The following is a 57342-nucleotide window of genomic DNA, read 5'->3' as shown; positions in this document are numbered from 1 at the left end:
GACTAGATACGGTTCTAAAAACTTCAAGTCCGGTTGTTCCTAGTCCCAGTGCCTTTCTGGGAAGAGGATTTACTACGATCATATCATTCGGCTGGATATAGTAATAAGGACTTTTCATTATTTCAATATCTGTCACATCCACCACATGTACTTCTTCACCCTGCGGATATTGTCTTATAATCTGCACATTTTCACGATCCCCATAGTCATTAATACCCCCGGCATTTGCGATCGCTTCCATAAGAGTAATCTGATCCTTATAAACAACCTGGCTACCCTGGCCTATTTCACCCAGTGTAGTGTATCTTATTCCGGCAAGTTTTACGGTAACGAATATATTTGCCTCTTCTTTAAAGTACTCTTCCAGTAATTTCTGCTCTATCTTTTCCCTTACTTCCCTTTCAGTAAATCCTAAAACATTGATTTCTCCCATTGTAGGAACCCGGATGTTTCCATGGTCATCTACAGTGAATCCATCAAAATAAACGGCTTCCTCGGTGGTAGCGTTAGGGTTTTCACTACCTATGGGATTAAACATACCCACGATATCCTGATCAAGAGCTTTAACCCTGATACTAAGAAGGTCTCCAACTTGTATACGATAGGGTTTCCGAAGCCTTTGCACCTGAATGATACTATCTACCTCCTTTTCATGTTCCTGAAGATAGGACATCTGTTTGGTAGATACACAGGAGCTTAAGGCTAGTAGGGCAGCGAATAAAAACAGTACTGATCTATATCGCATAGGGGACTTCACATAGTTTTAACAAATATAGTTTTTACGAGCTAATAATAAAATAATGTCATGAATTTATCTTATAAGCTTTAAGCTGTACGCTCCATGTTGTTCAGCAATTAGCTGGTACTTGAAAAAACAATAGATAATGTCCTTTTGAGGTGAAGCCGAGGCAAACCCTAACTTTTTACAATCTTCAAATCAATCAATCAGACTTCTTCGCTTCACCCTCAAAGATGGTAAAAATGAACATTGTTATTTCGTCATTGTTATTCGTACTTTTGAGCCCGAATTACAGACTAAATACATGAACTACCTTTCAGTAGAAAATATAGCCAAATCTTATGGAGAGCGTGAACTCTTCAAGAATATCTCTTTCGGAATAAACGAAGGGCAGAAAGTGGGATTCGTGGCCAAGAACGGGACGGGAAAAACCAGTCTCTTGAATATTCTTGCCGGAACCGATTCTCCCGACGAAGGACAGGTGATCTATCGCAATGATATAAGAACAGCCTTCCTCTCTCAGGAACCAGACCTGGACCCTAATTTAACTATAGAACAGACCATTTTCTCAAGTGATAACCCGACCCTTAAAATCATAGAGAACTATGAAAAGACTTTAAGGAATCCTGATGATGCAGATGCACTTCAAAAAGCCATGGACGAGATGGAAAGCCATAATGCCTGGGATTTTGAAACCACCTACAAACAAATCCTGTTTAAACTGAACCTGGAAGATCTTGACGCTGAAGTAAAGAACCTTTCCGGAGGGCAGAAAAAAAGACTCGCCCTGGCACGGATGCTTTTAAAAGATCCCGACTTTATTATCCTCGATGAACCAACTAACCATCTGGATCTGGATATGATAGAATGGTTAGAAGAATACTTCAGAAAACAGGATTTCACCATCTTTATGGTAACTCACGATCGCTACTTTCTGGAAAGGGTATGCAACGAGATCATAGAACTGGAAGGGGGTAAACTATATACCTACAAAGGAAACTATTCCTATTATCTCGATAAAAAGGAAGAAAGACATCAACTTGAGCAAACCAATACCGAAAAAGCTCAGCAACTCTACAAGAAAGAACTGGATTGGATGCGTCGTCAGCCCAAAGCCCGAACCACAAAATCCAAATCGCGGATCGATGACTTTCATGAAATAAAACACAGGGCGAGTCAGCGAAGGCAGGACCATAAGGTTCAGCTTGAACTAAATATGGAGCGTCTGGGAAGCAAGATTGTGGAACTTCATAATATCTCCAAGGAACTCGGCGGGAAGCAATTATTGAAAAATTTCAGCTACACCTTTAAAAAAGGAGAAAGGCTGGGAATCATTGGCAAGAACGGAACAGGAAAGTCCACTTTCCTGAATATGTTAACCGGCAATCTGGATCCCGATACCGGAAAAATTGTGGTAGGTGAAACCGTGAAATTTGGTTACTATACCCAGAAAGGGATCAAAATAAAGCCCGGACAAAAAGTAGTGGAGGTCATCAAGGAATATGGGGATTACATTCCATTGAAAAAAGGCCGGCAAATATCTGCCGAACAGCTTCTGGAAAGGTTCCTATTTGACCGTAAGAAACAATATGACTATGTTGAAAAACTGAGCGGGGGTGAAAAGAAAAGGCTTTATCTATGTACCGTTCTTATTCAGAATCCCAATTTCCTGATCCTGGATGAACCTACGAACGACCTGGATGTGTTAACCCTGAATGTCCTGGAAAACTTTCTACTTGATTTTCCGGGCTGTGTTATCGTCGTTTCTCACGATCGATACTTTATGGACAAGATCACAGATCATCTCTTTATTTTCCAGGGAAATGCAGAAGTACAGGATTTCCCCGGGAATTATACCGATTACCGGGAGTATTCTGAAAGCAAAATTGCCTCAGATTCTAAAACACCCGAAAAAAAATCCAAGGAAAATACCTGGCGGGACGATTCAACCGGCTCCAAACTGACCTACAAAGAACAAAAGGAATTCGGAAAACTGGAGAAAGAGATCAGCCAGCTTGAGAAGAAAAAAGAAGAAATTCAGAAAGAGTTCCTTAAGGAATTGAGCGGTGATGAGATTAATAAAACCTCCGTTAAATTACAATCGGTAGAAGATGAAATTGAGGAAAAAACCATGCGTTACTTTGAATTGATGGAAAAGTTAGAATCATAATGAATTTATAAAGTGGAGAGAGAAGGAGTGAAGAGTGGAAAGTGGAAAGTGGAAAGTGGAAAGTGAAGAAAAAAACTTAAATATGGAGGATGTAAAATTTAATTTTGAAGATCTAAAAGTTTACCAAAAAGCTTTAGATTTTGCCGACTTCGCTTATAACCTTGCAGATAACTTTCCTGTCAATGAAAAATATGCCCTCCGTTCCCAGTTTACCAGAGCAGCTGTTTCCATAGCTTTAAATACCGCGGAAGGATCTGGAGATTCTGATCCTCAATTTCATCGTTTTCTTCAAATTGCTGAAGGTTCTGTAAGAGAATGCGTAACCTGTGCAACTATCGCATTTCGAAGAAATTATATTTCCGATGAGGAGAATAAAATAGCCCGAACTTCACTATTAGAACTGCTTAAAATGATACGAAGCCTTCAGAATTATCTTAAGAATAAGAAAAACAACTAACTTCCCCCCTTTCCTCTTTTCACTATAATATATAGGCTACAATAAAGTTATGACCTCTCAATTATTTTCTTATCTAAAATTCATTATCAATTCTCAGAACCAACATGGCCTCCACTCACCATTTGTTTATGATCTTGTAACCAAATGTTTTTATGATAAGACCCCCTATCCGGAATATGAACTGATTAAAAATTACAGGAACGACCTTCTCGGGAATAAAAAGCAAATTGAAATTACCGATTTAGGGGCAGGAAGCCGGGTATTCAAATCTAATCGCAGACCAGTATTTTCGATAGCAAAAAATTCCGGCATCACTTTATATCGAGCGAAAATGCTATACAGGCTTGTGAAATATCTCAATATCAGGAATGCCCTGGAATTAGGCACTTCTCTGGGTATCGCGTCTGTTTCGATTGGAGCAAATAGAAAAACGCAGTTAAACACGATGGAAGGCTGCTCTGAAATTGCAAGAATTGCTGGCAATCAACTGGATAAATTTAAGCTGAAAAATATTCAGTTAATAAACATACAATTCGAAGAAGGGATCAAAGAGGTTTTACATGAACCGGCAGAACTTGATCTAATTTATTTCGACGGGAATCATCAGAAGGAAGCTACCCTCAAATATTTTCACCAGTTACTTCCTAAGGCACATAGCGATTCGGTCTTTATTTTTGATGATATCCACTGGTCACCGGGAATGGAAGAAGCCTGGGAAGAAATCAAAAAACATCCGAAGGTTAAGGTTAGCATTGATACTTATAAATGGGGTCTTGTATTCTTTCGAAAAGAACAGGTTAAGCAGGATTTTATTATCCGTGTTTGATTTGAACTGCTCTATACTTTTCTATCAGAAAATGCACGGCCAGAATGATAAACAGAATCTCCAGACTGCTTTGCGGCATACGGAAACGGAAACCTGAATAGGTAATGACAGTAATCATAGCTGTAGACAGAAACAGTCCCCAAACCATAGCTTTTGTTATTATTGAACCTCTGAACAATAAAAACAAAGCAGTTACCAGAGCTAAAACCTGATAGATCACCCTGCCTGTCTCCAAAATTCCGGGCCTTGGGGTCTCTGGGAAAGGATTGTAAGCACTCTTGAGTTTTTTTATAATTATTGGAAATATCAGTTCCGGGTTGGACTTTATAAAATTGAAAGTTGCATCCTTATACAATTCCATCATTCCGGTTTGTCCTGTATAGCCGGATCTTTTATAATCAAAATCTTTAAGGACCAGTGTCTCGTCTGCAAGATCACCTTTGGTATTTGTATGTAACTGCGGCACTTTTCCATTCCACCCCTTTGCCATTACTGCACCTGAAGAGGTCGTGATCAGAAGCTTATCTGTATCCAGTACCACATAGTTTCGTACTATCCAAACAGAAACCACAGCAATAGCTAGCCCACTTAAAATGAATGTTTTCCTGATACTAATCTTTTTATATAAAAAAAGAAAAAACCAGATCGAAAAAGGGAGAAAAATATAATAGGGATGGGAAAGTATTAGAACACCCCCAAGCAAAGCATTCAGCCAGAATAATTTTCCTGTTTTAAGGAATCTTGTCAGTGACCATATGAACAGGGTCATAAAGAAAAGAGTGATTGGCTCAGAGAGAAACACTCGCGAATAAAGCTGCCAGGCAGGATTCACTAAATATAAGAACACTCCTGCATAAATTATTATCCTCCGAATTCGAAAATACCCGAGTGTTTTATAAAAGAACCAACTCCCCAGTAAATGCAATATAATTTTAAAAGCAACCAGAAAACCTAAAGAATATCCTGATATAAGAAAACAAAAAGCGATGATAGCTGGCCAAACCGGCGGCCTCCAGGTAGAATGACTACTAAACTTATATGATTGATTACGATGACTTCCATTTTTAAAACCTTCAACCAATTCACTGTGAGACAGATTCAATTTTCCATATTTGCCAGTTTTAGCAAGAGTCAGACCTAAATAAATAAAATCTGAAGCATCACCTCCGAAATCATATTTTAAATTATTTGCAACATGAAAATTATAACCCAAGACAGATATTACCACAAAGCTTAAACTAAATATGATAAGGATTTTTATTCTTGACATTTCTATCTTGAAAAAGTATTGTATTTAAAAACACACCATAAAGCTCTCATCCCATCCTTCCAGTTGATCTTCTTTCCTTCAGCATAGGTCCGGCCGTAATAGGATATTCCTACTTCATAGATTCTTATTCCGGGGATCCGACTAATTTTTGCCGTTACTTCAGGTTCAAAACCAAAGCGCTTTTCCTTCAAATCCAGACTTTTTAAGATATCTGTCCTGAACATTTTATAACAGGTCTCCATGTCAGTAAGATTCAGATTTGTAAAGGCATTGCTAAGATTGGTAAGAAATTTATTTCCGATTGAATGCCAGTAGAATAAAATTCTATGTGCATACCCCCCCATGAATCTTGAACCATAGACTACATCTGCTTTGCCTTTGAGAATTGGTCTAAGTAAATTAATGTATTCCTGAGGATCATATTCGAGATCTGCATCCTGAATAACCGCAATATCCCCTGTACAAAGTTCTATGGCTTTATGTAATGCCGCTCCCTTGCCCTGATTAAATTCCTGCCTGAATGCCAGAATATCTAATTCAGGATGGTCCTTAACGAATTTCTCAATAAGAGAGCTGGTTGGATCTGTAGAACAATCATCAACGACCACTATCTCCTTTTCCAATTCAAGACCTAAGTCCAATTCTTTAAGAACATTCAGGATCTCAAGAATCGTAGCTTCTTCATTATAGGCCGGAATAAGAATTGAAAGTTTTTTGTTCAACAGGTTAGTTTTGTAGGTAAATCTAAGAATTCTTGTGAAAGATAATTTGTTTGTAACAAAAAAACTAAATTCACGTCATACAAGTGAAAATTCAGTCTGAATGAGTAAAGTAATCGAGATTCGGGATATAACCAGGGATTTCCCTCTGGGTCAGGAAGTCGTAAAAGTTTTAAAAGGAATTGATCTTGATATAGAGCGTGGAGAATATGTGGCTTTTATGGGACCTTCAGGTTCAGGTAAATCTACCCTTATGAACCTTTTGGGATGTCTTGACACACCCACTTCCGGAACTTATATCCTAAATGGTAAAGATGTAAGCAAGATGAGTGATGACGAACTTGCCGAGATCAGGAATAAAGAGATCGGTTTTGTATTTCAGACCTTTAACCTGCTTCCCCGAACCACTGCGCTGGATAATGTGGCTTTACCTATGGTCTATGCCGGAGCTTCCAAAAATGATAGGATTGAAAGAGCCAAGGAAGTACTTAGAAGTGTGGGTCTTGGAGACCGTATGGATCACAAGCCTAATCAGCTTTCAGGAGGTCAGAGACAGCGTGTGGCAGTTGGCCGTGCGCTGGTTAATAAACCTTCCATTATTCTGGCCGATGAACCAACAGGAAACCTGGATTCCAAAACCTCCTTAGAGATCATGAACCTTTTTGATGAGATACATGCAGCAGGAAATACCGTGATCCTTGTAACCCATGAAGAGGATATTGCTAAGCATGCACATCGTATTATTCGCTTAATGGATGGAACAGTAGCGAGTGACGAAAAGAAATCAGTTGGCAGTTTTCAGTAGCAGTAGGGAGTACCTTTTGTGAGTTGTAACAAGTTAAGAATCATTTCATTTTTCAGTATCCCCTTCAATAATGAATTTTAAATGGATTTTTTTCTATTCCTCCGAATGGAATTGAAGGTCAACTCAACCTACTGTTAGAAACCTGTAATTGTCATCCTGAGCATGTCGAAGGATGAACTTTGAACTTCTAAAAATCTTTTCTATATTGTCCCTACTATAAGTCATTTACAATGATCGATTTAGACCAGGAAACCTGGATTTATCTTGCCGTTATCGCCGTTTTTCTCGCTTATTTCCTGTGGAACTCCCGCCGGGCTAAAAAACTGAGAAAGGACAGGAAAAACCGAAACTTCAGAAGAAGATACTTCGAAAGAAAACAGGAAAATGAGGCAAAATCCAAGCTTCAGTAATTTGACACCTCCCGGATCTGGAGGGAATGCCACTGGAAAATGAGATTGCTCGTTTAGCTTACAATCACCTCTTCGATTAACCAGGATCAAAGGTCCTTAAAAATAATAAGCAACTCACTTTCCGTAACTCTAAACTATAGTCAAAATCCACCAATCCAATACTCCATTATTCTCAAACCTATTCTAAACTTCGTATTTTAGCGCAAAAGCTGAAACATGAAAATTTACACCAAGACCGGTGACAAGGGAACTACCTCCCTGTTCGGAGGGACCCGGGTTCCAAAACACCATATAAGAATAGAAAGTTACGGTACCGTAGATGAGCTTAACTCATATATAGGCCTTCTTCGTGACCAGGACACAGATAAAAAAACTAAAGATCTTCTAATTGAGATCCAGGACCGATTGTTTACCATTGGATCCATCCTTGCCACCGATCCGGAAAAAGCTACCCTTAAAAGCGGAAAAGAAAGGTTAAATATCCCCAGGATCTCCCAGGATGATATTCAAAAACTGGAAAAAGCCATAGACAGGATGAACGATGAGCTGCCTGAAATGACACATTTCGTACTTCCAGGAGGCCACCAAAGCGTGTCATTCTGTCACATAGCTCGCTGTGTGTGCCGTCGTGCTGAGAGGCTTTCGAGCGCATTGTATGACATTGAGGCTTTTGACGATGAAGTTCTTATCTACTTAAACCGCCTTTCAGACTACCTGTTTGTACTGGCACGGATGTTGTCTAAACAATTACAGGCTGAAGAAATTCAGTGGATTCCAAAAAAAAACTGAATCCCATTTAATTTTGAATTATCCTTTGTGATTCTTGCAAAGAATTAAAAAAATTATTACGTTCTTATTATTATTGATTAAATAATAGATTTTTTTCTTGGCTATTACGGCAAAAAAATTATTTTTGCCAAAATTTAAAACCCGATTAATCAATGTATTGGACTTTAGAATTAGCATCCTATTTAAGTGATGCCCCCTGGCCGGCCACCAAAGACGAGTTAATAGACTATGCAATTAGAACCGGAGCTCCGCTTGAGGTTGTGGAAAATCTGCAGGCCATTGAAGACGAGGGAGACTCTTATGATTCTATTGAGGAGATCTGGCCTGATTATCCAACCGATGAAGATTACCTCTGGAATGAGGATGAATATTAAATTGACAACACACAAAAAATAGAAAAAAGTCTCATTCATGAGGCTTTTTTTTTGCTTAAATTTGAACCCCTTAAATAAAATGATTCTAAGCTTTAATAGTGATAAGTATATGAGATGTCACATCGAGGGGAGTCGAGATGTATTAAACCTTTCGGCTATCCTTAAAGAGACAATCAAAACTAATGGCTTATCTCCGTTAAAGACTATGATCAAATAAACAAAAAAACCAGCATGAGTTTTTTAGATTCTGTATTAAAAGCTTTCGTAGGCGACAAGTCAAAGAAAGATGTAAAAGAAATACAACCTATTGTAAATAAGATAAAGGCACTTGAGTCGGAAATGGAGGCCCTGAGCCTCGATGAACTTCGCGAGAAAACTTCCGAGTTCAAAGCCAAAATCACCGAAGCCACCAAAGAAGTAAAAGAACAAATAGAAAGTTTAAATAAAGAGGCTGAGGAATCTGATGATATTACCCGAAAGGAAGATATATATGCTGAAGTGGATGCCTTAAAGGATAAGTCTTATGAAATCTCTGAAGGCATTCTCAATGAAATTCTGCCGGAAGCCTTTGCCGTTGTGAAAGAAACCGCAAAACGTTTTGTTCATAATACCGAATTGAAAGTAAAAGCCTCGGAATTTGATCGTGAGCTTTCAGCTGAAAAAGATTATATAAGCCTTGAAGGCGATCATGCAATATGGAGCAATTCCTGGGATGCTGCCGGTAAACCGGTCACCTGGGATATGATCCATTATGATGTTCAGCTTATTGGTGGTGTGGCTATGCACCAGGGTAAGATCGCAGAGATGCAGACCGGTGAAGGTAAGACCCTTGTGGCTACCCTTCCCATGTATCTTAATGCTCTTACAGGACGTGGTGTTCACCTTGTAACTGTGAACGATTACCTCGCCAAACGTGATAGCGCGTGGATGGCTCCAATTTTTGAGTTCCACGGACTAAGTGTTGATTGTATAGATTATCACCGTCCTAATTCCGCTGCGCGTAGAAAGGCTTATAATGCCGATATTACCTACGGAACCAACAACGAATTCGGTTTTGATTACCTGAGGGATAATATGTCCCATGCTCCCGATGATCTTGTACAAAGACCTCATAATTATGCGATCGTGGATGAGGTGGATTCAGTACTGATCGATGACGCACGTACCCCGCTTATTATTTCCGGACCTGTCCCTAAGGGTGATACCCACGAATTTATGGAACTTAAACCCGCAATTAACAATATTGTGGAAGTTCAGCGTAAATACCTTGTGAAAGTCCTTGCCGACGCTAAAAGACTCATCAAGGAAGGTGATACCAAAGAAGGAGGATTCCAGTTACTGCGGGTTTACCGTGGTTTGCCGAAGAATAAGGCACTTATTAAGTTCTTGAGTGAGGAAGGAGTTAAACAACTGCTTCAGAAGACCGAGAACCATTACATGCAGGACAACAACCGTGAAATGCCGAAGGTTGATGCTGAACTGTATTTTACCATTGATGAAAAAACCAATCAGATAGACCTTACCGATAAGGGTATTGAATATCTTTCTGGTAAGGATGATCCTAATTTCTTTGTAATGCCCGAGATCGGGATGGAGATCGCCAAGATCGAAAAAGAAGGTCTTCCCAAGGAAGAGGAAGCTGAAAAGAAAGAGGAATTATATCGCGATTACAGTGTTAAGAGCGAAAGGATACATACACTTCGCCAGTTATTGAAGGCCTATACCCTATTTGAAAAAGACACGGAGTATGTGGTGATAGATAATAAAGTTAAGATCGTTGATGAACAGACCGGACGTATAATGGAAGGCCGTCGTTACAGTGACGGGCTGCACCAGGCGATCGAAGCCAAGGAAAATGTGAAGATCGAGGATGCGACCCAAACCTTCGCTACGGTAACACTGCAGAACTACTTCAGAATGTACCGCAAACTGTCTGGTATGACAGGTACAGCAGTGACCGAAGCCGGGGAGTTCTGGGAGATCTATGAACTTGATGTGGTAGAAATTCCTACCAATAGACCAATCGCCAGAAACGATAAAGAGGATTTAGTCTATAAAACTAAAAGAGAAAAATATAACGCGGTTATTGATCATGTAACCGACCTTTCCAGGGCAGGAAGACCCGTGCTAATTGGTACAACTTCAGTTGAGATCTCAGAATTACTGAGCCGTATGCTGAAACTTAGAAATGTACCTCACAATGTTCTGAACGCGAAACTCCACAAGAAAGAGGCCGATATCGTTGCCGAAGCAGGTAAATCAGGAATTGTGACCATCGCCACCAACATGGCAGGTCGTGGTACCGATATTAAACTGAGTAAGGAAGTGAAGGAAGCAGGCGGACTTGCAATTGTAGGTACCGAACGTCACGATTCCAGACGTGTAGACCGTCAGTTAAGAGGTCGTGCCGGACGTCAGGGAGATCCGGGAAGTTCTCAATTCTATGTTTCTCTGGAAGATAATCTTATGCGTTTATTCGGTTCGGAAAGAATTGCGAAACTGATGGACCGAATGGGACTTGAAGAAGGCGAAGTTATCCAGCATTCTATGATCTCCAAGTCTATTGAAAGAGCTCAGAAGAAAGTTGAGGAGAACAACTTTGGGGTACGTAAGAGACTGCTTGAGTATGATGATGTGATGAATGCCCAGAGAGAGGTAATTTATAAACGTCGTTATCATGCACTTTTTGGAGAAAGACTGCGGGTGGATCTGGCAAATATGATCTTTGATATCGCCGAATCGGTTACCGAAACTAATAAAGCAGCTGAAGATTTCAAGAACTTTGAGTTTGAATTGATCAGGAACTTCTCAATGGGTTCCCCGGTAACTGAAGAAGAATTCAAAAAGATCAATTCCCAGAAGCTTGCCGGAGAGGTTTACAAGGCAGCTTACAAACATTACGATGAGAAAATGGCTCATAATGCTGAGAGAGCCTACCCTGTGATCAAACAGGTTCATGAAGATGAAAGAAATAAATTTGAAAGAATTTCAGTTCCATTTACCGATGGAAATAAGACCCTTCAGGTTGTAACCAATCTTGAAAAGGCTTATGAAACTGAAGGTAAACAGCTTATCAAGGATTTTGAGAAGAATATCACTCTGGCAATTATTGATGATGCCTGGAAGACTCACCTTCGTAAGATGGATGAACTAAAACAAAGTGTTCAGCTTGCGGTTCATGAGCAGAAGGATCCTCTTCTTATCTATAAATTCGAGGCCTTTGAACTGTTTAAAGTGATGCTAGAGAATGTGAACCGGGATGTTATCTCCTTCCTTTTCAAAGGAGAGATCCCATCTGCAGGAGCTCCAAGTATTCATGAAGCCCGTCAAACGAGACAAAAGGAAAAAGTAGAAACAAAAAAAGAGGATATTCCTAATCTTGATGAGAGAGCCGCGCAAAGCAGGGCTGCAGGAAATACTCAAAGACAGCCTGAGGTCACCGAAACCATAGTTCGTGACAGACCAAAGATTGGAAGGAACGATAAAGTGACCATCAAGAATGTGATGAGTGGTGAAAACAAGACCATGAAATATAAGCAGGCTATTCCGCTTCTCGATAAAGGAGACTGGGTGCTTGTTGACGAATAAACCTTAAAAGTTAGATACAATCAAAAATCCTGAAGTTTTCACTTCAGGATTTTTAATTCAATCGCATTGCACTTCGACAAGCTCAGTGCAACAAATACTTCAACTTAATGCCATCCTGAGCCTGTCGAAGGATGAGCCTGTCGAAGGATGAGCCTGTCGAAGGATGAGCCTGTCGAAGGGTCAGCATGCCGAATTATAAACCTGATATAATAAATTTGGCGGACTGAGCTTGTCGAAGGCCGGGAAATTTACTTATTCAGACTTACCGAACTGCGTATAATTCTTAGATAAAATCACTAATCTCTTCCAATCCTTTAAAATCAGTGCTTCTTTCTTTCTTCTACTCCAGCCTTTAATTTTCTTTTCCCAGTCTAAAGCTATATTAGGATTAGTAAACTCTTCAAACCACTTCAATCCAAAGGTCTTCTTCTATAAGTATAAGCTTCAGGAAATTTCCCTAAATTATGTTCTTCAATTCTTTCTTTTAGATTTGATGTCATTCCTACATAGTATGAGTCATCATTGCATTGAAGTATATAAACGAAATATAATTTCATGATTCCATTCAATAAAATGCACTTCGACAGGCTCAGTGCGACAATTAAAGTCCATACTGCCTGTCCACAAACCTCTTAAGAAAAGGGATTTCCAGGAAGAACAGGGCTATAAAGGCGATCGCGTATTGCATAGTTCTGGAAAGATCTATTCTAGGCATATCCATATATCTGGGAACTTTAAAGTCAAAAGACCAGCTTAAGGAAATATCAGCATACATTACATATAGTCCGGCAACCGAACATATGAGACATGTTACGACTACATACCACATGAATTTCGGGATAAGCGGCTGGTAAGGCTTAACTGTCGCATTCCTGTTTTCCACTACCATCATGATCCTGCTTTTGAAATCTGCTGAAGGGCTTTCCGTACCTGCTTCATTCAGCAACTTTTTCATCAGCTTATCTTCCCTGTTAAATTGCTTTTCCATTTCTCTTTGATATTTCTGGTTTGATATAGCCTTCAAGTAAAGAAAATAGTTTTTTCCGGCTACGATACAATTTAATTTTAATATTCTCTTCTGTCAAATTTGTGACCTCTGCGATCTCTTTTACCGATTGCTCCTCAAAATAATATAAACTTATAATAGCGGCCTCTTCTTCCGGCAACATACTAATACAGTCGTTGATCACCCTGCTCCTTTCTTCCGAAAGCAAATACTCCAGTCCGTTTTCAATATGGTCCAGACTATCATCTGTAACCTCTTCAATGATCTCATAAGTTTGCTGGCGTTTATTCTTTTTTATCCTGTCCAGGGCTTTATGATACACTATACGGTATAACCAGGTCGAAAATTTAGCTTCCCCCCGAAAACTGGATAAAGACTCAAAGGCCTTTATAAAACTGTCCTGAGCAACTTCTTCAGCCTCTTCGGATACTTTAAGCATTCTAATGGCAATGGTAAACACAAAATTTTGATAACGATCTACCAGCTCACCAAATACGGCGGCATCCCCAGTGAGGATCTTATCAATCAATTCTTGGTCAGTGTTCTTGCTCATTATTACATAAGACGATGGGATTAGCTCATCGGTTACAAAAGATTTTCAAAATAAATTTACATTTTTTTGTAACCGGATATGAGATCCCGGCGTCCTAATAGCAAACGAACAATTATTTTCACATTAAAAACAAGAAATCATGGGATCAGAAGTAATTATTATGCCAATCATTTTCGGGGTTATTTTCGGAATGTATTATTTGTACATCTCTGCCAGGAACCGCGAACGTCTTGCTCTTATTGAAAAGGGAGCCGATGCAAGCATATTCTACAGCAAAAGGAAACATGTAACTCCGGTATGGAAAGTTATCGTAATAAACCTGGCTTTGCTTTTAGTAGGTATAGGAGTGGGGATTTTCATTGCCAACCTATTAAGCAACAATATGGGAGTAGATGAAGATGTGGCTTATCCCGGAACTATTTTCCTTCTAGCCGGACTTGGTCTATTTGCCGGCTATTTTGCCACCAGAAAACTAAACGAGGACGCATAGATCCTTTTAGAAATTTCATCACAGGCCTGTCTTAAAAGCTGGAATTCGTCATCCTGTTCCGAGAACTATCGGAATTATTTAAGGATCTCTCATAATTGAAATTAGAATCAATGAAAAGCTGAAACAAGTTCAGCTTGACGTAATTAAGTTTTTAAACAGGCTTTTTTTATACTTCCAGATCAGATCGAGAATTTTACTAATTTTAACATTGAAACCAATCAAACATTTCAATGAAAAAATTCTCTATCGAAATCAAATGGGGTATTATCTTCAGCATTGTGGCACTACTCTGGATGTTCCTCGAAAAAGGCCTGGGATGGCATGACGAGAACATCTCTAAACATGCTATCTATACTAATCTTTTTGCAATTGTAGCTATCGTGCTGTATGTCTTCGCACTTCTGGATAAAAGAAAGAATTTCTATGAAGGCAAAATGACCTGGACACAGGGATTTATTTCCGGGATCATCATTAGTGTGGTGGTAGCCATTTTCTCACCTTTAGCTCAGTATATAACCCATGAATTCATAACGCCCGATTATTTCCCAAATGTGATAGACTATTCAGTTGAAAGTGGTGCAATGACCCGGGAAGCGGCCGAAGGTTATTTTAACCTTCAGTCCTATATACTCCAGTCTTTCTTTTTCTCTCTGGTGGTGGGAGTAGTAACTTCTGCGATAGTTGCTCTTTTTGTGAGAAAAAAATAAAAATTTGTAAAGTCATTTCGACTGAAGGGAGAAATCTACCTTATGAAAGAATATTTTGCCTACATAACCACGAATATTCAAAAGACCATGCTTTATATTGGCATCACGAATAATCTTTCACGTAGAGTAGACCAGCATTTTCAGGAAAGTATGAATGCTAAAAAGTCTTTTGCCGGGAAGTACAATTGCTACCATCTTGTTTTCTATGAAAAATTCGAAATTTCCTCAGAAGTAATTTTAAGAGAAAAACCCATTAAAAATGGCTAAGAGAGAAAAAAGTAAAATTGATTGAGGAATTTAATCCGAATTGGCAGTTTATAGAAATTGATAATTTATGAAAAGAATTCTCAATTCAGATTTCTCAGTCCCTTCGTTCCTTCGAAATGACTTTGAACTAAATCAACGTGGTTTCAATTTTAGTTTCAGAGAAAAATCAAATTTTCAAAAGCAAATTAGGATCCGGACAGTTTTTTAAATAATTGTCCAGGTCCTCTTTTTTTATGACCCCGGGGAAATCCCCCGTATTTCCCTTAAGATCTTCTATCACCTGGAAATGTAAATGTGGTGCATAATCGCCGTTTTCATCGAAATCGCCCAGTTCAGCTATCTTTTCACCTGCCTTAACAGTTTGGCCCACACTGAGATCAGACAATGACTTTCTGCTTAAATGCCCGTATAAAGTAAAAAACTTACGACCCTCATTTGAATGTTCCAGGATAAGGGTAGGACCATAATCCCCAAAGTTATCATTATCCTTAAAGCTGTGTATTTTGCCTTCTAGCGGACTTATAATTTCAGAAAAGGCCGGCACCCAGATATCCAGACCTATATGAATATTTCGATTAGCCTGGATATTATTGAAGAGTTCACTTCGGTTATACAAAGTTCTGAGCTCATTATAACCGCCATAAGCAGCTTTAGCATTCTTATTCTTTAAGAACTCAGAAATAAAAACAGAAAATGCTTCCGAAGAAGCAACCTCAAGCCTTAACAATTCCGGATTATTTTCCGAAAGATCTATGTAAGCATAGTCCTCCTGTTTATAATCTCCACCTATTACCGGAGTAAAACCAGAGGTGATATCATTCACAAATTTAGAAAAATTCTGCATCTCATTCAGCTTCTTAAGGAAGCCAAATGTAATCGCTAGGATTTAATTTATCAATACATCGCTGAAATTTGCCTTAATTGAGATACTTCCACTACCATCCCTTGACTTGTTATAACCATTCAGGATCTCATTATCATAAGACCTGGTAGACTTAAGCTTCATATTATCAGGATATTTGATAGAACTTTGCATGCCGTTGAATGTAAAGTTGAAGGCCGTTTCAGGAACATTCAGTTTAAGATCACTATTCTCCAGGGTGATATTAAGAGTTTCAAAACCGGCACCAAGATTATCTATATCAAGCTTGCCAAAAGAACCGCTAAGCACTCCTGTTTTTTGAAGCTCCTTGATCCTGATGTCGCTGGAATTGGAATTCAGTTTTATACTTACCGCTTTATCTATACTACAATTCTTCACGAACTCAGTAGAAAGTATTCCGTAATCCCAGTATCCTATCTTTACCGGTGAATAAGCCACTTTTACATTGGTATCCTTTCCCGAAAGACGGTTTGCTGAAAGCCGACTGTGAGACAGATCGGCCTTCAGGTTTTTTATAGTGCTTCCCAGCTTAAGTTCCCCGTGGCGAACGTTAAGGTGAAGTTTAGCATCTTTAGGCACCTTTAGTTTAATGGTCTTTTTGGAATTGATGGTTTTTCCACCTTCATAAATGAACACTTTGTTACCATTCCCCATACTGGCCTCGACCTGTTTACCAAACTGTTCACCCCAGGCTTCCATTTTCTTTCCAAATTCTTCGCCCCAGGCTTCCATATCCTTTTCAAAATCCTTAGCCCAGACTTCCATTTTGGCCTCATATTCCTTTTCGTACTTTTCGGAATTCTTTTCCATTTCTTCAGCCCATTTTTCCATTTTAGCCTCGAATTCCTTTCCGAATTTCTTCTCAAAATTGGCTTCCCATTTCTCCAGATACTTATCGCCATCCTTTTTGTATGCGTCATAATCGAATTTCATTTCTCTCATATTTTCTGCAAATTCCGGAGGAAGTGGGTTTTCCGCAATATTTGATAAAATAGGACCTACCAGATTATTCATTAAGGGTTCCATGATTTCAGGCAATTGAGATAATGAACCCTCTAAACGGGCCATGTCAATATCGACATTCATATTCATTCCCCCACCCGATTTTATCCTTACCATTCCAGGACTTGAAGAAGTTTCAAGTTTCCAGGCATCCAGAAGCTTTTGTGTCTCCTCTTTATTCTCCGAACCACCTTCCAGATAAGCTTCGATCTCAACCTCGTTCTTATCCCAGTTCTCTATGATGATATTGGTGTGCCGGGAATCGACCTCCACATTCACATCTGCCGATGTCCTGTAATTTTTGCTCAGTTTTTTGGTCTGGGCAAAACTTCCTGCCGTGATGAACAGCAAGCAAAGCATTATATATTTAAGCCTGATAGTTTTCATATCTGTTGTCTTTTGATTGTTTAATTTCGTTTAATTTGATTTTCAACTTTTTAAGAAGATCCAGTCTTAGCTGTAAGTTCGCGATCATAGCTTCAACTGTTTCCTCATTGAGACCGGTTTCCTGGATTTCGGAATTCAGCGCTATATATTCTTCATCCAGGGTTTCCAGTTTATTCATAAATGCATCTATAAGTTCTTTATTCTCTGGAGTCATATCCAGCTTGGCAAGTTGAATATTTACACTCGCCATATAGTAATCTTCTATCTTTTTGAATTCAGGAGAAACATCACTAAGTCTATACTCGGTAGTTTTTGTTTCCTCAGAAGCTTCTTCTTTAACCGGAGTTTCCACGATCTGATTATTCTCCTGAACCGGCATCTCGTTATTATTGAAGTAGAAGAAAGCTCCCACTCCAAGGGCCACTACAAAAACAGCTGCGATCTGAAGGACCTGATAATAACTGGTTTTCTTTTTCTGAACCGGAAACGCCTCATCCAGCCTGGCCTCAAATCTTCTTTGATGCCCTTTACTTAGTTTTTCCTTTTCTATATGCTCCTGATTGCGGAACATTTCTCTAATATCCTGTCCCATTGCTCATTGTTTTAAGTTCATCCTGTAATTTTTTCTTCCCTCTGTGTACCAGGGTACGCGAGGCCATCTGGGTTATTCCGAGTATTTCGCTGATCTCCTCGTGATCGTAGCCTTCTATGAGGTATAACATCAGCGGATATTTATATTTTTCTGGTAAATTCTCAATTTCTCTTTTTACCTCTTCCACTCCAATTCCATCTTCCACCTGCCAGTTATCTTCTTCCTCTACGGTGCCCAGTACCTGTTCATTAATAGCTACCAGTTCGAGTTTTTTTGCTTTTAGCTTATCCAAACATTTATTGATAACGATTCTTTTTAACCAGGCCCCGAAGGTCACCTCTCCGTTAAACTGATGTATTTTGGTAAAAGCCTTAATAAAAGCTTCCTGCATGGCATCTTCGGCTTCCATCGTATCCTGCATAAATCGCAATGCCACATAATACATCCCGTCACAATATTTGTTGTACAGCTTTAGCTGGGCCCGCCGGCTATTCTGTTTACAAGCTTCTATTAGCTCATGCTGTATCAATTCTATTTGTTTTTGATGGGTTAGTTCACTTTAAAGACGAGACGAAATGTCCCGCGTTGCAAAAATTCCGAAAAAAAATTCAAATTCATTCAATATTCATACTTTTAGTATTGGAAAAGAGAAGATTACGGCTGAAATTTTGTAAGGTCTTGCTCTCTAAAGGTAATGCTATGAACAAAAGTTTGAAATCGGGTTTAAAGTTAGTTGGAGCAATTCTGGTACTTGGAATTGTGCTGGTACTTATCATCAGATTTACCACCAAGGCCCATAGCCCTGAAGATACTGTCACCTATCATAAAGACGATCTTAAACTGGAAGTCTACTACAACCGTCCTTATAAAAAGAAACGTACGATATTTGGAGAGCTGGTCCCTTATAATGAGGTATGGCGCACCGGTGCCAATGAGGCTACAACTTTTGACACCAATAAGGACGTTCTGGTGGATGGAAGTCTGCTAAAGGCCGGGAAATATACATTATGGACAATACCGATGGAAGACACCTGGAAGATTATTTTTAATGATAAGATGTACCCCTGGGGTATTAATCTGGATGAAAAGGCATACCGAAACCCTAAGTTTGATGCCCTTGTACTTGAAAGACCCGTTAAAGAACTTCCCACCACCCTGGAGCAGTTTACCATACTTTTTGAGGAGTCGGGTGATTTTGCATATATGGTCTTAGCCTGGGATAGAACCAGCGTAAGCGTTCCTATAAAAAAAGCAGAGGCACCTGCCGGCACCTCTGCTATAAGTAATTGAGCTATTTTTTAATCTTCTTCCAAAAGTAAATTAAGAGTAACATCTATATTATCTCTTGTAGCCCTGGAATAAGGACATATCTCGTGAGCCTCATTTACAAGTTGTTCTCCGGTTTCAACATCCACTCCGGGAATATAGGCATCCAGGATGACTGAAAGCTGAAGCTCATCATCCTCTGTCTTTCCCAGTTTTACGGTAGCCGTGACGCTGTATTCACCCAGGTCGGCATTATGATCTTTTGCAGCAGCCTCAAGCGCCGCACCGAAACAGGCCGAATACGCTGCTCCGAACAATTGTTCCGGATTGGTGTTTTTTCCGCCTTCACCTCCCATGCTCTTTGGGACTGTTTGCTTAATATCAAGAATTCCATCATCGCTGGTAGTGCGACCATCTCTTCCGCCTTTCGTAGTAATGGCAGTTTTATACAGGTTTTTCATTGCGTGAAATAATTTAAGTATTTTAGTTGAACTCAATATACACAATTAAAAATACCCGAAAACTTAATTCATAAATTTGTCATAAACATTCCGTTCAATTTGGATAAAGAAAATCAAAAATCGGCTTTAAGTGAGTCTGAAAGCAATCCCTCTTCAAAAAGTGTAAGTGCTGAGTCTGCCAAAAAAATAAGGAGTTTCAGAAAGAATAAATTCTCTGAAAAAGATCTTCTGAAGGATCTGATTAAGGGAAACAAAACTGCCTTAGGAAGAGGAATCACACTTATAGAAAGCAATCAGAAAACTCATCAGAAACAAGCTGAATATCTTATTGAGGGTGCATTGCCATATGCCCATAAATCGATTAGAATTGGAATTACCGGAGTACCTGGAGTTGGCAAAAGTACCTTTATTGAAAGTTTTGGCTCGTACCTGATTCAGCAGGGAAAAAGAGTGGCAGTTCTGGCGGTAGATCCAAGCAGCTCGGTTTCCCATGGCAGTATTCTGGGTGATAAGACCAGAATGGAAAACCTGGTAAAGGAAAAAAATGCCTTTATAAGGCCTTCCCCAAGTGGAGAGTCATTAGGCGGGGTTGCGAGAAAGACCCGGGAAAGTATCATTCTATGTGAAGCCGCCGGATTTGACGTGATCCTTATAGAAACGGTTGGAGTTGGCCAGAGTGAGACCACCGTACACAGTATGACCGATTTCTTCCTGCTTCTAAAACTGGCAGGTGCCGGAGATGAACTACAGGGAATAAAACGCGGGATAGTGGAAATGGCAGATGCCATCGTGATCAATAAAGCTGACGGTGATAATCAAAAACCCGCCAGGGAAGCTAAACTGGAATTCAATCGTGCCCTTCAGCTCTATCCTCCAAAGGAAAGTGAATGGAAACCCGAAGTGAAATTATGCAGTGCTTTATATAATGAAGGTGTTTCAGATATCTGGAAGATGATTTCAGAATTCAGGAAAAAGGTGGATAAGAATGGTTACTTTCAGCATAACCGGCAGGAACAGAATAAATTCTGGCTATTTCAAACCGTAAATGATTATCTGAAAAGCAGGTTCTATGAAGATCCCAAAATAAAAGCTGCCTTAAAGGAACAGCTGCAGCTTATAGAAGATAATAAGACCACAGCCTTTGCCGCTGCCAGATACCTTTTAAGCCTCGCCTGATCCTTTCAGGATCCTGGCTGCCAGATACTGTCTTAATTTGAAGAAACCGAAACCGAATATACCTCCGATCATCATTCCCGTAATGATGTCCCCAGGATAATGTACTCCAAGGTAAATCCTGCTATAAGAAACCACTGCAGCCCAAAACAGCAGGAATACGAAAATTTTTGGGTAATGCTTCTGGAATAACAGGCTTAAAAATACAGCCACACCCATGGAATTGGCTGCATGAGCTGAAAAATATCCGAATCGACCACATCTTACGGCGATAAAACGGGCGTATTCCATGACCCCTTCCTGCCGGCATGGGCGGGGTCTTTCAAAACCATGCTTGAAAAGATTAGCCAGCTGATCGGTTGCCGTGATAAGCAGAGCTACTACCACAAGTGTTAGAAGCGTGGGCTTCAGCCCAAATTTCTTGAAAATAAGGTAAAGTAAAATGGCATAAAGAGGGATTGCCATCCATTTATCACTAATGGCGATCCATAACCAATCCCACTGCTCTGAGCCCAGGTTATTCAGAAATAAGAAAAGTTCTCTGTCTAATTCCGCCAGTTTTTCCATTAGTCCTGCTCGTATCGGGAAACTTCACGATCATAGAACTCATTTGCCTGAGTGATCAGGCTCTCGGCTTCATCTGCGAGTTCTTTTTCATCTTCCTTATCAAAATCCTCAAGCCATTCCACCTCATCATTCTTCAGATCAATGATAAATCTTGGATATTCTGTATGTATCACGAAAATAGAATCGGGAAAATCGGTATTATCACCCAGTATAAATCTTGGAAGCTCCATATATTATATTTTAAACTTGTAATCTCTCTTTTAGATGAATAAGCTTTTTGCTTAAGTAATTAAAACGGAAATATAGTAATAATGCCGAGGATGTCAATCCGGCAAGTAAACCGAACCAGATTCCCATACTTCCCATTCTTTCAGGCTGACCAAAATAGAAACTTACTGGAAAACCAATAACCCAGTAAGCTATAAAACAAATAAGCGTTGGAAGTTTAACATCCTGCAGTCCTCTCAAAGCCCCGAGGATCACCACCTGCATTCCATCGCTTAATTGAAAAACGGCCGCTACGATAAGTAGTTGTGCTGCAAGATTCACCACCTCTATATTATCAATATAAAAAGCTGGCAGAATATTGTTGAGTATTATAAAAAGAATTGCAAAAATGCCCATTATAAAAAATACAAGCAAAAAGATAGAAAAGCTGATTCTTCGAAGTTCCCTGTACGCCTTTAAGCCAACCTGATTTCCAACCCTGATGGTTGCGGTAACACCAAGGCCTACGGCAATCATGAAAGTCATGGAGGAAAGGTTAAGCGCGATCTGGTTCGCTGCCTGGGGATTTGTTCCAAGGTTTCCAGCCAGAAAGACCGTTGCGGTAAAAATAGCAACTTCAAAGAACATTTGTAGTGCAGTGGGAAAACCTAATTCCAACAACCTTTTGAAAATACCCCATTTCAACATTTCCTTTTTAGACCATTTAAAATATTCAACGAACTTGGATTTTCGCCTCAATATTTCCCAAACGAACCAGAGCATAAAAAATCTTGAAATAAGGGTTCCTATTGCCGCTCCTTCCAGTTCCAATCGAGGGAAGATCCAAATACCGTAGATGAGCAAATAATTGAACACCACATTTACCACGTTCGCCAGTAAAGTAGCATACATGGCGTATCGGGTTTGTGAGAGCCCGTCAGCAAATTGTTTAAAAGCCTGAAAAGCCATAAGAGGCAGCATGGAAAATGCCACAATATTAAGATAAGGTATGGCCAGTTCCACAACTTCAGGTGGCTGGTCCAGATAATAAAGAGCAGGTTTAGCGATGAGAAGGATAATGAACAGGAAAAGTCCGTTCAGCGTGCTCAGAATAAGGCCATGATGAAAAAAACTCCTGCCGGTTTCAAGATCCTCTGCTCCATCTGCTTCAGCTATCAGCGGAGTAATGGCGAAGGAAAATCCAATACCAAGGGACATTGCAATAAAAACGAGTGCATTCCCAAGGGAAACCGCTGCCAGTGGAGCAGCACCAAGCCGGCCAATCATCAGGTTATCCACCAGTCCCACCATCACATGCCCTAACTGGCCAAGCATAACGGGATAGGCTATATTAAGATTTTTACTGAATTCTTTGGTATAGGCGGATAGCTGCAAAACTAAAATTTAGGTTTGCAAAGGTATATGCTTTCCTTTTCTTTTAAAGTATAAACTCAAATTCTTTAGGAGGAACTAATCAGGCATTTCAACGGTCTCATTACTGATATTATCCAGACCATATTTATCGACCAGGTACATCAATGAAGTCATTGTGGCTGCCCCAAGTTCCAGCTCCCGTTTATTCACATGTTCAAAAGTATCGTTTGAAGCGTGGTGATAATCAAAATATCGCTGGGAATCGGGTCTCAAACCGGCCAGCACAATGTCTCCTCCTTTAAGAGGGCCAATATCAGCACCTCCACCACCTCTTCCAAAATAATGAATAAGATAAGGTTCGAATAGTTTTTTCCAGTCCAGGATCTTACTGTACTGTGCATCGCTGGCAGTAATACTAAAGCCTCTTGGTGTAAATCCACCGGAATCACTTTCTAAAGCAAAAACGTGATCTTCGTTCTTAGACTTGGCTACATCGGCATATTTATTACCTCCGCGAAGTCCGTTCTCCTCATTCATAAAAAGTACAACCCTGATTGTTCTTTTAGGCTTGTAACCAATCTCTTTAAACAGACGGAGTACTTCCATGGACTGGACCACTCCGGCTCCGTCATCATGCGCTCCATCTCCCAGGTCCCAGGAATCCAGATGACCGCCAACAACCATAATTTCTTCAGGATATTCTGAACCTGTAATTTCACCTATTACATTATAGGATTCCACATCTTCATGTTGCTCGCAATTGAGCTTAAAATAAAGCTCCAGGTCTTTCTTGATCTTTAAGATACTGCTTAAATATTCGGCATCATTGGTAGAAATAGCCGCTGCAGGAATACGTTTTTCAACAGGAGTATCCCCGTAACTCATGGATCCAGTATGGGGAAAATCATCAAGCCTGAGATTCATGGATCTAACGATCACTCCAACTGCACCATATTTGGCCGCTTCCTCGGCTCCTGAATAACGCTGATCTACACATCCGCCGTAGGCCTCAAAAGTATGTATAAGGTCTGCACGCATGGGGCGATTATAAAAAACGATCTTTCCCTCTATATTCTCACGGCCATATTCAGCCAGTTGTTCCAGCCCCTGAACCTCTATCACCTGAGCTTTGGTACCGCCCGAAGGTGTAGCTATGGAACCTCCCAAAGCAGTGATATTAACATTCCTCGTAACTCCTGGACCTGTTTGCACATAGGCAAACTCCCTTTCTCCCCGTGTCCATTTTGGGACCATTACGGGCTGAAGCCACACTTTATCTAATCCAAGCTCCTCAAGTTCAGATTTGGTATATTCTACTGCCTGCTGGGCATTATAAGAACCCGATAGCCTTCCGCCGATCTCATTAGACAAATGATCCAGCCATTGATAACTCTTACCGTTGAGCAGAGACATATCGTAGATCTTACGAATAGTAAGGGAATCGTTTATATACTGGTTCTGCCCGGATACTGAAATACCGGTAAATAATAAAACAATGGCTATATGGAATGACTTCATTTTATACAATTTTGGCTGCTAAATAACAGTAAAATTTTCACTTATGCGAACTACTTTTTAATTCTTTTCCTGTTTTAGCTGTTCACGATATTCGTCAAGATTTTTACGAATTTCAGGAGCTAATTCAGGCTCCTGTACCTCTTTATATCTGGTTAGTACTTCATAAAGGATCTTTGCAACCAAATACCGGGCCACAGGTTTTTCATCAGATGGAATAACGTACCAGGGAGCATTTTCAGTCGAAGTTCTGTTTATAGCATCTTCATAACATCTTTGATATTCTTGCCACAACTCCCGTTCTTTAAGATCTCCTGGAGAGAACTTCCAGTTCTTATTGGGTTTATCCAGTCTTCTCAGGATTCTTTGCCTTTGTTCTTCCTTGGAAATATTCAAAAAGAATTTAAAAATGATGGTTCCGTTCCGGACGAGATGTTCTTCAAAGTTCCTGATCTGCTCAAAACGCCGTTCCCAGAAATCCTCACCTAAATCTGAAACATTCTCTATACCAGGCAGGTTTTCGTTCAAGATGTATTCAGGATGCACCCTGGTCACCAGGACATTTTCATAATGCGTCCTGTTAAACACTCCAAACTTTCCACGTTCTGGCAGGGCCAGATAATGTCTCCAAAGAAAATCATGTTTTAATTCTTTATGAGTAGGCACTTTAAAGCTATGCACGACCACTCCCCTGGTATTAAAATCCTTAAATACCTCCCTAATAAGACTGTCCTTACCTGCAGTATCCATTCCCTGCAAACAAATAAGAACGGAGTATTTTCCGTAAGCATATAGTGTATCCTGCCATTCCCCCAGGTCTTCCCGTGTATCTTCAAGCAGGTCTTTAAGTTCATCTTCATTCAAGCCAAGATCCGTAGTAGTTTTTAGATCTGAGAGTAGTATGCGGGATCTCACCTTAAATTCCTGCAGGTCTTTATGCTTCATATTTTTAAGCTTTGCCTTTAAATATACGATCTTTAAGAGATTTTATTTTTTTATCTTCGCATTAAATATTACCACCTTGGATAAACTGGAAAAACAAGATATAATTGATAAAGTAACCACCCTATTAAAGGAGATACCTTCTTCTATGGATGTGGTTAGAAAAGGAGGGGACAGAGACAGGAGATTCCGCTACCTTGCCACTCATATGGTTGAAAAGGCGATAGAAAAGGATGCGCTCATAGTTTCAGAAAACCGCCAGGGAATAGCAATCCTATTTAAAACCAGTAAGAAGGACGATAATATTTGGAAAGATTTATGGTCTCAGCTTAAACTTGTGGCCAACGTTACGGGAGTTAAGAATGCCATGAATATTCTGAAAACTCAAAAATATATCAAGAATCAGCGTCCTCAGGAAGGAGAATATCTGTACTGCTGGTTTTGGGGAATTCTTAAGGAATCTCGTGGCGCAGAGACTCAGGTAGGAAAGGAAATGAAAGATGTTTTTTTCAGGACCGCCCATGATACCGGACTGGCTTTATATGCAGAAACCCGCGGAAGAACGAATGCTATTGTCTACCAACGGGTTGGTTTTGATCTTTTTCATGAGTGGGATCATCCAAGTGGTGACACCATGTATTTTCTAAAATACGATCCCAAAAATCCAAGGAATAAAAGACCTTAAAACCTGCTTCCAAATAACTTTACATCCTCATCGGTGATTTCATTCCCACCAAGGATGATAAGTCGTTCTACCACATTCCTTAATTCCCGAATATTGCCTCGCCATTCATTTTCCTTGAGAACCTTAATTGCTTCTTCAGTAAAATGCTTTTTATTGGTTCCCTGTTCCTGTGCGATCTTATCACTGAAATAATCTACCAAAAGCGGAATATCTTCTTTTCTTTCCTTTAATGGCGGAACTTCAATCAGGATCACCGCAAGCCTGTGGTATAGATCTTCCCGGAAATTGTTCTCTTCTATCTCCTTTTTCAGGTCTTTATTGGTAGCTGCAATAACCCGTACATCTACCTTAATATCCTTATCACTTCCAACCCGCGATATCTTATTTTCCTGAAGGGCACGAAGCACTTTGGCCTGAGCTGAAAGGCTCATATCTCCAATCTCATCAAGAAAAATAGTCCCTTTATTGGCGGCCTCAAATTTTCCGGCACGGTCTTTATTGGCAGAAGTAAAGGCTCCTTTTACATGACCGAACAACTCACTTTCAATAAGTTCTGAAGGAATCGCGGCACAATTAACCTCGACCATGGGTCCTTTGGAGCGATCACTCTTTTGATGAAGCCAGTGGGCCACCAGCTCCTTTCCGGTACCATTTGGCCCTGTGATAAGAACCCGTGCATCGGTATGAGCTACCTTCTCTATCATCTCCTTAATGTGTTTGATAGCATCGGACTCCCCGATCATCTGGTAGTTTTTGCTGACTTTCTTTTTAAGCCTGGTATTCTCCACAACCAGTTCCTTTCTGTCCAGCGCATTGCGCACAGTATTAAGCAACCTATTAAGATCTGGTGGTTTTGAGATATAATCAAATGCTCCTATTTTCATGGTGTTAACCGCGGTGTCCAGATCACCATGGCCCGAAATCATCACTACAGGGATCTCCGGCTTCACCTTCTTTACGGCTTCCAGCACTTCAACCCCGTCCATTTTGGGCATTTTTATATCACAAAGAATGAGATCAAAATCTTCATTCTTTACCAGTTCCATTCCTTCAAGTCCATCTTCAGCTTCCGTAACTTCATATTCTTTACTTTCTTCAGAAAGAATCTTGTTAAGAACCCTTCGGATGGATGCTTCGTCTTCTATTAATAATATTTTTGCCATTAGAATATTGAAAATTTTAATCCGCTACGAGCGTAATATGTATTGGTTTTGTTAATAGTATAAATATCATTCTTATCTGCATCACGCAGCCTGATATCGTTTAATAAAGTATGCCCTGTATAAATATAGAACCTGAGATGCTCAGTGATTTTATACTGATATTCCAAACCACTTAATAAAACCGTCATTGAAATACTTTCAGCCAGTTCATCGGTTACAGAACCTGAAGGAGTAGCATCAAAATTCCTCTGCACATTAGCGAAAAAACCATCCAGGGTTACAAAGGTTTCAAGGCTATGTTTATCGTTAAAATAATATTTTAAATTTGATTTTGGGGTACCTACCATAAAAGACCATTTTTCATCCCATCTCCTGTAATAATTTACAATGGGAAGAGGAAATGGAAATCCGGTTGTCGTAGAATACTGTAAACCAAGGATCAGGCGCCAGTTATCCTCAAAATTTTCATCTTCCCTCATCTTTATAAAGAACAAAGACCCCGTATAAATAAGATCATCGTTTAAAATCTTATTTCTGGAAAAATTAGAGGCAACCTTAAGTCCTCCCTGGGTTCCAAAACGCCAGTCCTCATTTATTTTAAAGGTATAACCCAGCGTAGCTGTAAAAGATTGAAATCTGTCAAGTTCTTTTGTATTGAAATCTTCAGAATCAATATACTTAAAATGTACATTCCTGTATTCAATACCTGGTACCAGATAAGAACCCTCTTTTTTTAATCTTATGGGAAATGCCAGTGACGTTCTGAATCTTCGAAAGGAATTATCAGAATTCTTCTGTGGAAAATAGGTGTATTCTAATCTCGCCAGGTCCGTATTCTGAGCCATAGCCCCCATTCCCGACAGGAATATAACACTTATTAAAATGAATTTATACATCTTCCGTATCGGTTAAGTCATCTGGCTCTGCATTATTCCGGGGATAGAACATATGTACATCCCTTTGAGGAAAAGGTATAGTAATACCGTTCAACCTGAACATATTATTAATTTTAAACCTTAATTCACTTTTCACCTTAGGGTCCACAAAACTGTCTGAAACATAAAAATGGAGCCCAAACAGCAGGGCCGAATCACCAAAATCCTCAAATAGCACAAAAGGCTCGGGCTTTTTCAGAATTCCCTTCTGCTCACGAGCACATTCCAGTAAAACTTCCCTGACTTTCTCCACATCGCTGCCATAAGCCACCCCTACTCTAACGAGCTCCCGGGTAGTTTTATGATTTTGGGTATAGTTAAAAACCGTATCACTAATGAATTTATGGTTGGGAATGATCATTACCTTATCATCTCTTGTAAGGGCGCGAGTGGTTCTAAGTTTTATTTCAAATACCCTTGCAACTCTACCGTCCATTTCAATAACATCTCCAACTAGAAGAGATTTATCCAGAATAATAAAAATTCCCCCAATAACGTCCTGAAAGAGTTCCTGTAAGGCAAGACCCAGACCAACGAATAAAGCTGCCGATGCGGTTAATAGTATTGTTACGTCAACTCCGGTAGAACTTAATGTGATAAGAATCACTACCACATACACAAAATACTTAATGAATTTGAAGACACTAATGAACTTCATTTTGTCTTCTTCCATCAGTTTTGAAGTGATAAAAGACCTTACAATCCTTAGAACAACGCTTGTTACCAAAAAGGCAAGAATGATTAAAACAACTAAGCCAACAGTAATTTTAATATCTTCTCCACCTATAGAATAACTAAAACCGGCATTCCAGATATCCTTAATAAGACCCCAGATATCCTGCTCAATTACCTCTGTAACTTTTTCCTTCGTTGATTGTTCGTCCTGCATATCTAATATTTAAGCCATTTATACAGTTCTTTATAACTTGGTTTCTTTCCGTACATCAATATCCCGACGCGGTAGATCTTTGCTGATAACCACAGAACCCCAAAATTAGTTGCAATTAGCGCAATTATTGAGGCCGCAATTTCCCACCATGGTACCCCAAATGGAATCCTCATAAGCATCACAATTGGAGAAGTTAACGGAATTATTGAAAATATGGTTGAAACCGTGCCATGAGGATTTTCTACTACCGAAAAGAATCCAACATAGATCCCTAGAATAAGAGGCAGAATAATAGGAAACATGAATTGCTGTGTATCTGTCTCACTGTCAACAGCCGCTCCAATTGCCGCGTAAATAGCACTATAAAGAAAATATCCGCCAATAAAATAGATCACAAAGAATCCAAGGAGACTGGCATAAGGTAAATTCAGAATATCGATCACCAGCTGATTGATCTCCGGTTTAACACTCTCCTCCACCACCGAAGAAGCCGGCATTTGCGCGGCTAGAGGATCTATTCCCAGAAAGGAAGAAATCCCAAATAACAGTACCGTACCCAAAATAACCCATACAGTGAACTGGGTGATTCCCGCCAGTGAAGTGCCCAATACCTTTCCCAGCAGTAAGTGAAAAGGTTTAACTGATGATACAATGATCTCTATTATACGATTTGTCTTTTCTTCAATCACGCTGCGCATTACCATATTGCCATAAATAATAATGAACATCATCAAGAGATAACCCGCCGCTCCTCCAAAAAACATCTTGATATAATTAGACATCTTTGAACTTCGCTCGCCCGCAAAATTCTGGATCTCCACTCGCACGTCGGCCCGTGCCTTATCTATTTCGGATACATCGATTCCTTTTGCGATCAGTTGTTCTCTGGTTAGCTTATCTGAAATCGTCTTTTCAATATTTTCGATAGTTCCAAAACCGGGTGTATCATTCCCAAAGAATTCTATTTTGGCATTTTCACCGGGTGCCACATCAGAAATATGAATAAGTCCAAAGTATTCATTGTCCAGAACCTCCTTTCTTGCATTATCTAAGGATCTATCTGAATAATTTAAATACTGAACCTGTTCACCGTCTTTAAATTCTTCTGCGAACATTCCACTTTCATCATGGATGCCAATGATCTTCTGCTCGGTACTGTTCAGCATACTTAAATATGCAATCAGCAATATCATCCCAACAAAGATAAGCGGGCTCAAAAAGGTCATTACGATAAAAGTCCTGTTCCTTATTCTTGCGAGAAACTCCCGGTTTATGATTAGCTTTAGATTACGCATCCTGAGTCACCGTTTTTATAAAAATATCATTTACCGACGGAATCACCTCAACAAAATGATTTACTCTTGCCCGGCTAAGCAAAAAGCTGATCAGGTCGTTGGAAGATTCATGTTCCTTAAGTTGTATGGTAAGCTTAAGATCATCCTGAATACTCCTAAACCTCGCTGGCCCGGTTTTAAAACGGGATTCGAGTTCCTGCCTAAGGGTGGCTTCGTCTATTGCATCGAGCCCCACCTCAAAGGTATTTGACTTATACTCCTTTTTGATATCTGAAACTTTCCCGTCCAGCAATTTATTCGATTTATGGATAAGGGCAATATAGTCGCAAAGCTCCTCAACACTCTCCATACGGTGGGTCGAAAAAAGGATGGTAGCTCCTTCTTCTTTCAACTGAAGGATTTCATCCTTTATAAGATTGGCATTCACAGGATCAAATCCGCTGAAAGGTTCATCAAAGATGAGCAGTTTTGGGCGATGAAGCACGGTGATCACAAACTGGACCTTCTGAGCCATCCCTTTTGATAGCTCCTGTATCTTCTTATCCCACCAACCCTCTATTTGCAGTCTTTTAAACCAGTAATTAAGTCTTTCTTTGGCTTCGCTCTTACTGAGGCCTTTGAGGCGCGCCAGATATAATGCCTGCTCGCCAACCTTCATCGATTTATAAAGTCCTCTCTCTTCAGGCAGATAGCCTATATGCACAATATCGTCCGGATGCAGGGGTTTCCCATCAAGGTATACCTTGCCCTCGTCTGGCATTGTTATCTGATTGATTATTCTTAAAAGAGTGGTTTTCCCTGCCCCGTTTGGTCCTAAAAGGCCAAAAATGCTTTCCCTGGGAATATTTATTGAAACATTGTTGAGTGCAGTAAAATTTCCAAATCGCTTATAGATATTCTCTGCAACCAAAAGATTTTCCATATAGTCTTTGATAGAACGTTAAATATATAGAAATAGAAAGAGAGTGGCAGTTGATTAAGAAGATTTTATAATTTCCGGAATCCTCCTAAAAACAAAACCCACCCTTAAAAAAATTAAGGATGGGAAAAAAATTGCTATGAAAAAGAAAAATTATCACTAAAAGACTTAGTGATACTCAAATATATAAATTTTTTCTTAAAAGCGGCTTTTTAAGAAAACATATCTTTAACTTTTTCAAAGAAGGATTTATCGCTCTTTTCCGGGTTTGGTCTGAAATTATCATCATCAGCCATCCTTTCGAAAAACTCCTTTTGTTCTCTGGAAAGTGTTTTAGGAGTCCAGACATTCACATGTACAAGCAGATCTCCCTTTCCATAACCATTTATACTTGAAATTCCTTTTCCTCTTAATCTTAAGATCTTACCAGACTGCACACCTTCCTCTATCTTGATACGAACTTTACCGGTTACGGTATCTATTTCCTTGGAGGTTCCCAGTGCAGCTTCAGAAAAACTAATGTACAGGTCATAATGAAGGTTATCTCCTTCTCTCTGAAGACTTGGATGTTCTTTTTCCTCAATAGCTACCAGCAGGTCTCCAGGAATACCATTCCCAGGAGCTTCATTACCTTTTCCGGCAACTTTCAACTGCATTCCATCTTCAACACCCGCAGGTATTTTAATAGATACAGTCTCTTCCTTCATTGTAAGCCCTTGCGAGTCGGCTCCTTCAGGTTTATGATCCAGGATCTGTCCGGTTCCGCTACAGGTTCCACAGGGAGAGGCAGTCTGCATCCTACCTAATATCGTATTGGTAACACGCGTAACCTGTCCTGATCCATGACAGGTAGAACAGGTCTTATAGGTAGTGCCTGGAGCCTGAACCTTTCGTTTTACTTTGATCTTTTTCTCACAACCATTGGCAATTTCTTCAAGATTTAAACTAACCCTGATCCTTAGGTTGCTCCCTTTCGAACGGCGCTGGCCTCCGCCAAATCCTCCAAACCCGGAGAATCCGCCCCCAAATCCACCGCCGAAGATGTCACCGAACTGGCTGAAGATATCATCCATGTTCATTCCACCTCCACCGAATCCGCCACCTTCAAAGGCCTGGTGACCAAAACGATCATATTTGGCTCTCTTTTCCTGATTTCCTAATACTTCATAAGCTTCGGCCGATTTCTTGAACATATCCTCTGCTTTGGTATCACCAGGATTTTTATCGGGGTGATATTTCAAAGCCATTTTACGGTATGCTCTCTTGATATCTGCAGCTGAAGCGTCTTTACTTACGCCTAATATTTCGTAATAATCTTCTTTCATGTTGGGTTTTTACAAATTTTGCAAAAGCGGTTTACTTGCCGGTAACTACTTTAGGAAATCTAATAATCCTTTCCCCCAGCTTATATCCGGGCTCTACTACATCAACAATCTTGCCTTTAAGGTCATCAGAAGGGGCAGGCACCTGTGTGATAGCTTCATGGATCTCCGAATCAAAATCTTCTCCCTGCTCCACATTCATCCTTTCAAGCCCCTTAGCTTTAAGAGTTTCCTTAAGTTTATTATGGATCAGCTCAATTCCCTTCAGAAGATTTTCATCTCCGGATTTTTTAAGTTCATTCAGAGCCCTGTCAAAATCGTCAAGAATAGGCAGCATGGCTGTCATTACTTCCTGATTGGCAGTCTTGAATAATTCCAGTCTCTCTTTTGAGGTACGTCTTTTATAGTTCTCAAACTCCGCAAAGAGCCTTAAGAATTTATCTTTTTCCTTCTGAAGGTCCTCTTTTAAGCGTTCTTCCTGGGTAAGTTCATTTTCTTTCCCCTCAGGCTGTTCCTCTTTATTTTCGCCATTTTCATCTACTTCATCTATGGCATTGTCCAGCACTTCTTCTACCTGATCTTTTACCTCTTTATCTTTTTTTTTGGCTTTATCCTTTTTTTCGCTCATTACTTAAAATTTACTTTCAGCCTCTTCTGGTCAAATTCGTTGCCAATCCGGCTAAAATGTCAAAATGTCACAAGATTTTTTAGTAAAAATTTATGAGCCGAGGAATGATTTTCCTTTTAGTTTTGTGCCGAACTATAAAAATTAACCCAAATGAAGAGACTATTTCTAAATGCAATGATTATAGCTGGTCTTGGACTTGCTTTTACTTCATGCAAGAACAACAATAACGAAGCTGAGATGACCGAGGCAAAAGATGCTGCCACTGCGCAGGCGGAAGCTTCAGAATTCAGTGTAGATACAGCCGTTTCTGTAATTGAATGGCAAGGTGAGAAACCTACCGGAACTCATACCGGAACTATCAAGATTATGGAAGGATCATTCAAGGCAAACGATAGTGTGATTGAGAGCGGAACTTTTGTAATAGATATGAATTCTATTGAAGTGACCGACCTTGATGGAGATAAAAAAGCAGATCTTGAGGCTCACTTAAAAGGTACGGTTGAAGGAAAGGAAGGCGACTTTTTTAATGTTACCAAATACCCTGAAGCGACTTTTGAAGTGACCGGAATTACTGAAGAGGAAGGTCAGCAAATGTTACAGGGTAACCTTACAATAAAGGAAGAGACCAAGAATATTGCTTTCCCGGTAAACATTACGAAAGATGGAGAAAGCATCCAGATCACCAGTGAAGAATTCACTATAGACAGAACCCAGTGGAACGTAAATTACGGTTCCAAATCTGTGTTTGACGGCCTGGGTGATAAATTCATTAATGACGAGGTGGAACTTAAAATAAATCTGAAAGCTAATAAAGCTTAATTTATTACCCACATTTAACTAAAGCCCTGCCTTGAGCGGGGCTTTTTTATTTCAGGTAAGATCTGCCAGAGCCCTTGAAAGATTAGTGTATTTGAAATTATAGCCCTGGTCTTCAATTTTCTTACTGCTTACCAGCTGGCTGGAAAGTACGATCTGAGACATCTCTCCCAGTAATGCCTTTAATGCAAATTTTGGAACGTTTGGCAGCCATATAGATTTGCCCATCTGTTTGGCGAGCGCTTTTGTAAGTTCTTTATTTGTAACCGGATTTGGGGCTACGGCATTATAGACTCCCGTTAATTCATTCTCTATCGCAAACAGAAAGATCTCTGCCAGATCTTCAATATGGATCCAGGACTGCCATTGTTTGCCACTGCCCAGCGCTGCACCCATATTCAGGGAAATGGGTTTTTTAATCTTTTCCAGCATTCCACCATCTTCGGCCAGTACAAGCCCAACTCTTATCTTAGCCACGTCCAGGCCTAATTTTTCAAACTCATCGGCTGCAGTCTCCCATTTCCGTACAACTTCCCCGATAAAATTATCGGCTATCACATTATCATCTTCAAAGTATAATTTTTGTAGAGAACTGGGATAGATTCCAATGGCACTGGCTGAAATAAAATTTTCAACCTGGTGAGAGCTATCATCTAAAGTTTTGAATAAAAGAGCTGCCGTGTCTGTTCGGCTTTTAATGATCTTCTTTTTATAAGAATTAGACCATGGCTCTGCAATACTGGCTCCGGCAAGATGTACTATAGTCTTTACACCTTCTATGCAACCTTTTTCTATTTCCTGACTCCCTGGATCCCAGTAAAAGCCCTGATAATCTTCCTCTTTCTTTATTTTATTTTTGTCGGTGGTGAGATAATTGATCTGTATTCCCTTTTTCCTGCACAAATTGCTGAGCCGTGAGCCAATCAAACCCGTTGCACCTGTGATTAAGACACGCATATTTTTTTGTTGTTAAGATACATAAGACAATACGCCCACCACCCATTTTAAATGAGGTTTAACGGCTGTAGGCTTATAATTTAACAGCCCTTAACATTTCTCGTTTTCCGGGAGGTCCAGGCAGCTTTTCCACTTGAAACCCTGAGGCCAACATCGCTCTTCTTACACTGCCTTTGGCTGCATAAGTAACTAAAATCCCATCCGGTTTAAGAGCCTGGAACATTAAAGCGAATATCTCTTCAGTCCAGAGTTCGGGTTGTACCCTCGCTCCAAAAGCATCAAAGTAAATAAGATCATACAATTCGGTATCGCTTATCCTGCTGAATTTTTTCTGTTGTTTTTTAAGACTGAAAAGTTGTGATACCTCTGTATTTTTTTCCCATTCCGCCTGGTGTAACTTCTGAAAATATTCAGCTTTATCTTCTGCCTGGACAGCTTCCGGATAATTGAGAAGTTTCACTTCTTCTGAAGCCACCGGATAAGCTTCAACCCCAGTATAACTTATCTTTAACCGAAGTCTCTCTGCTTCCAGAAAAGTAAGAAATGCATTAAGGCCCGTACCGAAACCTATTTCGAGGATGGAAAGCTCTGAAAACTTCTTTTTTTCCAACAGGGCATGAAGACCCATTTTCAAAAACACATGTCGGGCTTCCTGCACCGCTCCATGCTTGGAGTGGTATTGCTCATTCCATTCCGGCAGGTGGATGGTCACAGAACCATCGGCGGTCTTTATGATCTTTCGCTCCAAACTATTCTTTTAGAAGAACTCCATGAGCAAGAAAACCCAGGGTTCTTTTTGGTTTTTTTATTGCATCAATTTCTTCACCGCTCTTCCCGGCATCTTCCGCAAAATGTTTCTGATCTTCAACAGAAGTTTCTTCAATAAAGGCCAGTCCTTCAACGATTACCTCCCTGCCCTCAACATCCTTCGGCACAAAGAAACCATAATCCTTGAATTTAACCATAGGATTCTCTTCAATCCCGGGCAATTCAAGCCTCATCCAGCAGCCTTTCATCTTACAAACGCTGTTCACCGTGGTCGTGAATTTTGTCTGGATGGTATCTCCAGCTGTGAGATTCTGATATTTTTGTTTCATTTCTTCAGCAGATAGACTACTCCGGGCAGAGATCTCTTCACCAAAACTCTCATAATCCTGTTGAATCTCCGGGCTGGCAAGCTTCTTCTTTTCGGTTCTAATCTCCTTACAGGAGGTAAATATCAGCAAAATAAAACCTATCAAAAGAGATGTTCTCATAACTAAATGATCTAATGCACTGAAAAACTTCAAATTTACCAAAAGTTTAGATTTTGAATATTCCTTTAATTAGGTAAATTTGTTCACTTACTGGAAAATAATCAAAATCTCACTTCGATGATAGATATACAAAGATCTCCTAGCTCTAAATTAGAAAACACCAATTTTGACAATCTTTTATTCGGAAAGGTTTTCACAGATCATATGATGGAGTGCGATTATATTGATGGTGAATGGCAGAAACCCGTAATCAAACCATACGGTCCATTAAGCCTGGACCCTTCAGCGAGGGTTTTCCATTATGGGCAGGCGGTATTTGAAGGCATGAAAGCCTACAAGGACAAGGATGACAGGATCTGGCTATTCAGGCCTGATGAAAACTTTAAGCGTATCAACAGATCGGGTAAGCGCATGGCTATTCCTGAATTTCCTAAAGAATATTTCTTTGAAGGACTTGAGGAGCTTTTAAAACTCGACAAAGACTGGATCAAAAAAGGCTTTGGAAACAGCCTTTACATAAGACCATTCGTTATTGCTACCGAGGCCGGAGTGTCGGCTTCAGCTGCCAACGAATATAAATTCATGATAATTTGCTCTCCTGCCCAGGCTTATTACAGCGGGGAGGTAAGGGTGAAATTTTCAGAAAAATTTAGTCGTGCTGCAGATGGAGGTGTTGGTTTTGCCAAGGCTGCTGGTAACTACGGAGCACAATTCTATCCTACCGACCTTGCAAATGAAGAAGGATTTCAGCAAATAATATGGACCGATGCCAATACCCATGAATATCTGGAAGAAGCCGGCACCATGAATATCTTTTTCCGCATTGGTGACAAACTCGTCACTGCTCCTATCAGCGACAGGATCCTGGACGGTGTAACCCGTAAAAGTGTTATCACCCTTGCCGAGGAGTATAATATTGATCTTGAAGTTAGAAGAGTTAGTGTTCAGGAAATCGTTGAAGCTGCAGAAAAAGGAGAACTAAAGGAAATGTTCGGATCTGGCACAGCAACGGTGATTAACCCGATAGTAGGTTTTGGACATAAGGGCAAAAAATTTGACCTGCCTAAGCTGGAAGATTCGTATGCCAAATTCTTTAAGGATAAACTTATGAAGATCCAGTATAATGAGGCAGAAGATAAATTTGGCTGGAGATACGAGGTAAAGTAAAAACCTTCAATTATATAAAATTAATCCCGGTATTACCGGGATTTTTTATTTTGGAGGAAAAACAACCGGCAATCGATATTCCCGATCATTTTCCTTTTTATCTGAAGGATTTGCTCTTTTAAAAACAAGGTAACCTCTTTCATCTTCCGGGGCATCAAATTCAACATTACCGGTAAAGCTTACAAAATCTTCTGTCATCCATTCACCTTTGGCTTTTATATAACTTTCTGCAAGCTTATTGTTATCCTTATCGAGAAGGACAATAGGTGCATTAGCTTCAAAAAACCAGAACCCCCTGGCCTTTCCACTAATCTTCAATGGAGAAGTGACATCCATATTTGGCATAGGTTTTTCAACCTGAATAAGATCTGAGATCGGTGTTTCTCCGGAGGCCTTAAACTTTAAAGTTTGTAGTACTTCCATCAAAACCTGCTTGCTGGAAGCCTCCACATTTCCAGAATATCTCACCTCATCAGGGCCCATGGGATCGCAGTTCTTCATTTCCTTTTTTTCTCCTGAGTCTGAAAAGCATTCGGCTTTAAAATCATTCACTTTAAAATGAACAAAAACACTTCCGTATTCTCCCCAGTTAGACGGAGGATTGGCAAACCTTAAATAGAACCCCCAGGGCTCTCCCGATTCCAGTAAATAAACTTTACTTTCTTTTTTATTAAGCTCAGGATCTATTGAAAGATTTCCATTCCAGCCGGCCAGTGATTTTCGTTTCCCTGAAGGTGCATCGACTCCGAAGCCCTTAGGTAGTATAGCCAGGTAAGAATTACCCGGTTCCTCATGAATAGCGAATGGAGGATTATAAGCAGCCTGTTCAGAATACAGGTTTATGACAGGTGAATTGCCCGGAAGTTCAGATTCAAGTACTTGCAGACTTTCAGGGTGTTCAAGAGAGAAGCTCCAGTTTTCATTAGTATATCTTTTACTGGAATACTCCCTATTCTTATCTACAGGCATTTCTTCCTGCCCGGTCTGGCGATCCTGGCCCTCCTGTTCATTTTTGCATGAAAAGAAAAGAAACAGAGCTAAAAGAATAATAATCGGTCTCATTTTTTATTTTCAAGGTAAAAAACAGATAACCGGATTATTTTAAAATTCTCTAAAAATCTGAAGTGACTATTCATCCAGAATACGCGAGATATCCGGTTTGAAATAATTTGGGCCTTTAAGCACCTTTCCGTCTTCGCGATAGACGGGCTTGCCATCGGCTCCAAGTTTGCTCATATTGCTGGACTGGATCTCATCAAATACTTCTTCAATCTTGTGTTGCATTCCATGTTCTATAATAGTACCGCAGAGGATATAGAGCATATCTCCAAGAGCGTCGGCAACTTCGGTAAGATCATTATTACCGGCAGCTTCCAGATATTCTTCATTTTCTTCCTTCATCAGGTTATACCGAAGCAGATTCTTATCTTTTCCAAGATCGGCAACAGGGCTTTCCTTTATCCCCAGGCCAAAGGCTGAATGGAATTCCTTTACAGCAGCAATTCTTTTCTTCATATTATTTCAAGCTTTAAAAAGTTAACTTTGCATAAAAATAATTAAAATGTTTTCTACAGGACAATTGATCTTTGCCGGGCTTTTTTTAATCGCCTTTATAATAATAATGATATTCAGTTATAGAAAAGACATCAGACTACACAAGAAATATTATAAGGGAAGTATTTATGTATTAATCGGGTTTATCATTTTCATCCTGCTCCTTTTTCTTATCAAAACCCAGCTTAACCACTAGTTTCATAGGAATTGACCTACAATTGCTCTGGTAAATTAATTATATTAGCTTAAACTAATCATAACCAACAATGAAGATCCTTAAATACCTTTTTTTTCTGTTTCTTATATTTATTATTGGTGCTTCAATCTACATCGCCACTAAGGATGGTGAATTTCAGCTGGAGCAACAACAAATGCTAGCCGCCCCTCAGGAAGTGGTTTTTAATGAAGTAAATGACTATACATCCTGGAAAGGCTGGGAGCCATGGTCACAGGAAACCGATGATATGATCATTAATTATGGTGACAAAACCAAAGGTGAAGGTGCTTATTATTCCTGGAAAAGTGAAAAGATGGGGGAAGGGGAAATTACTACCCTTAAAGCCAATCCATATTCCAGTATAGATCAAAAGATAACATTTGTCACTCCTTTTGGGGATTCAACCAGCGATATATACTGGGAATTTGAAAAACAGGGAGACAGCACACTTGTTACCTGGGGAATGAAGGGGGAGCAGAGCTTTATGGAAAAAGCTGCTTTTACCTTTCAGGACCAAAGCCTGAGTGAGATGATGCTGCCCATGTTCAAAAAGGGGCTGGATAATCTACAGGAGCAGATCACCGAAGAAATGGAAGCCTATTCTATAAACATAGACGGTATCACCCAGCACGGAGGCGGTTATTACATGTACATAACCACAGCCAGTAAAATAAGCCAGGTTTCAGACAGGATGAAAAAGATGATAAGTGAAGTAGGTTCCTATATGGAGAATAACAATATAGAAAGAATAGGTAATCCCTTTGTTCTTTATAATCAGTGGAACGAAGAACAGGGAACTGCTATCTATTCTGCCGCCTATTTCACCCCCAGTGAAGTAGTAACTCCTGCTGAGAGTACGGTCCTAAATGGTTATATGCCTAAGCAAAGAACATTAAAGACCACTTTAAAAGGTGATTATAAGAACCTGAAGGAAGCCTGGGACTCGGCTTATGCATATCTTCAGCAGAATGGCCTTATGGCCGATGCGAGCGCCCAGCCATTTGAGGTATATGTGAATGGTCCAGATAATAATGCCAATCCTGCAGAATGGATCACGCAAATATATATTCCGGTATCACAGGAAAAACCTGGACTAAATGATTAAAAATCTTATCCTGGTATTTATTGGAGGTGGATTGGGCAGCAGCCTTCGCTACCTTATCAGTAGGTATCTAAATGCATCAAGCCTTATACCCTACGGCACCTTTCTTGTAAATATCCTGGGCAGTCTCTTACTGGGTGCTATTTTGGGATGGGCTATAAAGACCAATACCCTTAACCATCCTACTAATCTTATCCTCGGTGTAGGGTTTTGTGGTGGCTTCACCACTTTCTCCACATTTTCATTTGAAAACTACTCCCTTCTCAAATCGGGAGACTATTTAAGCTTCTCTATTTACTTTTTTGGGAGTTTATTTTTAGGAATTCTGGCGGTCCTGATCGGCATTTTAATCGCTAAGATGTTCTAAATTACCAAAATAGGGTGCTAAATCCTTAAAAATATCTTTTTAAAATAAATACCCCTAAAAAAATAGGGGTATTTATTTTTTATTTAATAAAAATGATTTGATACCCCTATTTTTTTTAGGGGTGTTATCTTATTTTTCTATTTTTGACCAATTCTTAATTATAAATTATGAAAAAAATTGAAGCAATCATTCGGAAGTCAGAGTTCGATGAAACCAAAGAGGCACTCCATGATATTGGAGTCACCTTTTTCAGTTATTGGGACGTTACCGGGGTAGGTAACGAGAAAGTAGGTCATGTTTACCGGGGCGTTAGTTACAGCACCTCCAATATTCAGCGACGATACCTTTCTATAGTGGTAACAGATTCTTTTATGGAAAAAACAATTGAAGCCTTGCTAAAGGCCGCTTATACCGGTGAGGTAGGCGACGGGAAAATCTTTGTTTCTACCATTGATGAAGCTTACCGCATCAGAACAAAAGAGAAAGGCGCAGAATCCCTTAAATAAAATATCAAAGAATCAATTAACTAAGAAGAAATTATGGAAGGATTACTTACTGTAAATAATGTATGGATGATGATCTGTACGGGACTGGTATTTTTTATGCACCTTGGTTTTGCATTTCTGGAGATCGGTCTCACCAGACAGAAAAATACGGTTAACATATTATTCAAAAATGTATTTATTATTACCGTTGGGCTGTTATTATACTGCCTGCTTGGATTTAACCTGATGTACCCGGGTGAATTCAACGGTTTTATAGGATTTGCCGGTTTTGGTCTTGACAGTCCGCTTGTAAACGGATCTCTGGACCTGGCCTATAATGAAGGATATACTTACTGGACAGATTTCCTTTTCCAGGGTATGTTTGCCGCAACAGCAGCAACTATTGTATCGGGGTCTGTAGCCGAACGTATAAAAATAAACAGCTTCTTCATTTTTGTTGTGCTATATGTAGGAATAGTTTATCCAATTGCCGGTTCATGGAAATGGGGAGGCGGATTCCTTGATGAAATGGGATTCTATGACTTTGCAGGTTCAACACTGGTACACTCTGTAGGTGGCTGGGCAGCTTTAGTAGCCATATGGTTACTTGGAGCAAGAATTGGAAAATTCAGAGATGGAAAAATCTGGGCATTTCCGGGACACAGTATGCCTTTTGCTACAGCCGGGGTGCTTATCCTATGGCTTGGATGGTTTGGATTTAACGGAGGCTCGGTGCTTTCAGCTGACCCTGAGTTAACATCTCTCACGCTTGTAACTACCTGTCTGGCCGCGGCAGCTGGAGGAGTAGGATCTTTTATCGTCTCTTCCATTCTTTATAAGAATTACGATATAACCATGTTCCTAAACGGAATCCTGGGTGGATTAGTTGGTATTACTGCGGGAGCAGACCAGATGTCTCCAACCGATGCAGTTCTGATAGGAGCCATAGCAGGAGCTATAGTTGTATTCGGAGTTGCTCTGATAGACAGAATAAGACTTGACGACCCTGTAGGAGCCGTGGCAGTTCACCTAATTTGTGGAATATGGGGGACACTAGCCGTTGGTATCTTCGGAAACCTGGCCGGGTTTGATCAGTTCATCACTCAGCTAATAGGAGTTGCATGTTATGCTGCTATATGTATAGTAGGATCATTTATAATATTCTATCTGCTAAAGGTCACCATTGGTATCAGGGTATCGGCAAAAGAAGAAACCGAAGGCCTCGATATTTATGAACATGGTATGGATGCCTATCCTGATTTCGGATTGAAGCAATCTTCTTAAACAAACTTGTTGGTTAAATAAAAAACGGAGCGTTTGGAGGAACGCTCCGTATAAAATAACCGCTTATAATTCCACATGATTAATATCTGATCAACTGCAGTCGCCAAACATTAGTTAAATCAAAAAAATTAACCAGTTTCATTATGAAAGCAATTACAACTTCAAAATTAGTAAAATTTCTGTTTCTACTCCCGGTAGTCTTTACAACTTCAACACTTATCGCTCAGGAGGAAGAAGAAACACCAAAATTTTCAATCAGTGGTAGCGTAGATGCATATTACCGCACCAATTTTAATGGATTAAATCAGTCTGAAGAAATCGTTGATGGCGATGTTGAAAGTTTTACTCCTGCTGCCCCTGCGACATCCTTTGCCAATGATCCCGGCTTTGCCATAGGAATGGCAAATGTGATCCTGGGTTACGAAGGGGATAAAGTAGGCTTTGTTGCCGACCTGGTCTTTGGACCACGAGGTGAAGACGCCGTATTTCTATCGGCTCCTTCAACAAATATCGTAAATCAGTTATACGCTTATTACAATGTGAATGACGCTCTGAAATTCACCCTTGGTAACTGGAATACATTCCTTGGTTACGAGGTGATCTCCCCTGCGGCCAATTTTAACTATTCAACTTCGTATATGTTTTCTTACGGACCCTTTTCCCATACAGGAATTAAAGCTGATTTCAGTTTTAATGATAACTGGACGGGAATGTTGGCGATTATGAATCCAACAGATTACACTGAATTCAATCCCATAGGAAAATATTCCTTTGGTGGACAGCTAGGCTATTCAAATGAATCGGGAAGTGCTTATCTGAATCTTTTATATGGTGAGCAATCACTTTCTGATGATGCCTTATTTCAGATAGACCTTACTACAGGATGGGATCTTACCGAAACATTCTACCTTGGATTAAATACCACCTATCAGGATACGGAAGGCGTTGGTTTTTATGGCGCTGCTTTGTATCCACAGCTGGCCCTTTCAGATAGTTTTGGTATAGGTCTTAGAGCCGAGTATTTTAAGGAACTTGAAGATGGCGGAATAGTCTATGACGCTGATACCAGTGTGACGGCATTTACCTTAACCGGAAGTTACCAGACAGGAGGCTTAATCATTAAGCCGGAATTCAGACTTGATAATGTTTCAGATGATTATCCGGCGTTTCTAGATAAGGATCTGAATCCGTCAAGCGAACTTGCATCCTTTTTAGTTGCCGCTATTTACGCATTTTAAACGATCATACCTATCCTTCATCAGGGCCGATGCTTTTTTCCTCAATATGTGGAAATAGGGTTTCGGCCCTTTTTTTATTAAACCTGTTGAATTCCATCCTGTCTATGCATATTTCCTTCTTTTTATAAAAACCGTTAGTTTATATTATTTCCTGGCATCCAGAATTAATGACTGAAACACTCAGAAATTAATTTATTTTTAGTGGCTCATTAACTGGCATGCAAAAACTTTTTAGATCATATCTTGAATCCTTTGGCGGACTAAGAAAGGAGATCTGGTTACTTTCCCTTATCACCCTTATCAACAGGGCAGGAACCATGGTAATCCCCTTTCTTTCTCTTTACCTTACCAAGAGCAGGGGTTTCTCGCTGGAAGAGGTTGGCTGGATACTTACTTTCTTTGGTCTTGGATCGGTAACGGGATCATGGCTTGGAGGCAAACTCACAGATAAGATTGGTCACTATAAAACCATGGCCATAAGCCTTATCCTCTCCTCTATTCTGTTCGTATTGCTTCAGTTTCCAGCATCCTTCTGGTCTATTTGCATAGGTATTTACCTGGTCATGACGGTAGCCGATATCTTTAGACCTGCAGTATTTGTTGCTATAAATGCCTACAGCAAACCTCAAAACCGAACCAGGTCCATAACACTTATCAGGCTTGCTATAAACCTGGGTTTTTCGGCAGGACCGGCCATTGGAGGAATCATAATTAAAACAGGCGGTTATAGCGGCCTTTTCTGGATTGACGGCCTTACCTGTTTAATGGCTGGAATTCTTCTTCTTAAACTTCTTCATCCCAAAAGATCGAAGACAGAAAACGAAGACATTATTGTGAATGCAAAATCGGCAATGAGCGATAAACTTTACCTTGTTTTCATCTTTGCCATGATGCTGTTTGGATTCATCTTTATGCAGTATTTTTCAACGATGCCTCTTTATTATTCGGACTCTCGCGGGCTAAATGAATTCGAAATAGGCCTCCTGCTTGGCATTAACGGCATGACGATCTTTCTTTTTGAAATGCCGCTTATCAAATTCATGGAATCCAGAAGACATACGGCTACGGGCTACGTTATACTTGGAACTTTACTTACCGGTTTAAGTTTTCTGGTGATAAACCTTACCGACTGGGCAGGAGTACTTATAGTAGGAATGCTACTGGCAACAATTGGAGAAATGATAGGTTTTCCTTTTTCGAACAGTTTTGCACTCGCGAGATCTGATGGAAAGAAAAGAGGATCCTATATGGCCCTATACAGTATTTCATTTTCCATAAGCCATATCTTTGGGCATAATTCAGGCATGCAGCTAATCGATAATTTCGGCTTTGAATTTACCTGGTATACCATGCTGGTACTGGCTCTTATTGCCTGCACACTCTTATTTATCCTAAAAGCAATGCTGAAAAAAGAGGCTGTTTAATTCTCCTCAGGCTCTTTTCCATCATTATAGAACTTAGATTCCCCAAGGTATTTTTTAATGATCTCGTTATACTCCCTGGTGAACTGAAGATCCAGTGTTCCTTCAATATTATATAAAGCTTCCATATTTGAATATCCAGTTTTTAAAAGATCCTCTAGATATAATAGCGCCGTCTCATAGTCGCCGTCTGAACCGGCCAGTGAAATGATCTTCAAATAAGCTTCAGGATCATCTTTATTGATCGCAGTGCGAAGCACACTCATGAAAATTTTAATGTCTATTGGGGCATCAGAATTAACAATTACATCAAACTTTCGTTTGGTAAGAAAATCGAGGTAACCATGCAGCCTGTAGGCCATATTGGATTTTGCCTCATTTGAACTTTTTTTCAGTTTTTCAAGTTCGTCTACCTGATAAGCCCACCAGCCGATATTCTGAAAATTAGCGGTCATAACATCTGTACGCAGGGTATATTCATAATAGCCCTGCTGTTCCTTTTCAAATGTGACCGCCTGCCTGAAATCCCTTCGCTGAGACCTGTATCCATTGGTCTTTTTAAGTTCCTTCATGCGATCCTCAATATCATCTTCAAACCCAAAGTCTTCATACTTATCTTCCATCCTGTCCAGCTTCTCATAAGCCTCATAATAGTTTCGAGTGCGAACTAACTGTTCGGTATACCCAATTTCATTCTGATAGAGTTTCTGAATAAAATCTTTATCGGCAACTCGATTACCTTTTTTAATAGCTTCAAGGGTAAAACCCGTCATAGCATTGGAAATCACAGCCGTCTCAGGCCACTGATCCTCCTTCCCATCAAAATAATATACATCTGTCCTGAAGTCCAGATCGTCAAAAAACCTAAGGTATTCTTCCATTTCATAGACCATATAATCCTTATCGCCAGCTATGGCTATAAACATATAAGGATTACTTTTATCCACATACTCCCGATTAACAAACGAGTTTCCTATGGCCATAACACCTGCCATTTGTTTATAAAATAAAGGTAATGCAGATGCTACCTGAGCACCTTCTCCCATCCCGGCGGTGTATACCTGAACAGGATCAATAGGAAAAGCACTAAAGATGGAGTTCATCATAGCAGTAGCCGTTTTAACGATGCTATCTATAGGCTCGGCCTTAAGATCTATATTTGCCGAAGCCACCAGATACTGTTGTTCTTCGGCTGCCTTCCGGAAAAGGTTAGCAGTTGTAGATCCCCTTCCCTTAGGGTCGAACACGAATACTACCGGCCATTTCCTATGTGTGGTATAATTAGTTGGAGCGTAAAATGCATATGTTTTATTGCTCATTCCGGGAATAGGCAAAGAATCGGTCACCCCGCCTTTAATGATCCTGAATTCCTGAGCATGTAAATTACCCAAAGTTAGAAAGGCAATAATTACTAATAGTAGTTTTTTCATAATAAAAGAATGAGCTTAAATATAATGAATTGCATCATTAATTATTCCATAAAAAAACCCGCAAGTAGCACTTGGCGGGTTTTTATTCTTTTTAATGATTTTCAATTTACTCACTCTTCACAGGCTGATATTTCACCTTTGGCTTATCTGGAAAAAACAATTTGGCCATGAGGGAAACGATCACCAGATCTGCAAAAATCAGGAACATCACTCTAACCACTTCAATTCCGGAAAATGATAATCCGGTAAATCCTATCAAACCTGTAATTAATGCAAGCACTAAAAATAACAACGTCTTCTTTTTCATAACTTGATTTTTACTTTCAATTCTAAAGCAAATCTAACTACGATTTAGACGACTAAATCATAAAAGAATTACAATTTAATTTGATTTAACTAAAATAAAACGAGGTGGTAACCAGGTGTTAATATTCCGGGCAAAAACCTGCTTAATTTAACAAAGCCTTTACCCCTCTTAAGGAGGTGATTTTAATATAATTTAAGGATTAGATCGGTATGATCAAGATTTTTGAGGCTGCCTGATTGGCGCATCATCAATTACATTAGACAGAACAATATGCGTCCTGGTCTCGCCATAAGTGATAAGCTGATCAATAAGTTTCTCAAGGTGAACCTGATCATGAAGTACCACTTCCATAATGATATTCTCATTCCCCGTAATACGATAACAATTGATGACCTCTTTGAAAGTTTTTACGGTTTCGAGAAATGCCTTCAGTCTACCGGTGAATGCTCTCAAAGTAATGATCGCCCTTAGCTGATAACCTGATTTTTGATGAGACAAATTTGTTCTGTATGACTGAATAATACCGGCGTCTTCCATTTTCTTTACACGTTCTGCAACCGCGGGGGATGTGAGCCCTATTTTTCTGCCAATTTCAGAGAAGGAAACCCTGGCATTTTTTTGTAATTGTTCGAGAATTGCCCAGCTTAGATCGTCTATATTCATTTTTAAAGTTTATAGCCTAAATTTACTTTAAATTTAAAGATATTTATTGATTTAACCTTTATTTTAAAATTAATGTGAATGAAATGAGTAGTAATTTAGTGTGAAAATTCACCATGAAATATTTCTCAGGGCATCACGAAAATCGTCGTTCGGCTTTATATGCAAAAGCCCAGGAGATCATGTGTATTTCACGAAGAATCTCAGATTATCTTGTGCCCGATCTTGCAGTTCTGAATGAAACCGGAAATGAAGACAAACATGTTTACCTTACAGGTGATATTCTAAGACATTCTCATTCCCTTGTCACCAATATAGATAAGGCGGAAACGGAATACTTCCAGGATAACCGTATGAAATATATTGCCAGTGTGAATATCCTTATTGAAAGGTTATACAAAAATTGTGAAAGGCTGGAATATACAAATAGCAACGGCAGGGATTTTCTAAAGATCTTAAGACACGAACTTCAAAAGTTCAGGAAGCTGCAAAGGATCTGGAAATTAACTTTATAACCTAATCCAAATTAATTTTCAGGCTGCTCTCTCCGGGAATCCCAGTCTTTTCTATAAACTCCTTCCACCGTGGGTCTTCCTTTAGATTTTCCATATAAATATCATAAGAAAATTGAAGTAAATTAGGGCTTTTATCTGCATAGGCTTTATTCAACCACTCAAAAGCCTCGTCCTTTTTATTCCGCCACGCATACATTTGAGCCAGCAGATAGGGGTACTCTGCTCCATATTCTTTTTTAAAGGTTTCAATTGCTTCACTAGCCTGCGTACCTGAATAAAGAACTACTGACACAATGCTCGTTCCATAAACTTTCATTACTCCACTTTCTTCTTTTTCCAGAGTTTCAAAAGCCTTTCTTTGTTTGCCCAGATGAGCAAGAATCTCTGCTTTAAGGGCATGGTCACCAAGAGAATTTGGATAATAGACCAAGAAGGTCTCCTGGGCCTCTAAAGCTTTCTTAAATTCTTTATTATAAAAATAGAGAAAACCAAGCCTGTAATAATTCAAATATTCCAAAGGATCCAGCTCCATGCATTTCTTTATGATCTTTATCCTATCTTCAATTGTCAGGGTGGGTAATTCGGAAACCAAAATGAGCACATCTGGATTCTGAGGTGCCAGTTCCAGGGCCTTTTTAAAATGCCTTTCAGCTTTTCCAAACTCAGCCTTTCTTACAGCAATGCGGCCTGCAAAGGCATGAGCTTCGGCATAGCTGGGATCTAAGAAGATTGCTTTATTAATTGCCTCCCTGACCTGTAATGAAGCCTCTTCTCTATTGATGAAATTGAGGTTCCCTCTATATTCTTTTATTCTGGCTAATAACAACCAGGCCGGAGCATAAGAATCATCAATGGTAAGCGCCTCATTAATTAGCTTATCCGCACTCTCCAGACTTTCCTTGGTATACTGATTCTGGAGGTATTTAGCTTGCAGGTATTTGTTATAGGCTTCCGTATCCACTTCAGCTATTTCTTTTCCCAAAAGACTTGCTTCAAGATTTTTCGTAACCGCTTCTGCTATCTCATCCTGTATCCTGAAGATATCATCCATCTTACGATCATAGGTCTCAGACCACAGGTGTGCTCCATCATCCACATGGATTAATTGTGCAGTAATACGCAGGGTACTGTCAGCCTTACGAACACTGCCTTCCAAAACATAATTGGCATTAAGCTTCTTTCCTATTTCCCGTATATCGGTATCCTTACCTTTGAAAGAGAAGGAAGATGTACGGCTAATCACTGAGAGTTCCGGATTCTTTGCCAGGTAATTTAAGATCTCCTCGCTAATCCCATCTGAAAAGTATTCCTGATCCTTCTCCGGACTCATATCGGCGAAAGCCAGAACCGCTACCGATTTTTCCTGCTCCTTTTCAGCATCGGTTGCCGGATAATTTTCGGATTTATCAGGTTTTGTATCAGAAACTTCCGGACCATTACGGGTGTAGGTGCCATATACATTAACCGCAAGAAGGACAATTGCGACAATAAGGGCTCCTAAAATAATCTGATTGAATTTTTTACTGGTCTCGCCAGTTATGGACTCATTCCTGGCTACTGCTTTGGTCTTTTTTAACCCGTCAGGAGTCACTTCGTAAACCCAGGCGAAGATTAACCAGACTGGAAATCCTATTACCAATACCAGTATAAGAGTTCGTAAGGCGCCAGGAGTTGCCTTGAAAGCAGGGAATACTATAGAGGCCACCTGGACTATCACCCATGAAACCACCAGATAAGCAAGAGCAGCCTTAAAAACGTTTCGACGTTTTAATTCCTCAAAGTAATTCTTAAAATTCACACGATATCTCAGATTTTAGCGCAAAATCGTAGGGATAGTGAAAAGTAGTGATTTATATAATTACCACAAAATCAGCCGATCATAAATTTTAAGTCGGCAATCGCAAAAAAAAGAACTTAAGCAACGAACATAGTAACGGAACCGCCTAAAGAAAAGTTCTCCTGATAAATATACTCACTAAATATTCGAATGCTGAAACCTCCTTATAATTATCGGTGGAGCATGACGTAATTCTTACTTTCAAATCTGATTCCGGAAAAGTTTGTGAGTAACCGGGGAAAGAACAAACCTCACAGGTCTCGGGGACCTGTGAGGTTTGTTACATTAAAAAAATCCCGATATCTCTCCACTCATCGGGATACACAGCCTGCACGGCTTTTCATTTATTTCATTTTGAATAGCCGGTAATATGCTTACATATTTCTCCTATACTGTCCGCCGACTTCAAAAAGGGCATGAGTGATCTGACCAAGAGAACAAACCTTAGTGGCTTCCATCAGTTCTTCAAAAAGATTTTCATTATGAATGGCCGCCTTCTGGATCTTTTTAAGGGTTTCTTCGGCCTTACTTGCCTTAGCCTTGTGCAAAGTTTCCAGAGTTTTGATCTGATGTTCTTTTTCCTCCTCGGTAGCCCGTATTACTTCACCCGGCGTTACCGTTGGCGAACCTTCAGAACTTAAGAAGGTATTCACTCCAATGATCGGATATTCTCCATTATGCTTCAATGTTTCATAATACAGACTTTCCTCCTGGATCTTTCCGCGTTGATACATGGTCTCCATGGCTCCAAGCACTCCACCTCTTTCGGTGATCCTGTCAAACTCCGTAAGTACGGCTTCCTCTACAAGATCTGTAAGTTCTTCGATAATAAATGATCCCTGGATAGGATTCTCATTTTTGGTCAATCCCAATTCTTTATTGATGATCAGCTGAATGGCCATCGCCCTTCTTACTGAAGCTTCGGTTGGAGTTGTGATTGCTTCATCATAGGCATTGGTATGCAATGAATTACAATTATCATAGATCGCATACAGTGCCTGAAGGGTGGTCCTGATATCATTGAAGTCGATCTCCTGCGCATGCAATGAACGGCCTGAAGTTTGAATATGATATTTCAGCATCTGCGCCCTCGCATTGGCTCCATATTTATGCTTCAGGGCCTTTGACCAGATCTTTCTGGCTACCCGGCCTATCACCGCATATTCCGGATCTACTCCATTTGAAAAGAAGAACGACAGGTTTGGACCAAATTTATTGATATCCATTCCCCTGCTCAGATAGTATTCCACATAGGTGAAACCATTAGCAAGAGTGAATGCGAGCTGTGTAATTGGATTCGCTCCGGCTTCAGCGATATGGTAACCGGAAATTGAAACCGAATAGAAATTTCTAACCTTCTCTTTAATAAAATATTCCTGAACGTCTCCCATCAGCCTCAGTGCAAATTCTGTAGAAAAGATACAGGTATTCTGTGCCTGATCTTCCTTAAGAATATCAGCCTGAACGGTACCCCGTACTACACTTATGGTTTCCGCTTTTATTTTTTCATAGACATCCTTAGGCAGAACCTGATCTCCTGTAAGTCCTAAAAGCATAAGCCCAAGACCATTATTTCCTTCCGGTAATTCTCCCCTGTAATGAGGACGGGCTATATCATTATCATCATAGAGCTCCTGTAATTTTGCTTCTACCTTATCTTCGAGACCATTCTCTTTGATGTATTTTTCACATTGCTGATCTATGGCTGCGTTCATGAAGAATCCAAGCAACATTGGTGCAGGACCATTGATGGTCATACTCACCGAGGTCATGGGATCGGCGAGATCAAAACCTGAATAAAGTTTCTTCGCATCATCAAGACAACAGATTGAAACTCCGGAGTTTCCTACCTTACCGTAGATATCCGGTCGATGATTCGGATCATTTCCATAAAGTGTTACCGAATCAAAAGCCGTAGACAGGCGTTTAGCTGGCAGTCCCTGACTTACATAGTGAAAACGACGGTTCGTCCTTTCAGGACCGCCTTCACCGGCAAACATCCTTGTTGGATCTTCCCCGGTTCTTTTAAATGGATATAACCCGGCAGTATATGGGAATTCGCCCGGAACATTTTCCTGGAGACACCATCTCAGGATATCACCCCAGGCCTTATATTTTGGCAATGCAACCTTCGGAATTTTTGTATGGGAAAGGGATTCCGTATGTGTCTCTATTTTGATCTCCTTGTCACGAACCTTGAAACTGTAAACCGGCTCGGTATATTTTGAGACTTTTTCATTCCAGCCTAAAATAATCTCCCAGTTATAAGGATCCAGGTCCATTTTGATCTTATCGAATTCAGCAAAAAGAAGCTTTAAGAATTCTGCCTGGGAATTTTCAGCATATTCATAGATCTCATCCTGATCTATACCATTTTTATCTAAATAAGAGGTCTCTACTCCTCCCGATGGGACATTTGCAACCGAAAGTATAGTCTTATAGATCCCGTAGAGCTTTTGAGCAATCTCCGACTGTGACTCAGCTTTTTCATCATAACTCCTGTTATTTTCAGCAATTTCAGAAAGATAACGGGTACGTTTTGGCGGGATCACAAAGATCTTTTCACTCATTTCGCTGGAGATCTCAAAAGTTGAAGAAAGACCAGAATTAGTCTTTTCTTCCACCTTATCCATAATACTCTTGTAAAGCGTATTCATTCCGGGATCGTTGAACTGAGAAGCGATGGTTCCAAAAACCGGAAGTTTTTCTGAGTTTTCATGCCATAGTTGATGATTACGCTGATATTGTTTCTTAACATCTCGTAAGGCATCCTGAGCCCCGCGTTTATCAAATTTATTGATTGCCACAAGATCGGCGAAATCAAGCATATCGATTTTTTCAAGCTGGGTGGCCGCCCCAAATTCGGGCGTCATGACATACAGCGAAACATCGGAATGATCAAGTATCTCGGTATCACTCTGGCCTATTCCCGAAGTCTCAAGAATAATGAGGTCATAACCGGAAGCTTTCAGCACCTCAACCGCTTCAGCCACATATTTGGAAAGCGCAAGGTTCGCCTGTCTGGTGGCAAGGGAACGCATATACACCCGCTGGTGGTTGATGGAATTCATTCTGATTCTGTCACCCAATAATGCTCCCCCGGTCTTTTTCTTTGAGGGGTCTATCGAAATTATCCCAATATGTTTTTCCGGGAAATCCATAAGGAATCTTCTCACCAGTTCATCTACCAGACTCGATTTACCAGAGCCTCCGGTTCCGGTAATCCCCAGAACGGGTACTTCATTAATTTCTAACTTATCCTTCTGAAAAACTTCTTTGAATTCTTTAGGTCTGTTCTCAGCCAGTGATATAAGTCGGGAAATAGTATTAACGTTCTTATTTTTCAGGTTTTGCTGAACTTTTTCAGCTTCTTTCAAACATGGAACTTCATTATCAACTCTTTCAATCATATCATTGATCATTCCCTGAAGTCCCATTTCCCGACCATCATCGGGTGAATAGATACGGTCTATCCCGTAATCCATCAGTTCACTGATCTCTTCAGGAAGGATCACTCCTCCTCCACCTCCAAATATCTTAATATGGCCGGCCCCCTTTTCATTTAGGAGATCATACATGTATTTGAAATATTCTATATGCCCTCCCTGGTAAGAAGTCATGGCAATGGCGTGAGCATCTTCCTGAATCGCACAATTCACAACTTCCTCCACACTACGGTCATGACCTAAATGTATTACTTCAACACCGGTAGCCTGAATGATGCGACGCATAATATTAATGGCCGCATCATGCCCGTCGAAGAGAGAGGCAGCAGTAACGATTCTTATTTTATTTTTGGGTTTATAGGGATTTTGTTGTTCCATTTCTAATAATAAGAGTTTTTTGGATGTGCAATTTACGAAAATTGTAAATTTTAGAGGCCTTCTTTAGCAATAGTACAATAATAAATCATGTACTATCAATATGCCTTTAAATGTTTAATTTTAACCAGCAAAACAAGCATTGCATGTCCAAATTCACTTTGCTGATTCATTGTCCGGATACTTCCGGAATTATCGCCTCGGTCACTTCCTTTTTTTATAAGCATAAAGGTAATATAATCTATATCGATCAGTATGTTGATGTGGAAAATAAGATCTTTTTTATGCGCCTGGAATGTGAGTTCGCTCATCTAATCAAAATTGAAAGCTTAAAAAATGAATTTGCAGAAGCTATAGGGAAGCCCTATGAAATGTCCTGGCACATCTACACAGCCGGCATGAAACCAAATATGGCGCTATTTGTTTCCAGGTATGACCACTGTCTTTATGATATTCTTGGAAGGTACAGATCCGGGGAACTTGATGTGAACATCCCTATAATTATTAGCAACCATAATGACCTGGAGTACATTGCTAAAAGTTTTGACATTCCTTTTTATCATATTCCGGTAGTAAAGGGAGAAAAGGATAAGGCTGAAAAAAGACAGCTGGAACTACTGAAAAAAGAGAATATCGACCTTATTGTCCTGGCAAGGTACATGCAAATAATCTCTTCCCGAATGATCAAGGCCTACCCCAATAGGATTATCAACATACATCACTCTTTCCTGCCTGCCTTCGCGGGAGCCAAACCCTATCACTTTGCCTATAAGAGGGGTGTGAAGATCATTGGTGCGACCTGCCATTATGTGACGAAAGAACTGGATGCCGGCCCCATAATAGAACAGGATATTACCAGAATTTCTCACAGTCACTCCGTAAAAGACCTGATCCTTAAAGGCAGAGACCTGGAAAAGATCGTCCTGGCACGTGGAATCAAACTTCATATTGATAGAAAAACCCTGGTTTATAATAACAAAACCATTGTCTTTACCTGATGATATTTTTACCCAAAATGGACAAAATCGTTCTGGTTTAAAGAAGCCTGCGTTTTGGTAAAACCACTCAAAACCTGATATTCTAAAGCCTTTGTTTTAATATTATTATAGGATTTCACAATCGATTTTTAGAATCCCTATCTCTATATTTGAAAAAATTAGATATCATGAAAAAGATTTTTGCTCTTTTTGGAATATTCCTTCTTACCTCCTGTGCCGAGCTTCAAACAATTGCCTCCCAATTCCCTCAGGGAGTAACCGATGCCGAGATAAGCTCCGGACTTAAACAAGCATTGCAATTTGGTATCGATAAAGAAGTTACCAGTCTGGCTAAGGAAGATGGCTTTTTCAGCAATGAATTGGTAAGAATCGGCCTCCCGCCCGAATTACAGAAAGTAGATAGGACCCTGAGAGATATTGGTCTTGATGCCCTGGCCGATGAAGGACTAAGGGTACTTAACAGAGCTGCGGAAGATGCGGTGAGCGAAGCCATCCCTGTATTTGCCGATGCAGTGACCGGTATTACTTTTGCCGATGCCAGGAATATCCTAATGGGTGGAGAAGATGCCGCCACGGTTTATCTATCAAACAGAACTGAACAGGAACTTTACAGTCGGTTTAACCCTATAATTAGCAATTCACTGGATAAGGTGGGTGCAACGCAGGTCTGGAAGAATATCATCGAAAAATACAATGCGGTACCCGTTACTTCAAATGTTAATCCGGACCTGCCAGATTATGTAACCAACGAAGCTTTGGACGGTGTATTTTTAATGATCGCAAAGGAAGAAAAAGAGATAAGAAGCAGTATATCAGCAAGAACTACCGATCTTCTTCGAAGAGTCTTTGCGGTCCAGGATAGATAGGATTTTTCTCTCATTTTCTAATATTTTAACACTTTTAGGGTTTATATCCCATCATTTTAAAATAAGCTTAACTGAGCATTATCATTATGTAAGCTACTACCTGCTTAGCTTTGTAGCAATGTTGAATGATAAATGAAGAAAGACCCTACATACTTATGTTTAGAATTTTTGAAAATAAAACCAGAGAAGAACGCCTGTGTGAAAAATACACCCGGTTAATGCAGCGTGCCTACAAAATGGCTTTGATCGATAAAGAGAAAAGCGACCAGCTTAATTCGAGGGCACAAAAGATTCTTGCTGAATTACACAGAATGGACTGTCAATTGGTTGATGACTCCAAGTGAAATTCTTTAAAATAGTCCATAGCTTCAAGTAACCGGCTGCCATACCAGCTGAAATATTCTCCATCCACGATCTGAACTTCTTTTGAATAAGGAAGAAACTTCTGCTTATGCTCCTCTTTAAAAGGAAAAGGTTCAGAAGAAAGCATACAAAGATCTATTTCAAGGTCCTTAAGTTGTTCAAAACTGGTTTCGGGATACCTTTCCTGGCTGAATACATTCTCAAAATTATTAAGTTCCAGCATAGAATTGATAAACGTGGCTTTCCCTGCCACCATTAAAGGCTCATTCCAAATGAAATAAGCAACTCTTCGCTTTGGAGAGCCGGCAGCAAGCCGTTCAAGCTCCTCCGCTTTTTTTCTGATAGAATCGGAAAGGGTTAGAGCCAGGGGCTCACAATTAAATATTTTACCATACTGAATAATAAGCTCGCAGGAACTCTGCAGATCTGAAACTTCAGAGATATGTACAGGAGCTATTTTTTCCAGCTCTTTAACCATCTCTTTCGTGTTCTCTTCCTTATTACATAGTATGATATCGGGCTCCAGCTCCCTGATCTTCCTAAAGTTCACTTTTTTAGTTCCCCCTACTCTTGTTTTGATTTGTTTCAAAAAGCTAGGATGCACACAAAAATGAGTGATTCCAATCAAATATTTTTCAAGACCTAGATCCACAAGGAGCTCCGTTTGACTGGGAACAAGGGAAACGATTCGTTTAGGAGTCTCTTTAAATTGTAGATTACGTCCTAGCTGATCCCAAACCTCCATAAGGCTATAATTTTTCCAGTTCCTCGGCCATCTGGATTTGAAGTGCTTCAGCCTTGGCTCCAGCTATCTCTGCAAAATTGGACGAATCTGAGGCGTAGATTATCTTTCGGGAAGAATTAACGAGTAAACCAACATTTCTGGTGATACCGTACTTACAGACTTCCTCGAGGCTTCCTCCCTGGGCTCCCACGCCAGGCACCAGTAAAAAGTTCTCAGGAATTATCTTTCGGATATCAGCAAGATATTCAGCCTTTGTTGCACCAACCACATACATAAGATTTTCAGAATTATTCCAGCTCTTAGAAGTCCTGATCACCTTTTTGTACAGTTCTTCATCACCCGTCTTTAATGTTTGGAAATCATAGGCACCCTCATTTGAGGTTAGCGCCAGAAGGATCGTATGCTTATTAATAAACTCCAGAAAGGGTTCAACAGAATCCTTACCCATATAAGGAGCCACGGTTACCGAATCAAATCCAAGATCATCAAAAAAAGCTTTTGCATACATACGGGAAGTATTGCCAATATCCCCGCGTTTTGCATCGGCTATAGTATAAATTT

General features: G+C 39.9%; 62 protein-coding genes (2 of these 62 running past the window's edge). 27 read left to right on the top strand and 35 right to left on the bottom strand.

The genetic code is table 11. The features are described 5' to 3' along the window. Positions 1–745, bottom strand: partial view of a polysaccharide biosynthesis/export family protein gene (locus LU635_RS15240; RefSeq protein ID WP_240100366.1) — the 5' portion only. It extends 44 nt beyond the left edge of the window; the window shows 745 of its 789 coding nt (coding positions 1–745); it begins with the start codon at positions 743–745; its stop codon lies off the left edge, out of view. A 298-nt stretch (positions 746–1043) separates the two neighbouring features. Between LU635_RS15240 and LU635_RS15235 the strand changes: the two genes are divergently transcribed. The 3 genes from LU635_RS15235 (at position 1044) to LU635_RS15225 (ending at position 4192) form a co-directional block, all read left to right on the top strand. Further along, a complete protein-coding gene (locus LU635_RS15235; RefSeq protein WP_240100365.1) occupies positions 1044–2909 on the top strand; it encodes an ABC-F family ATP-binding cassette domain-containing protein in 1866 nt (621 codons plus the stop codon). An 82-nt stretch (positions 2910–2991) separates the two neighbouring features. Beyond that, the gene (locus LU635_RS15230) at positions 2992–3366 is read left to right on the top strand and encodes a four helix bundle protein (RefSeq protein ID WP_240100364.1); all 375 of its coding nucleotides are present in this window, start codon (positions 2992–2994) and stop codon (positions 3364–3366) included. A gap of 49 nt (positions 3367–3415) precedes the next feature. After that, positions 3416–4192 (top strand): O-methyltransferase, encoded by a 777-nt coding sequence (locus LU635_RS15225; RefSeq protein ID WP_240100363.1) that lies wholly within the window; start codon positions 3416–3418, stop codon positions 4190–4192. Here LU635_RS15225 and LU635_RS15220 read toward each other — a convergent pair. Both LU635_RS15220 and LU635_RS15215 read right to left on the bottom strand, forming a co-directional pair. Further along, a complete protein-coding gene (locus LU635_RS15220) occupies positions 4179–5462 on the bottom strand; it encodes an ArnT family glycosyltransferase (RefSeq protein WP_240100362.1) in 1284 nt (427 codons plus the stop codon). The two genes, LU635_RS15225 and LU635_RS15220, sit on opposite strands and share 14 nt — an antisense overlap. Positions 5463–5464: 2 nt before the next feature. Beyond that, the gene (locus LU635_RS15215) at positions 5465–6184 is read right to left on the bottom strand and encodes a glycosyltransferase family 2 protein (RefSeq protein ID WP_240100361.1); all 720 of its coding nucleotides are present in this window, start codon (positions 6182–6184) and stop codon (positions 5465–5467) included. A 100-nt stretch (positions 6185–6284) separates the two neighbouring features. On the opposite strand from LU635_RS15215, the gene LU635_RS15210 reads away from it, so the two are divergent. The 5 genes from LU635_RS15210 to secA all read left to right on the top strand — a co-directional run bounded on the left by LU635_RS15210 (position 6285) and on the right by secA (position 12147). After that, positions 6285–6986, top strand: a complete 702-nt coding sequence (locus LU635_RS15210; RefSeq protein ID WP_240100360.1) for an ABC transporter ATP-binding protein — start codon at positions 6285–6287, stop codon at positions 6984–6986. A gap of 230 nt (positions 6987–7216) precedes the next feature. Next, positions 7217–7396 (top strand): hypothetical protein, encoded by a 180-nt coding sequence (locus tag LU635_RS15205; RefSeq protein WP_240100359.1) that lies wholly within the window; start codon positions 7217–7219, stop codon positions 7394–7396. Between the two features lie 216 nt (positions 7397–7612). Beyond that, positions 7613–8185, top strand: coding sequence for a cob(I)yrinic acid a,c-diamide adenosyltransferase (locus LU635_RS15200; RefSeq protein ID WP_240100358.1), 573 nt, complete (start codon positions 7613–7615; stop codon positions 8183–8185). A 152-nt stretch (positions 8186–8337) separates the two neighbouring features. After that, positions 8338–8559 carry a DUF2795 domain-containing protein gene (locus LU635_RS15195; protein ID WP_008272287.1) on the top strand — a complete coding sequence of 74 codons (222 nt, stop codon included), beginning with the start codon at positions 8338–8340 and terminating at the stop codon, positions 8557–8559. A gap of 231 nt (positions 8560–8790) precedes the next feature. After that, entirely contained in the window at positions 8791–12147 is a 3357-nt protein-coding gene (gene secA / locus LU635_RS15190) for a preprotein translocase subunit SecA (protein ID WP_240100357.1), read from the top strand. A gap of 410 nt (positions 12148–12557) precedes the next feature. On the opposite strand, the gene LU635_RS17280 is transcribed toward secA, so the two are convergent. The 3 genes from LU635_RS17280 to LU635_RS15175 form a co-directional block, all read right to left on the bottom strand. Next, the gene (locus LU635_RS17280; RefSeq protein WP_341482141.1) at positions 12558–12647 is read right to left on the bottom strand and encodes a hypothetical protein; all 90 of its coding nucleotides are present in this window, start codon (positions 12645–12647) and stop codon (positions 12558–12560) included. Positions 12648–12748: 101 nt separating this feature from the next. Then, positions 12749–13135 carry a hypothetical protein gene (locus tag LU635_RS15180; protein ID WP_240100356.1) on the bottom strand — a complete coding sequence of 129 codons (387 nt, stop codon included), beginning with the start codon at positions 13133–13135 and terminating at the stop codon, positions 12749–12751. Next, complete coding sequence (locus LU635_RS15175) at positions 13119–13706, bottom strand: RNA polymerase sigma factor (RefSeq protein ID WP_240100355.1); 588 nt, start codon at positions 13704–13706, stop codon at positions 13119–13121. The genes LU635_RS15180 and LU635_RS15175 overlap by 17 nt, the downstream gene beginning before the upstream one ends. Before the next feature lie 139 nt (positions 13707–13845). Between LU635_RS15175 and LU635_RS15170 the strand changes: the two genes are divergently transcribed. From LU635_RS15170 to LU635_RS15160, 3 genes are all read left to right on the top strand, one after another. After that, complete coding sequence (locus LU635_RS15170; protein ID WP_240100354.1) at positions 13846–14196, top strand: DUF6249 domain-containing protein; 351 nt, start codon at positions 13846–13848, stop codon at positions 14194–14196. A 230-nt stretch (positions 14197–14426) separates the two neighbouring features. Beyond that, positions 14427–14903 (top strand): DUF4199 domain-containing protein, encoded by a 477-nt coding sequence (locus tag LU635_RS15165; protein ID WP_240100353.1) that lies wholly within the window; start codon positions 14427–14429, stop codon positions 14901–14903. Between the two features lie 42 nt (positions 14904–14945). Then, entirely contained in the window at positions 14946–15170 is a 225-nt protein-coding gene (locus LU635_RS15160) for a GIY-YIG nuclease family protein (protein WP_240100352.1), read from the top strand. A gap of 166 nt (positions 15171–15336) precedes the next feature. Here LU635_RS15160 and LU635_RS15155 read toward each other — a convergent pair whose 3' ends face one another. Genes LU635_RS15155 through LU635_RS15140 form a run of 4 tightly spaced genes read right to left on the bottom strand, consistent with a single transcriptional unit; the run spans position 15337 to position 18563 of the window. Next, a complete protein-coding gene (locus LU635_RS15155) occupies positions 15337–16014 on the bottom strand; it encodes a peptidoglycan DD-metalloendopeptidase family protein (RefSeq protein WP_240100351.1) in 678 nt (225 codons plus the stop codon). Between the two features lie 42 nt (positions 16015–16056). Further along, entirely contained in the window at positions 16057–17442 is a 1386-nt protein-coding gene (locus tag LU635_RS15150) for a hypothetical protein (RefSeq protein ID WP_240100350.1), read from the bottom strand. Continuing rightward, complete coding sequence (locus tag LU635_RS15145; RefSeq protein WP_240100349.1) at positions 17423–18034, bottom strand: hypothetical protein; 612 nt, start codon at positions 18032–18034, stop codon at positions 17423–17425. Before LU635_RS15145 ends, LU635_RS15150 begins: the two co-directional genes overlap by 20 nt. Then, on the bottom strand, positions 18018–18563 hold the full coding sequence (locus LU635_RS15140) for an RNA polymerase sigma factor (RefSeq protein ID WP_240100348.1): 546 nt from the start codon (positions 18561–18563) through the stop codon (positions 18018–18020). Before LU635_RS15140 ends, LU635_RS15145 begins: the two co-directional genes overlap by 17 nt. A 170-nt stretch (positions 18564–18733) precedes the next feature. Between LU635_RS15140 and LU635_RS15135 the strand changes: the two genes are divergently transcribed. Beyond that, the gene (locus LU635_RS15135; protein ID WP_240100347.1) at positions 18734–19324 is read left to right on the top strand and encodes a DUF2911 domain-containing protein; all 591 of its coding nucleotides are present in this window, start codon (positions 18734–18736) and stop codon (positions 19322–19324) included. Between the two features lie 8 nt (positions 19325–19332). Here the strand turns inward: LU635_RS15135 and LU635_RS15130 are convergent, their stop codons facing one another. Next, complete coding sequence (locus tag LU635_RS15130; protein WP_240100346.1) at positions 19333–19761, bottom strand: organic hydroperoxide resistance protein; 429 nt, start codon at positions 19759–19761, stop codon at positions 19333–19335. 99 nt (positions 19762–19860) lie between these two features. On the opposite strand from LU635_RS15130, the gene meaB reads away from it, so the two are divergent. Then, positions 19861–20937, top strand: coding sequence for a methylmalonyl Co-A mutase-associated GTPase MeaB (gene meaB, locus LU635_RS15125; protein WP_240100345.1), 1077 nt, complete (start codon positions 19861–19863; stop codon positions 20935–20937). Here the strand turns inward: meaB and LU635_RS15120 are convergent. The 5 genes from LU635_RS15120 to LU635_RS15100 form a co-directional block, all read right to left on the bottom strand. Continuing rightward, complete coding sequence (locus tag LU635_RS15120; protein ID WP_240100344.1) at positions 20923–21501, bottom strand: phosphatase PAP2 family protein; 579 nt, start codon at positions 21499–21501, stop codon at positions 20923–20925. The genes meaB and LU635_RS15120 overlap by 15 nt on opposite strands. Beyond that, a complete protein-coding gene (locus LU635_RS15115; RefSeq protein ID WP_240100343.1) occupies positions 21501–21731 on the bottom strand; it encodes a hypothetical protein in 231 nt (76 codons plus the stop codon). Before LU635_RS15115 ends, LU635_RS15120 begins: the two co-directional genes overlap by 1 nt. Positions 21732–21741: 10 nt before the next feature. Beyond that, positions 21742–23103, bottom strand: a complete 1362-nt coding sequence (locus LU635_RS15110; protein ID WP_240100342.1) for an MATE family efflux transporter — start codon at positions 23101–23103, stop codon at positions 21742–21744. 75 nt (positions 23104–23178) lie between these two features. Further along, a complete protein-coding gene (locus LU635_RS15105) occupies positions 23179–24600 on the bottom strand; it encodes a M20/M25/M40 family metallo-hydrolase (RefSeq protein ID WP_240100341.1) in 1422 nt (473 codons plus the stop codon). 57 nt (positions 24601–24657) lie between these two features. Then, positions 24658–25542 carry a PPK2 family polyphosphate kinase gene (locus LU635_RS15100; RefSeq protein WP_240100340.1) on the bottom strand — a complete coding sequence of 295 codons (885 nt, stop codon included), beginning with the start codon at positions 25540–25542 and terminating at the stop codon, positions 24658–24660. A gap of 76 nt (positions 25543–25618) precedes the next feature. Between LU635_RS15100 and LU635_RS15095 the strand changes: the two genes are divergently transcribed. Continuing rightward, on the top strand, positions 25619–26224 hold the full coding sequence (locus tag LU635_RS15095) for a hypothetical protein (protein WP_240100339.1): 606 nt from the start codon (positions 25619–25621) through the stop codon (positions 26222–26224). Here LU635_RS15095 and LU635_RS15090 read toward each other — a convergent pair. The 7 genes from LU635_RS15090 to LU635_RS15060 form a co-directional block, all read right to left on the bottom strand. Further along, complete coding sequence (locus LU635_RS15090) at positions 26221–27387, bottom strand: sigma-54-dependent transcriptional regulator (RefSeq protein WP_240100338.1); 1167 nt, start codon at positions 27385–27387, stop codon at positions 26221–26223. The two genes, LU635_RS15095 and LU635_RS15090, sit on opposite strands and share 4 nt — an antisense overlap. Further along, complete coding sequence (locus tag LU635_RS15085) at positions 27387–28283, bottom strand: DUF6268 family outer membrane beta-barrel protein (protein WP_240100337.1); 897 nt, start codon at positions 28281–28283, stop codon at positions 27387–27389. Before LU635_RS15085 ends, LU635_RS15090 begins: the two co-directional genes overlap by 1 nt. Further along, complete coding sequence (locus LU635_RS15080; protein WP_240100336.1) at positions 28276–29211, bottom strand: mechanosensitive ion channel family protein; 936 nt, start codon at positions 29209–29211, stop codon at positions 28276–28278. Before LU635_RS15080 ends, LU635_RS15085 begins: the two co-directional genes overlap by 8 nt. Positions 29212–29213: 2 nt before the next feature. After that, the gene (locus LU635_RS15075; protein WP_240100335.1) at positions 29214–30506 is read right to left on the bottom strand and encodes an ABC transporter permease; all 1293 of its coding nucleotides are present in this window, start codon (positions 30504–30506) and stop codon (positions 29214–29216) included. Continuing rightward, the gene (locus LU635_RS15070; RefSeq protein ID WP_240100334.1) at positions 30499–31428 is read right to left on the bottom strand and encodes an ABC transporter ATP-binding protein; all 930 of its coding nucleotides are present in this window, start codon (positions 31426–31428) and stop codon (positions 30499–30501) included. The genes LU635_RS15075 and LU635_RS15070 overlap by 8 nt, the downstream gene beginning before the upstream one ends. Positions 31429–31637: 209 nt before the next feature. Further along, positions 31638–32750 carry a molecular chaperone DnaJ gene (gene dnaJ / locus LU635_RS15065; RefSeq protein WP_240100333.1) on the bottom strand — a complete coding sequence of 371 codons (1113 nt, stop codon included), beginning with the start codon at positions 32748–32750 and terminating at the stop codon, positions 31638–31640. A 31-nt stretch (positions 32751–32781) separates the two neighbouring features. Beyond that, entirely contained in the window at positions 32782–33375 is a 594-nt protein-coding gene (locus LU635_RS15060) for a nucleotide exchange factor GrpE (protein WP_240100332.1), read from the bottom strand. A 150-nt stretch (positions 33376–33525) separates the two neighbouring features. Here LU635_RS15060 and LU635_RS15055 point away from each other — a divergent pair, with 150 nt between their 5' ends. Further along, entirely contained in the window at positions 33526–34194 is a 669-nt protein-coding gene (locus LU635_RS15055; protein ID WP_240100331.1) for a YceI family protein, read from the top strand. A gap of 51 nt (positions 34195–34245) precedes the next feature. Here LU635_RS15055 and LU635_RS15050 read toward each other — a convergent pair whose 3' ends face one another. The 3 genes from LU635_RS15050 to LU635_RS15040 form a co-directional block, all read right to left on the bottom strand. After that, positions 34246–35148 (bottom strand): TIGR01777 family oxidoreductase, encoded by a 903-nt coding sequence (locus LU635_RS15050; protein ID WP_240100330.1) that lies wholly within the window; start codon positions 35146–35148, stop codon positions 34246–34248. Positions 35149–35221: 73 nt separating this feature from the next. Then, positions 35222–35896, bottom strand: coding sequence for a tRNA (5-methylaminomethyl-2-thiouridine)(34)-methyltransferase MnmC2 (mnmC2, locus tag LU635_RS15045; RefSeq protein WP_240100329.1), 675 nt, complete (start codon positions 35894–35896; stop codon positions 35222–35224). 1 nt (position 35897) lies between these two features. Next, positions 35898–36404 carry a DUF4920 domain-containing protein gene (locus tag LU635_RS15040; RefSeq protein WP_240100328.1) on the bottom strand — a complete coding sequence of 169 codons (507 nt, stop codon included), beginning with the start codon at positions 36402–36404 and terminating at the stop codon, positions 35898–35900. Positions 36405–36521: 117 nt separating this feature from the next. On the opposite strand from LU635_RS15040, the gene LU635_RS15035 reads away from it, so the two are divergent. Further along, positions 36522–37571, top strand: coding sequence for a branched-chain amino acid aminotransferase (locus tag LU635_RS15035; RefSeq protein ID WP_240100327.1), 1050 nt, complete (start codon positions 36522–36524; stop codon positions 37569–37571). A gap of 45 nt (positions 37572–37616) precedes the next feature. Here LU635_RS15035 and LU635_RS15030 read toward each other — a convergent pair whose 3' ends face one another. Continuing rightward, the gene (locus LU635_RS15030; RefSeq protein WP_240100326.1) at positions 37617–38633 is read right to left on the bottom strand and encodes a Gmad2 immunoglobulin-like domain-containing protein; all 1017 of its coding nucleotides are present in this window, start codon (positions 38631–38633) and stop codon (positions 37617–37619) included. Positions 38634–38699: 66 nt separating this feature from the next. After that, the gene (locus LU635_RS15025) at positions 38700–39086 is read right to left on the bottom strand and encodes a nucleoside triphosphate pyrophosphohydrolase family protein (RefSeq protein WP_240100325.1); all 387 of its coding nucleotides are present in this window, start codon (positions 39084–39086) and stop codon (positions 38700–38702) included. Positions 39087–39132: 46 nt separating this feature from the next. On the opposite strand from LU635_RS15025, the gene LU635_RS15020 reads away from it, so the two are divergent. From LU635_RS15020 to LU635_RS14990, 7 genes are all read left to right on the top strand, one after another. After that, positions 39133–39321, top strand: coding sequence for a hypothetical protein (locus LU635_RS15020; RefSeq protein WP_240100324.1), 189 nt, complete (start codon positions 39133–39135; stop codon positions 39319–39321). A gap of 70 nt (positions 39322–39391) precedes the next feature. After that, positions 39392–40447 carry an SRPBCC family protein gene (locus LU635_RS15015; RefSeq protein WP_240100323.1) on the top strand — a complete coding sequence of 352 codons (1056 nt, stop codon included), beginning with the start codon at positions 39392–39394 and terminating at the stop codon, positions 40445–40447. Further along, the gene (gene crcB, locus LU635_RS15010) at positions 40443–40811 is read left to right on the top strand and encodes a fluoride efflux transporter CrcB (protein ID WP_240100427.1); all 369 of its coding nucleotides are present in this window, start codon (positions 40443–40445) and stop codon (positions 40809–40811) included. Before LU635_RS15015 ends, crcB begins: the two co-directional genes overlap by 5 nt. A gap of 167 nt (positions 40812–40978) precedes the next feature. Continuing rightward, entirely contained in the window at positions 40979–41317 is a 339-nt protein-coding gene (locus tag LU635_RS15005; protein WP_240100322.1) for a P-II family nitrogen regulator, read from the top strand. 33 nt (positions 41318–41350) lie between these two features. Next, a complete protein-coding gene (locus tag LU635_RS15000) occupies positions 41351–42580 on the top strand; it encodes an ammonium transporter (RefSeq protein WP_240100321.1) in 1230 nt (409 codons plus the stop codon). 143 nt (positions 42581–42723) lie between these two features. Continuing rightward, complete coding sequence (locus LU635_RS14995; protein ID WP_240100320.1) at positions 42724–43818, top strand: porin; 1095 nt, start codon at positions 42724–42726, stop codon at positions 43816–43818. Positions 43819–44036: 218 nt separating this feature from the next. Beyond that, positions 44037–45242: an MDR family MFS transporter gene (locus tag LU635_RS14990; protein WP_240100319.1), complete on the top strand. Its 1206-nt coding sequence runs from the start codon at positions 44037–44039 to the stop codon at positions 45240–45242. Here the strand turns inward: LU635_RS14990 and LU635_RS14985 are convergent. From LU635_RS14985 to LU635_RS14975, 3 genes are all read right to left on the bottom strand, one after another. After that, a complete protein-coding gene (locus LU635_RS14985) occupies positions 45239–46669 on the bottom strand; it encodes an alpha/beta hydrolase family protein (protein WP_240100318.1) in 1431 nt (476 codons plus the stop codon). The genes LU635_RS14990 and LU635_RS14985 overlap by 4 nt on opposite strands. A gap of 106 nt (positions 46670–46775) precedes the next feature. Beyond that, positions 46776–46976 (bottom strand): DUF1328 domain-containing protein, encoded by a 201-nt coding sequence (locus tag LU635_RS14980; RefSeq protein ID WP_240100317.1) that lies wholly within the window; start codon positions 46974–46976, stop codon positions 46776–46778. A 213-nt stretch (positions 46977–47189) separates the two neighbouring features. Beyond that, a complete protein-coding gene (locus LU635_RS14975; protein WP_240100316.1) occupies positions 47190–47639 on the bottom strand; it encodes an Lrp/AsnC family transcriptional regulator in 450 nt (149 codons plus the stop codon). 113 nt (positions 47640–47752) lie between these two features. On the opposite strand from LU635_RS14975, the gene LU635_RS14970 reads away from it, so the two are divergent. Then, positions 47753–48151, top strand: a complete 399-nt coding sequence (locus LU635_RS14970; RefSeq protein ID WP_240100315.1) for a hypothetical protein — start codon at positions 47753–47755, stop codon at positions 48149–48151. Between the two features lies 1 nt (position 48152). On the opposite strand, the gene LU635_RS14965 is transcribed toward LU635_RS14970, so the two are convergent. Together LU635_RS14965 and LU635_RS14960 are read right to left on the bottom strand one after the other, a co-directional pair. After that, positions 48153–49949, bottom strand: coding sequence for a hypothetical protein (locus LU635_RS14965; RefSeq protein ID WP_240100314.1), 1797 nt, complete (start codon positions 49947–49949; stop codon positions 48153–48155). Positions 49950–50362: 413 nt separating this feature from the next. After that, positions 50363–53812 (bottom strand): methylmalonyl-CoA mutase family protein, encoded by a 3450-nt coding sequence (locus LU635_RS14960; protein ID WP_240100313.1) that lies wholly within the window; start codon positions 53810–53812, stop codon positions 50363–50365. Between the two features lie 143 nt (positions 53813–53955). Between LU635_RS14960 and purU the strand changes: the two genes are divergently transcribed. From purU to LU635_RS14945, 3 genes are all read left to right on the top strand, one after another. Continuing rightward, entirely contained in the window at positions 53956–54807 is an 852-nt protein-coding gene (purU, locus tag LU635_RS14955; RefSeq protein WP_240100312.1) for a formyltetrahydrofolate deformylase, read from the top strand. A gap of 167 nt (positions 54808–54974) precedes the next feature. Next, positions 54975–55673: a DUF4197 domain-containing protein gene (locus LU635_RS14950; protein ID WP_240100311.1), complete on the top strand. Its 699-nt coding sequence runs from the start codon at positions 54975–54977 to the stop codon at positions 55671–55673. Positions 55674–55798: 125 nt separating this feature from the next. Further along, positions 55799–56017 carry a Lacal_2735 family protein gene (locus tag LU635_RS14945; protein WP_240100310.1) on the top strand — a complete coding sequence of 73 codons (219 nt, stop codon included), beginning with the start codon at positions 55799–55801 and terminating at the stop codon, positions 56015–56017. Here the strand turns inward: LU635_RS14945 and LU635_RS14940 are convergent. Continuing rightward, positions 55993–56781: an ABC transporter substrate-binding protein gene (locus LU635_RS14940; RefSeq protein ID WP_240100309.1), complete on the bottom strand. Its 789-nt coding sequence runs from the start codon at positions 56779–56781 to the stop codon at positions 55993–55995. The two genes, LU635_RS14945 and LU635_RS14940, sit on opposite strands and share 25 nt — an antisense overlap. A 4-nt stretch (positions 56782–56785) precedes the next feature. After that, a protein-coding gene (gene pyrF / locus LU635_RS14935; protein ID WP_240100308.1) for an orotidine-5'-phosphate decarboxylase crosses the window boundary here: on the bottom strand, positions 56786–57342 show its 3' portion. 262 nt of this gene lie beyond the right edge of the window; 557 of the gene's 819 nt are visible here — the last part of the coding sequence; its start codon lies off the right edge, out of view; the stop codon is at positions 56786–56788.

The sequence above is a fragment of the Christiangramia crocea genome (assembly GCF_022410465.1).
GTDB lineage: Bacteria > Bacteroidota > Bacteroidia > Flavobacteriales > Flavobacteriaceae > Christiangramia > Christiangramia crocea.
This window is presented reverse-complemented; position numbering and strand designations above follow the sequence as displayed.

Coding starts and splice junctions, on each gene's coding strand:
- LU635_RS15235 (WP_240100365.1), top strand. CDS start 1,044: ATGAACTACCTTTCAGTAGAAAATATAGCCAAATCTTATGGAGAGCGT.
- LU635_RS15230 (WP_240100364.1), top strand. CDS start 2,992: ATGGAGGATGTAAAATTTAATTTTGAAGATCTAAAAGTTTACCAAAAA.
- LU635_RS15225 (WP_240100363.1), top strand. CDS start 3,416: ATGACCTCTCAATTATTTTCTTATCTAAAATTCATTATCAATTCTCAG.
- LU635_RS15220 (WP_240100362.1), bottom strand. CDS start 5,462: ATGTCAAGAATAAAAATCCTTATCATATTTAGTTTAAGCTTTGTGGTA.
- LU635_RS15210 (WP_240100360.1), top strand. CDS start 6,285: ATGAGTAAAGTAATCGAGATTCGGGATATAACCAGGGATTTCCCTCTG.
- LU635_RS15205 (WP_240100359.1), top strand. CDS start 7,217: ATGATCGATTTAGACCAGGAAACCTGGATTTATCTTGCCGTTATCGCC.
- LU635_RS15200 (WP_240100358.1), top strand. CDS start 7,613: ATGAAAATTTACACCAAGACCGGTGACAAGGGAACTACCTCCCTGTTC.
- LU635_RS15195 (WP_008272287.1), top strand. CDS start 8,338: ATGTATTGGACTTTAGAATTAGCATCCTATTTAAGTGATGCCCCCTGG.
- secA (WP_240100357.1), top strand. CDS start 8,791: ATGAGTTTTTTAGATTCTGTATTAAAAGCTTTCGTAGGCGACAAGTCA.
- LU635_RS17280 (WP_341482141.1), bottom strand. CDS start 12,647: ATGACATCAAATCTAAAAGAAAGAATTGAAGAACATAATTTAGGGAAA.
- LU635_RS15180 (WP_240100356.1), bottom strand. CDS start 13,135: ATGGAAAAGCAATTTAACAGGGAAGATAAGCTGATGAAAAAGTTGCTG.
- LU635_RS15175 (WP_240100355.1), bottom strand. CDS start 13,706: ATGAGCAAGAACACTGACCAAGAATTGATTGATAAGATCCTCACTGGG.
- LU635_RS15170 (WP_240100354.1), top strand. CDS start 13,846: ATGGGATCAGAAGTAATTATTATGCCAATCATTTTCGGGGTTATTTTC.
- LU635_RS15165 (WP_240100353.1), top strand. CDS start 14,427: ATGAAAAAATTCTCTATCGAAATCAAATGGGGTATTATCTTCAGCATT.
- LU635_RS15160 (WP_240100352.1), top strand. CDS start 14,946: ATGAAAGAATATTTTGCCTACATAACCACGAATATTCAAAAGACCATG.
- LU635_RS15155 (WP_240100351.1), bottom strand. CDS start 16,014: ATGCAGAATTTTTCTAAATTTGTGAATGATATCACCTCTGGTTTTACT.
- LU635_RS15150 (WP_240100350.1), bottom strand. CDS start 17,442: ATGAAAACTATCAGGCTTAAATATATAATGCTTTGCTTGCTGTTCATC.
- LU635_RS15145 (WP_240100349.1), bottom strand. CDS start 18,034: ATGGGACAGGATATTAGAGAAATGTTCCGCAATCAGGAGCATATAGAA.
- LU635_RS15135 (WP_240100347.1), top strand. CDS start 18,734: ATGAACAAAAGTTTGAAATCGGGTTTAAAGTTAGTTGGAGCAATTCTG.
- LU635_RS15130 (WP_240100346.1), bottom strand. CDS start 19,761: ATGAAAAACCTGTATAAAACTGCCATTACTACGAAAGGCGGAAGAGAT.
- LU635_RS15120 (WP_240100344.1), bottom strand. CDS start 21,501: ATGGAAAAACTGGCGGAATTAGACAGAGAACTTTTCTTATTTCTGAAT.
- LU635_RS15115 (WP_240100343.1), bottom strand. CDS start 21,731: ATGGAGCTTCCAAGATTTATACTGGGTGATAATACCGATTTTCCCGAT.
- LU635_RS15105 (WP_240100341.1), bottom strand. CDS start 24,600: ATGAAGTCATTCCATATAGCCATTGTTTTATTATTTACCGGTATTTCA.
- LU635_RS15100 (WP_240100340.1), bottom strand. CDS start 25,542: ATGAAGCATAAAGACCTGCAGGAATTTAAGGTGAGATCCCGCATACTA.
- LU635_RS15090 (WP_240100338.1), bottom strand. CDS start 27,387: ATGGCAAAAATATTATTAATAGAAGACGAAGCATCCATCCGAAGGGTT.
- LU635_RS15085 (WP_240100337.1), bottom strand. CDS start 28,283: ATGTATAAATTCATTTTAATAAGTGTTATATTCCTGTCGGGAATGGGG.
- LU635_RS15080 (WP_240100336.1), bottom strand. CDS start 29,211: ATGCAGGACGAACAATCAACGAAGGAAAAAGTTACAGAGGTAATTGAG.
- LU635_RS15075 (WP_240100335.1), bottom strand. CDS start 30,506: ATGCGTAATCTAAAGCTAATCATAAACCGGGAGTTTCTCGCAAGAATA.
- LU635_RS15070 (WP_240100334.1), bottom strand. CDS start 31,428: ATGGAAAATCTTTTGGTTGCAGAGAATATCTATAAGCGATTTGGAAAT.
- dnaJ (WP_240100333.1), bottom strand. CDS start 32,750: ATGAAAGAAGATTATTACGAAATATTAGGCGTAAGTAAAGACGCTTCA.
- LU635_RS15060 (WP_240100332.1), bottom strand. CDS start 33,375: ATGAGCGAAAAAAAGGATAAAGCCAAAAAAAAAGATAAAGAGGTAAAA.
- LU635_RS15055 (WP_240100331.1), top strand. CDS start 33,526: ATGAAGAGACTATTTCTAAATGCAATGATTATAGCTGGTCTTGGACTT.
- LU635_RS15050 (WP_240100330.1), bottom strand. CDS start 35,148: ATGCGTGTCTTAATCACAGGTGCAACGGGTTTGATTGGCTCACGGCTC.
- LU635_RS15040 (WP_240100328.1), bottom strand. CDS start 36,404: ATGAGAACATCTCTTTTGATAGGTTTTATTTTGCTGATATTTACCTCC.
- LU635_RS15035 (WP_240100327.1), top strand. CDS start 36,522: ATGATAGATATACAAAGATCTCCTAGCTCTAAATTAGAAAACACCAAT.
- LU635_RS15030 (WP_240100326.1), bottom strand. CDS start 38,633: ATGAGACCGATTATTATTCTTTTAGCTCTGTTTCTTTTCTTTTCATGC.
- LU635_RS15025 (WP_240100325.1), bottom strand. CDS start 39,086: ATGAAGAAAAGAATTGCTGCTGTAAAGGAATTCCATTCAGCCTTTGGC.
- LU635_RS15020 (WP_240100324.1), top strand. CDS start 39,133: ATGTTTTCTACAGGACAATTGATCTTTGCCGGGCTTTTTTTAATCGCC.
- LU635_RS15015 (WP_240100323.1), top strand. CDS start 39,392: ATGAAGATCCTTAAATACCTTTTTTTTCTGTTTCTTATATTTATTATT.
- LU635_RS15005 (WP_240100322.1), top strand. CDS start 40,979: ATGAAAAAAATTGAAGCAATCATTCGGAAGTCAGAGTTCGATGAAACC.
- LU635_RS15000 (WP_240100321.1), top strand. CDS start 41,351: ATGGAAGGATTACTTACTGTAAATAATGTATGGATGATGATCTGTACG.
- LU635_RS14995 (WP_240100320.1), top strand. CDS start 42,724: ATGAAAGCAATTACAACTTCAAAATTAGTAAAATTTCTGTTTCTACTC.
- LU635_RS14990 (WP_240100319.1), top strand. CDS start 44,037: ATGCAAAAACTTTTTAGATCATATCTTGAATCCTTTGGCGGACTAAGA.
- LU635_RS14985 (WP_240100318.1), bottom strand. CDS start 46,669: ATGAAAAAACTACTATTAGTAATTATTGCCTTTCTAACTTTGGGTAAT.
- LU635_RS14980 (WP_240100317.1), bottom strand. CDS start 46,976: ATGAAAAAGAAGACGTTGTTATTTTTAGTGCTTGCATTAATTACAGGT.
- LU635_RS14975 (WP_240100316.1), bottom strand. CDS start 47,639: ATGAATATAGACGATCTAAGCTGGGCAATTCTCGAACAATTACAAAAA.
- LU635_RS14970 (WP_240100315.1), top strand. CDS start 47,753: ATGAAATATTTCTCAGGGCATCACGAAAATCGTCGTTCGGCTTTATAT.
- LU635_RS14960 (WP_240100313.1), bottom strand. CDS start 53,812: ATGGAACAACAAAATCCCTATAAACCCAAAAATAAAATAAGAATCGTT.
- purU (WP_240100312.1), top strand. CDS start 53,956: ATGTCCAAATTCACTTTGCTGATTCATTGTCCGGATACTTCCGGAATT.
- LU635_RS14950 (WP_240100311.1), top strand. CDS start 54,975: ATGAAAAAGATTTTTGCTCTTTTTGGAATATTCCTTCTTACCTCCTGT.
- LU635_RS14945 (WP_240100310.1), top strand. CDS start 55,799: ATGATAAATGAAGAAAGACCCTACATACTTATGTTTAGAATTTTTGAA.
- LU635_RS14940 (WP_240100309.1), bottom strand. CDS start 56,781: ATGGAGGTTTGGGATCAGCTAGGACGTAATCTACAATTTAAAGAGACT.